The sequence below is a fragment of the uncultured Methanobrevibacter sp. genome (genome assembly GCF_902769175.1).
Classification (GTDB): domain Archaea; phylum Methanobacteriota; class Methanobacteria; order Methanobacteriales; family Methanobacteriaceae; genus Methanobrevibacter.
The window spans coordinates 1-54,097 of the sequence record NZ_CACXNW010000026.1; the positions used below are offsets into that span (position 1 = coordinate 1).

The 54,097-nt window shown below is 29.9% G+C and carries 44 protein-coding genes and 1 pseudogene; 31 read left to right on the forward strand and 14 right to left on the reverse strand.

The features are described 5' to 3' along the window. Positions 1–160 precede the first annotated feature (160 nt). From QZV12_RS09705 to QZV12_RS09715, 3 genes are all read right to left on the reverse strand, one after another. A complete protein-coding gene (locus QZV12_RS09705) occupies positions 161–325 on the reverse strand; it encodes an alpha/beta fold hydrolase (RefSeq protein ID WP_295620959.1) in 165 nt (54 codons plus the stop codon). Next, entirely contained in the window at positions 319–486 is a 168-nt protein-coding gene (locus QZV12_RS09710; RefSeq protein ID WP_295620963.1) for a hypothetical protein, read from the reverse strand. Before QZV12_RS09710 ends, QZV12_RS09705 begins: the two co-directional genes overlap by 7 nt. A 107-nt stretch (positions 487–593) precedes the next feature. Continuing rightward, the gene (locus QZV12_RS09715) at positions 594–935 is read right to left on the reverse strand and encodes an alpha/beta fold hydrolase (protein WP_295620966.1); all 342 of its coding nucleotides are present in this window, start codon (positions 933–935) and stop codon (positions 594–596) included. Positions 936–1,161: 226 nt separating this feature from the next. Between QZV12_RS09715 and QZV12_RS09720 the strand changes: the two genes are divergently transcribed. The 7 genes from QZV12_RS09720 (at position 1,162) to QZV12_RS09750 (ending at position 10,068) form a co-directional block, all read left to right on the forward strand. Next, positions 1,162–1,605 (forward strand): universal stress protein, encoded by a 444-nt coding sequence (locus QZV12_RS09720; protein ID WP_295620969.1) that lies wholly within the window; start codon positions 1,162–1,164, stop codon positions 1,603–1,605. Positions 1,606–1,760: 155 nt separating this feature from the next. Continuing rightward, positions 1,761–2,387, forward strand: a complete 627-nt coding sequence (locus tag QZV12_RS09725; RefSeq protein WP_295620972.1) for a CatA-like O-acetyltransferase — start codon at positions 1,761–1,763, stop codon at positions 2,385–2,387. A 993-nt stretch (positions 2,388–3,380) separates the two neighbouring features. Then, entirely contained in the window at positions 3,381–5,408 is a 2,028-nt protein-coding gene (locus tag QZV12_RS09730; protein WP_295620975.1) for a transglutaminase domain-containing protein, read from the forward strand. A gap of 427 nt (positions 5,409–5,835) precedes the next feature. Beyond that, positions 5,836–6,672 carry a CBS domain-containing protein gene (locus QZV12_RS09735; protein ID WP_295620978.1) on the forward strand — a complete coding sequence of 279 codons (837 nt, stop codon included), beginning with the start codon at positions 5,836–5,838 and terminating at the stop codon, positions 6,670–6,672. A gap of 357 nt (positions 6,673–7,029) precedes the next feature. Further along, the gene (locus QZV12_RS09740; protein ID WP_295620981.1) at positions 7,030–8,649 is read left to right on the forward strand and encodes a hypothetical protein; all 1,620 of its coding nucleotides are present in this window, start codon (positions 7,030–7,032) and stop codon (positions 8,647–8,649) included. 268 nt (positions 8,650–8,917) lie between these two features. Continuing rightward, the gene (locus QZV12_RS13805; protein WP_295620984.1) at positions 8,918–9,295 is read left to right on the forward strand and encodes a hypothetical protein; all 378 of its coding nucleotides are present in this window, start codon (positions 8,918–8,920) and stop codon (positions 9,293–9,295) included. 230 nt (positions 9,296–9,525) lie between these two features. Continuing rightward, positions 9,526–10,068 carry a hypothetical protein gene (locus QZV12_RS09750; protein WP_295620987.1) on the forward strand — a complete coding sequence of 181 codons (543 nt, stop codon included), beginning with the start codon at positions 9,526–9,528 and terminating at the stop codon, positions 10,066–10,068. Between the two features lie 46 nt (positions 10,069–10,114). Here the strand turns inward: QZV12_RS09750 and larE are convergent, their stop codons facing one another. The 3 genes from larE to QZV12_RS09765 all read right to left on the reverse strand — a co-directional run bounded on the left by larE (position 10,115) and on the right by QZV12_RS09765 (position 13,243). Continuing rightward, on the reverse strand, positions 10,115–11,182 hold the full coding sequence (larE, locus tag QZV12_RS09755) for an ATP-dependent sacrificial sulfur transferase LarE (protein ID WP_295620990.1): 1,068 nt from the start codon (positions 11,180–11,182) through the stop codon (positions 10,115–10,117). 163 nt (positions 11,183–11,345) lie between these two features. Beyond that, positions 11,346–11,978: a TfuA-related McrA-glycine thioamidation protein gene (locus tag QZV12_RS09760; RefSeq protein ID WP_295620993.1), complete on the reverse strand. Its 633-nt coding sequence runs from the start codon at positions 11,976–11,978 to the stop codon at positions 11,346–11,348. Continuing rightward, positions 11,978–13,243, reverse strand: coding sequence for a YcaO-related McrA-glycine thioamidation protein (locus QZV12_RS09765; RefSeq protein ID WP_295620996.1), 1,266 nt, complete (start codon positions 13,241–13,243; stop codon positions 11,978–11,980). The genes QZV12_RS09760 and QZV12_RS09765 overlap by 1 nt, the downstream gene beginning before the upstream one ends. A 293-nt stretch (positions 13,244–13,536) precedes the next feature. Here QZV12_RS09765 and QZV12_RS09770 point away from each other — a divergent pair, with 293 nt between their 5' ends. The 10 genes and pseudogenes from QZV12_RS09770 to QZV12_RS09815 all read left to right on the forward strand — a co-directional run bounded on the left by QZV12_RS09770 (position 13,537) and on the right by QZV12_RS09815 (position 24,167). Beyond that, a complete protein-coding gene (locus QZV12_RS09770) occupies positions 13,537–14,580 on the forward strand; it encodes an aminopeptidase P family protein (protein WP_295621000.1) in 1,044 nt (347 codons plus the stop codon). A gap of 293 nt (positions 14,581–14,873) precedes the next feature. Then, positions 14,874–15,767 carry a type II secretion system F family protein gene (locus tag QZV12_RS09775; RefSeq protein ID WP_295621003.1) on the forward strand — a complete coding sequence of 298 codons (894 nt, stop codon included), beginning with the start codon at positions 14,874–14,876 and terminating at the stop codon, positions 15,765–15,767. A gap of 161 nt (positions 15,768–15,928) precedes the next feature. After that, positions 15,929–17,035 (forward strand): hypothetical protein, encoded by a 1,107-nt coding sequence (locus QZV12_RS09780; RefSeq protein ID WP_295621006.1) that lies wholly within the window; start codon positions 15,929–15,931, stop codon positions 17,033–17,035. A gap of 248 nt (positions 17,036–17,283) precedes the next feature. After that, positions 17,284–17,517: a class III signal peptide-containing protein gene (locus QZV12_RS09785; RefSeq protein WP_295621009.1), complete on the forward strand. Its 234-nt coding sequence runs from the start codon at positions 17,284–17,286 to the stop codon at positions 17,515–17,517. A 143-nt stretch (positions 17,518–17,660) separates the two neighbouring features. Then, positions 17,661–19,140: pseudogene (locus tag QZV12_RS09790) on the forward strand (lactaldehyde dehydrogenase). Between the two features lie 179 nt (positions 19,141–19,319). Beyond that, entirely contained in the window at positions 19,320–20,045 is a 726-nt protein-coding gene (locus QZV12_RS09795) for a tRNA-binding protein (protein ID WP_295621012.1), read from the forward strand. Between the two features lie 851 nt (positions 20,046–20,896). Then, positions 20,897–21,304: a PRC-barrel domain-containing protein gene (locus tag QZV12_RS09800; RefSeq protein WP_295621016.1), complete on the forward strand. Its 408-nt coding sequence runs from the start codon at positions 20,897–20,899 to the stop codon at positions 21,302–21,304. Positions 21,305–21,698: 394 nt separating this feature from the next. Next, on the forward strand, positions 21,699–22,460 hold the full coding sequence (locus QZV12_RS09805) for an aspartate dehydrogenase (protein ID WP_295621019.1): 762 nt from the start codon (positions 21,699–21,701) through the stop codon (positions 22,458–22,460). Between the two features lie 61 nt (positions 22,461–22,521). After that, the gene (locus QZV12_RS09810) at positions 22,522–23,280 is read left to right on the forward strand and encodes a tRNA(His) guanylyltransferase Thg1 family protein (RefSeq protein ID WP_295621022.1); all 759 of its coding nucleotides are present in this window, start codon (positions 22,522–22,524) and stop codon (positions 23,278–23,280) included. Between the two features lie 65 nt (positions 23,281–23,345). Beyond that, complete coding sequence (locus QZV12_RS09815) at positions 23,346–24,167, forward strand: Mov34/MPN/PAD-1 family protein (RefSeq protein WP_295621025.1); 822 nt, start codon at positions 23,346–23,348, stop codon at positions 24,165–24,167. 430 nt (positions 24,168–24,597) lie between these two features. On the opposite strand, the gene serA is transcribed toward QZV12_RS09815, so the two are convergent. Next, positions 24,598–26,172, reverse strand: a complete 1,575-nt coding sequence (gene serA, locus QZV12_RS09820) for a phosphoglycerate dehydrogenase (RefSeq protein WP_295621028.1) — start codon at positions 26,170–26,172, stop codon at positions 24,598–24,600. A 430-nt stretch (positions 26,173–26,602) separates the two neighbouring features. Between serA and QZV12_RS09825 the strand changes: the two genes are divergently transcribed. Continuing rightward, positions 26,603–26,941: a heavy metal-binding domain-containing protein gene (locus tag QZV12_RS09825; RefSeq protein WP_295621032.1), complete on the forward strand. Its 339-nt coding sequence runs from the start codon at positions 26,603–26,605 to the stop codon at positions 26,939–26,941. Positions 26,942–27,112: 171 nt separating this feature from the next. On the opposite strand, the gene QZV12_RS09830 is transcribed toward QZV12_RS09825, so the two are convergent. Then, complete coding sequence (locus QZV12_RS09830) at positions 27,113–29,086, reverse strand: hypothetical protein (protein ID WP_295621035.1); 1,974 nt, start codon at positions 29,084–29,086, stop codon at positions 27,113–27,115. 470 nt (positions 29,087–29,556) lie between these two features. On the opposite strand from QZV12_RS09830, the gene QZV12_RS09835 reads away from it, so the two are divergent. Beyond that, complete coding sequence (locus QZV12_RS09835; protein ID WP_295621037.1) at positions 29,557–30,648, forward strand: radical SAM/SPASM domain-containing protein; 1,092 nt, start codon at positions 29,557–29,559, stop codon at positions 30,646–30,648. Positions 30,649–30,788: 140 nt separating this feature from the next. Here the strand turns inward: QZV12_RS09835 and QZV12_RS09840 are convergent, their stop codons facing one another. Both QZV12_RS09840 and QZV12_RS09845 read right to left on the reverse strand, forming a co-directional pair. After that, on the reverse strand, positions 30,789–31,307 hold the full coding sequence (locus QZV12_RS09840; RefSeq protein ID WP_295621040.1) for a class I SAM-dependent methyltransferase: 519 nt from the start codon (positions 31,305–31,307) through the stop codon (positions 30,789–30,791). Then, positions 31,241–31,681, reverse strand: coding sequence for a hypothetical protein (locus QZV12_RS09845; RefSeq protein ID WP_295621043.1), 441 nt, complete (start codon positions 31,679–31,681; stop codon positions 31,241–31,243). Before QZV12_RS09845 ends, QZV12_RS09840 begins: the two co-directional genes overlap by 67 nt. Positions 31,682–32,348: 667 nt before the next feature. Here QZV12_RS09845 and QZV12_RS09850 point away from each other — a divergent pair. The 10 genes from QZV12_RS09850 to QZV12_RS09895 all read left to right on the forward strand — a co-directional run bounded on the left by QZV12_RS09850 (position 32,349) and on the right by QZV12_RS09895 (position 41,008). Continuing rightward, positions 32,349–33,425 (forward strand): hypothetical protein, encoded by a 1,077-nt coding sequence (locus tag QZV12_RS09850; RefSeq protein ID WP_295621046.1) that lies wholly within the window; start codon positions 32,349–32,351, stop codon positions 33,423–33,425. A 106-nt stretch (positions 33,426–33,531) separates the two neighbouring features. Beyond that, complete coding sequence (locus tag QZV12_RS09855; protein ID WP_295621050.1) at positions 33,532–33,660, forward strand: hypothetical protein; 129 nt, start codon at positions 33,532–33,534, stop codon at positions 33,658–33,660. Between the two features lie 5 nt (positions 33,661–33,665). Beyond that, a complete protein-coding gene (locus tag QZV12_RS09860; protein WP_295621053.1) occupies positions 33,666–34,475 on the forward strand; it encodes a hypothetical protein in 810 nt (269 codons plus the stop codon). Positions 34,476–34,647: 172 nt separating this feature from the next. Beyond that, positions 34,648–34,785 carry a hypothetical protein gene (locus tag QZV12_RS09865; protein WP_295621056.1) on the forward strand — a complete coding sequence of 46 codons (138 nt, stop codon included), beginning with the start codon at positions 34,648–34,650 and terminating at the stop codon, positions 34,783–34,785. Next, positions 34,778–35,611, forward strand: a complete 834-nt coding sequence (locus QZV12_RS09870) for a hypothetical protein (RefSeq protein ID WP_295621059.1) — start codon at positions 34,778–34,780, stop codon at positions 35,609–35,611. Before QZV12_RS09865 ends, QZV12_RS09870 begins: the two co-directional genes overlap by 8 nt. A 538-nt stretch (positions 35,612–36,149) precedes the next feature. Beyond that, positions 36,150–37,277: a hypothetical protein gene (locus QZV12_RS09875; RefSeq protein ID WP_295621062.1), complete on the forward strand. Its 1,128-nt coding sequence runs from the start codon at positions 36,150–36,152 to the stop codon at positions 37,275–37,277. A gap of 88 nt (positions 37,278–37,365) precedes the next feature. Next, on the forward strand, positions 37,366–37,977 hold the full coding sequence (locus tag QZV12_RS09880) for a hypothetical protein (protein WP_295621065.1): 612 nt from the start codon (positions 37,366–37,368) through the stop codon (positions 37,975–37,977). A 789-nt stretch (positions 37,978–38,766) separates the two neighbouring features. Continuing rightward, a complete protein-coding gene (locus QZV12_RS09885) occupies positions 38,767–39,582 on the forward strand; it encodes a hypothetical protein (protein ID WP_295621068.1) in 816 nt (271 codons plus the stop codon). Positions 39,583–39,780: 198 nt separating this feature from the next. Further along, positions 39,781–40,611: a formate dehydrogenase accessory sulfurtransferase FdhD gene (gene fdhD / locus QZV12_RS09890; protein WP_295621072.1), complete on the forward strand. Its 831-nt coding sequence runs from the start codon at positions 39,781–39,783 to the stop codon at positions 40,609–40,611. Between the two features lie 163 nt (positions 40,612–40,774). Continuing rightward, on the forward strand, positions 40,775–41,008 hold the full coding sequence (locus QZV12_RS09895) for a hypothetical protein (protein WP_295621075.1): 234 nt from the start codon (positions 40,775–40,777) through the stop codon (positions 41,006–41,008). Positions 41,009–41,398: 390 nt separating this feature from the next. Here QZV12_RS09895 and QZV12_RS09900 read toward each other — a convergent pair whose 3' ends face one another. Together QZV12_RS09900 and QZV12_RS09905 are read right to left on the reverse strand one after the other, a co-directional pair. Beyond that, a complete protein-coding gene (locus QZV12_RS09900) occupies positions 41,399–41,566 on the reverse strand; it encodes a hypothetical protein (protein WP_295621078.1) in 168 nt (55 codons plus the stop codon). Between the two features lie 92 nt (positions 41,567–41,658). Then, entirely contained in the window at positions 41,659–42,636 is a 978-nt protein-coding gene (locus tag QZV12_RS09905; protein WP_295621093.1) for a transcriptional regulator, read from the reverse strand. A gap of 322 nt (positions 42,637–42,958) precedes the next feature. On the opposite strand from QZV12_RS09905, the gene QZV12_RS09910 reads away from it, so the two are divergent. Further along, positions 42,959–44,218, forward strand: a complete 1,260-nt coding sequence (locus tag QZV12_RS09910) for a tRNA(Ile)(2)-agmatinylcytidine synthase (protein WP_295621081.1) — start codon at positions 42,959–42,961, stop codon at positions 44,216–44,218. 1,014 nt (positions 44,219–45,232) lie between these two features. After that, the gene (locus QZV12_RS09915) at positions 45,233–46,483 is read left to right on the forward strand and encodes a DUF3100 domain-containing protein (protein WP_295621084.1); all 1,251 of its coding nucleotides are present in this window, start codon (positions 45,233–45,235) and stop codon (positions 46,481–46,483) included. 1,157 nt (positions 46,484–47,640) lie between these two features. On the opposite strand, the gene QZV12_RS09920 is transcribed toward QZV12_RS09915, so the two are convergent. Both QZV12_RS09920 and QZV12_RS09925 read right to left on the reverse strand, forming a co-directional pair. Next, positions 47,641–50,286, reverse strand: coding sequence for a hypothetical protein (locus tag QZV12_RS09920; RefSeq protein ID WP_295621087.1), 2,646 nt, complete (start codon positions 50,284–50,286; stop codon positions 47,641–47,643). 22 nt (positions 50,287–50,308) lie between these two features. Further along, entirely contained in the window at positions 50,309–53,803 is a 3,495-nt protein-coding gene (locus QZV12_RS09925; RefSeq protein WP_295621090.1) for a right-handed parallel beta-helix repeat-containing protein, read from the reverse strand. Between the last annotated feature and the right edge of the window lie 294 nt (positions 53,804–54,097).

Sequence of the window (54,097 nt, forward strand, 5' to 3'; positions counted from 1 at the left end):
TATTTCTATAATAATAGATTGTACTTCATTGTATATAAATTTAAAGGAAAATAAGTTAAGAAAAATGTGGGTGATGGTCCTAATCGTGACACACTCTCTTTTTTAGATTTTATTTAATGAATTTTTCTTTCATAATTACTTTTTAATTCTAATTTTATTTTTATCCTATGAAGTCCTTTATTAAATCTTCTATTTCCTTTGGTTTTTCAACCATCATCATATGTCCCGCATCTTTTAATAGCTCATATCTGCTGTTTAATGCTTCAGCTACTTCAAGCCCTCTTTCTGGAGGAACTATCTTATCATATTCTGCAGATATTACCATGGTTTCTGCACTACCTTATATATTTCCTTCATGTTGTCAAAGTTTGTAACTGCTCTAATCTCAGCAGCCCTATCTTCCATGCTAAGCTCCTTTCCTTGAGGTCTCATGGTTCTTAAGTTTTCAGGATTTTTAGTGGTTGGAGCAAATATGTTTTCTCTCATGATTCTTCCATATTACTCTTTTGAAACATTATCAAATGATAATCCATTAGCTTTAAGAAGATTTGTAATTGCAGGGCTTGATCCGTCTCCCTTAGTTCCAATGAGAATTAGCTTTTCAAAAACATCTGATTTTCCCCGGCTCTAAGTGCGATGAATGAACCCATTGAATATCCTATTGCAGTTGGATTTTTAAGCTGAAGGTCTTCTGTAAATGATACGACATCCTGGGCTAAGTCGTCTATTGTATAATTAGCCATTCTCTCGCTCTCGCCATGCCCTCTGCAATCGATTGTATATACTTTGTACTTGTCTGAAAGAGTGTTTCTCATTAGATACATGGTTTCCTTAGATGAAGATATTCCATGGATTAGAACAATTACTTTGCCATCTTCTGGGCCTGATTCATCATATACAAGTTTAATTCCATTGGTTTTAATAAATTTAGTCATGATTCAAGATTTATTCTTTTAAATATAAATCAATTGTTGTTATTTTCCAATTTAAAGTTAATTCAGTTAATTATTTCGTTTTTTTTTATAATGATGTAATTTCTTATATTTCCCTTTGATTGGAATGGTCATCTCCTTTCCAAAAAATTTATTAGCATTGTTTTATAAATCTTAATGTAGTTAATAATTAAAATTTGAGTCTATCAATTTTTATAAAGTGATAAAAATGACTGAACAGTTATATAAAAAAATTTTATTGCCTACCGATGGTTCCAGATATGCTGATAAATCTGAAAAGCATGCTTTATCTATAGCTGCATCATATGGTGCTGAAATCATTGCATTAAGTGTTGTTGAAAATACAGTTCCTGTAAACCTTTCAGGTAAGGAAACTATAGATGAAATAAACGCATTGCTTGAAGAGGAAACATTTGCAAACCTTAAAAAAGTGGAAGACTTAAGGGATGAACAGGGTTTGGATATTAAAGTCACTCCAAAAATAGCAAAGGGATCTCCTGCAAAAGCTATTTTGGCAGTTGCTGAAGAGGAAGATGTTGACCTTATAGTCATTGGAAGTTCAGGCAAATCTGGACTTGATTTGCTCTTGCTTGGAAGTGTGGCAGATAAGGTTGTAAGATCAGCTAAATGTTCTGTTTTAGTTGTACACTAATATTTTTCTTTTCTTTTTTCTATTTTTCATTTTTTATTTATTATTTCCTAGTTTTTTTTATAATATGGCTTGTTTTTTCTATTTTTTTAAAATCTCTTCTTATTTTCATATAATTTAAATACAATCAAAAATCAAATATTAAAGTAGGTTATAATATGAAGGAAATAGATTTTGATTTAGAAAACAATCCATTCATCAATGTCTTATCTTCAAGATGCAACATGTCTGTAAGGATTGATGTGGAAGATATGTGGAATTTTTCAAAGGCAAATGATTTGTCTTTCTTTATCATGTCATTAGGTGCATTAATGAATGCATTAAATAAGGTTCCTGAGATGAGAAGACGAATTGTTGGAGGCAAGGCTGTTGAGTTCAGCTCTTTAGATGCTATTTGCCCAATAATGGAGAAGAAGCAAACAACTTATAAGGAAATAAGAGTGGAGCCTCCTCAAAGGTTTCATAATGTTTTAAAATGGCATGAGTATGTTGAAGAGCATATATTAAATGTTTTGGAAGGGGTTGATGAGCCATTTAATGTGCATATATTGGAAAGGGATGAATTGAATGTTGCAAATTTTTCCTGTATTCCTTGGATTGATTTTGATTCATTCACCACTGCAGTAGCAACTGGAAACACTATCCAACCTTTAATCACTTGGGGAAAGGTCAATGAGAATTATGAAATGACTGTATCCATATCATTTAGCCATATCTTTGTAAATGGATTGGAGGTCTCTAATTTTTATAAATATGCTCAAGAGAACTTTAACAAAATAATATAATTTTTTTGATTATCATATTGTCTTTTTTTTAATATTTCACATTATTTTGATTTTTTGAATTGTTTTTGTTGTGTATTATTTCATTTTTTTATCTTTTTTTTTTGAATTGTTTTTGTTGTGTATTATTTCATTTTTTTAATGATTTGAATTTATTTTTTTATCTGTTTAATTATTCTTATTTTTTGATTAATTGAATGCATAATTCTTAATTTCTTTTTTTAAGATTAAATAATGATTTAAAATAATTCTAATTTTATTTCAATTTTTGCCATTTGTTTTAATAGATTCTAAGTTTTTTGAATCATATATAAAAAACTCTGATTTATTCTTTTTTTCTTTAAATCGTCTGGGTTAAAGCATATTTTTATTAATGGATATTTTTAAGTTTATATTTAATTAAAATAGTTCTTTTAATGTCTTATTTTATATAATTGGGAATGATTTGGACTTATTTAATTTAATTTTATATGATTTTTTTATTTTAAATTTAACTCTAATTTTATCCATATTTAGACAAATTAAATATTTTACAATTAATAAATAGGTTAATATTAAATTTAATCTATTTTTAGGTTATTTGAAAGTTTAAATGCTCTTTAAAATTTTGATTTTCAATAAAAAGATTTAAATAATATGAAATCTTATGTTTAATCACATTAAAAAAGAATCTGTAATGCTTTTGTAAAATAAAGCCCAAATTTTTAGATTTTCAATGATTAGACATTTTTAAAATAAATATGTTAATAGTTAAATAATTTTATTTGTTAAATAATATTTGGTTGATTATTTTTCATTATTTTATTTATTTGTTGAATTTTTGATTGGTTGATTATTTTTCATTATTTTGTTTATTTGTTGAATTTTTGATTGGTTGATTATTTTACAAAAACCATTAGTGATATGAATTTTTTAATGTCAATTTTTACTTTTTTAATGTATTGAGGTGAAACAATTACGAAAAAATGTAAGACATTATTTGCTGTGTTTTTTGCCTTGCTTATTCTTTCAATAGCAGGGGTATCTGCAACTGATGTTGGTGATATTTGCGATAATAAAGATTCTATGATTTTAAATAATGATGATTTTAAAAATAGTTGCTATAGTTCTGAACTTATTTATGGAAACAATGGGGATTCTAATTCTTCTGTTAGTTCTATAGCTTCTGGTGGCTTAGGCAATTCCAGCACATCTATCGGTTCTGGCAATTCTGATTATTATTTAAGTAATGATGAAATTTCAATTGCTTCAACTAATTCCAGTGGCAACTCCAATGATGTCATTTCAGCAATTGAAAATAATATTTCTTCAAAAGAATCCAATTCCTTAGAGGATGAAGATTCTTCAAATCTAAACGAAAGCGTTAAATCAGAAAAGATTCAAACTCATTTAAGCAATTCCGGCAAATCCATTGTGAATGGAACTACTTACTATTTGAGTTTAAAGGATTCTCTAGGAAATGCCTTATCCTCTAAAACTGTATTTTTAACATTTAATGGAAGGAACTATACTAGAACTACAAATTCAAATGGAATTGTAGGTTTAAAAATTAAAGGAAAAATAGTTCAAACATGTAAAATGAGTTATATGTTTGAGGGAGATGAAAATTACACTGCCACCATTGGATTAGTGAACATAAGAATTAAGAAGGCCACTGCAATTGCAGATTCTGGTTCAACTATAGTGAAAGGAAAGAATTTTTCCGTCACTTTAAAAAACAGCAATGGAAAAGCATTATCTGGAAGAACCATTGTTTTTACAGTCAACGGTAAAAATTATGTTAGAACTACAAATTCCCGTGGAATTGCAAGCTTAAAGATCAATTTGGCTGCCAACAGAACATATGTTTTATCATATGCGTATGCTGGAAGCTCTGACTATGGAGGCTCTTCAAAATCATTGCCACTGCTTGTTAAGATTCCAACAAAATTTGCAAATTCCGGCAGTTCAATCATTAAGGGAAAAACATATTACATTACCTTAATGGATTCAAGATGCAATGCATTAACTGGCAAAAAAGTTAAAATCGAATATCGTGGAATAAGCTATGTTAAAACTACAAATTCAAAGGGAAGAGTAGGCTTAAAAATCAATTCCTCTCCAGGTCATAGCTATAATCTATCATATAACTATATTGGAAACAGTGAATATGGTCCAATTTCTGGAAAGTTAGACCTTAAAGTTAAAAAGGCAACCTACTTGGTTTCTTACACTTCAAATAATATAACAATAGGGTCTGCCTTTAAGGTTATTTTAAAGGACTTAAGTGGAAATGTTTTGAAAAACAAGATGGTTGCATTTAATTTCCGTGGCAAAAATTATACCAGAAAGACCAATTCAAAGGGAATAGCTAGTCTGACAATAAATGTAAATGGAAATAAAACATATGCTCTTTCATTTAAATATGCCGGCAGTTCTTATTATGCTTCCTCTAGCGGATCTATTCATTTAACTGTAAAGAATTTTTCATATAAGGGAATAAATCTCACTTATTCTTCAGTAAGCAAAAGAGGCAATACTGCCCAGTATAAAAAAGGTTTGAATGAAATTGCAAATCTTACAAAGTCTCAGTTAAAAGCCTATTTAAAGTCTTCTGGAAATGATGCACTTAACTCTGCCATCAAGAGTTTGTCAAGCAAACTGGTTTGCGGAAAAAACACAACTTGGGATAAGGCTCAAGCCATATTCGATTATGTAAGAGACTATATTTCATATCGTTATTATTCAAACAGTAAAAAAGGGGCTAAATCTACTTTACGCAGTAAATCCGCTAACTGTTGTGATCAAGCGAATTTGGTGGTTGCTCTTTGTAGGGCAGCAGATATACCTGCAAGACTTTCACATGGGCAAGGTTGCAGATTCTCCAGTGGTTTGGTTGCTGGACATGTATGGGCTCAGATATATGTGGATGGAGTTTGGTACAGCGCTGATGCAACAAGTGTTAGAAACAGTTTGGGAAAGATTAAGAATTGGAATGTTAAACATTTTTACCGCTTAAAGCAGTATGCTCATTTACCATTTTAATGTGTATTTTTTATGGGAATGTGTTCATTTTATTTTTAAGAACACATTTGTTTCTTTTTTTTTTTTTAAATGATTTTTATGCTTTAGACAGAATCTCTTTTCTTTTTCTTTCCTTTTATTTTTGCACATTTTTTAAAAAATTTTTTATGATTTTTTCTATTTTTTATCTAAAATAATTTGATAATCCAATAATCAGTATTTTTTCACCTAATTTTTCATGGTTTATACTAAAATTATTTAAATGATAAAAAATATATTAACAAATGTTTAATAAGAATATTACTTTTTGTTAAAATTTAACAAAAATATTTAGGTTTTGATAATTGCGAAAGAGAAAAAACAGATGGACTTTCTAATTTTAAAACACATAAATTATCTGATACTATTTAATTTCAATCTTATTTAAAAATCAATTATGGTGTTACTAATGAAAGTAAAAGATGTAGCGTCTACAGATGTTATTCATGTAACCGTTCCAGGAAGTAGGGAAGATGCTTTAAGAATCATGAAAAAAGAAGATGTATCTGTAGTGCCTGTTATTAAAAATGATACTAACAAATTGGTAGGAATATTAACTCGTTCTGATATGATTACCAATCCTGATGAAGAACAAATTGCTATGTTAATGACTAGAGAATTAATTACAGCAAAAATGGATGATGAATTAAAGAGTGTTGCAGAAAAAATGGTAGAAAACAACATTAGAAGAATACCTGTCATTAATGATGACGATGGATTGGTAGGTATTGTAACTTCTTTCGATATTGTTGCTTTAGCTATTGCAGATATGGGCATTAAAGAGCCTGTAGAAAACTATATGATCAAGACCATTCCTGCAACCTGGGATGAAACTCCATTGAATGTTGCATTTGAAGTAATGAAATTCTTTGGCTTAAAATCAATCATTGGATTAAACTCCAACAACAGAATGACCGGTATCTTAACTGAAACCGATTTCATTGCTGAAAGTGAAATCATCTCTGAAAGAACTGAACACCGCTCTTCTGTAGGTACTGAAGGAGACAAATGGTCTTGGGACAGTACTTCAGTTTTATACATTGAGAAAAACCATCTCAAATTCACTGATAAGGTCTTTAAGGATGTTGCAGTAAAAGATGTTGTAACTGCAAACACTAAAACCAAAGTCTCTGTATGTGCTGAAAAAATGAGATCTCTTGATGTAGAACAATTGCCTGTTTTAGGAATTGAAGGAGAACTCGTAGGTCTTGTCAGAGCTAGTGATTTAATTAAAACATTACTCTAGGTTCAATTCAAGTTTTGAGCCCAAGTTTGCCCAAGCTTGCCTGAGATTGCCCAAGTTTTGGACCTACGCTTTGGACCCAAGCTTTTGAGCCCAAGTTTTTTGACCTTCGGTCAAAAACCTTGACCAAAAATATTTTAATGGTTATTTTAACCATTCCTTTTCTTTTTTTATTAGTTTTTTCAATTTTGCTATTTTTTTTTTAAATTTTTATCAGTTTTTTCAATAGTTAACCTGATAAACTTTTCACAAATTTTTTATATTATTTTATATATAAACTAGCTTATACTTACTTAACTTAAGTAATGATTTGGAAAAATAACTATTTGTTCAATTAAATAATTATTTTCAGGTGGGAAAATGTTGAAGAAAAATAAAAATTCATTTATCATTTTTTCATTATTTTTCATTTTAATATTAAGTATAGGAGCAATTTCTGCTAGTGAAGATCTTGATAATCAGTTGGGGGATGTAAATTCTGATCTTTCAGCAGATGGGGATGTTGGAATTGCTGCTGATGATATTTTAAATGATGTAAATGATAATGGGGAAAATATTGAAGCGATTGTTGTTGATGATTTAGATAATGACAAGAGCAATGATGAGAGTATTCTATCTGATGAGACTCCTTCAAATACTATAACCGTAAATGGAGGAACCTTTGAAGATATTCAAAATGCAATTGATTCAGCTAACGATGGAGATACAATTGAACTCAGCGGTAGGTTTGAAAGTACTGGTAATAATATTGCTATTGAAAAAAATTTAATTATTAAAGGAGTAGATAATCCCCTTTTAGATGGAAAGTCTTTATCTGGGATTTTCAGAGGAGGATATCGCAATATTACTTTTGATGGATTGACTTTAATTAATTCAAATGGCAGTGCTATGGCTCTATTTGGTCTTGAACGCATAAATATAGTGAATTGTCGTTTTGAGAATAATATAGCAGACCAATGGGGAGGAGCTATTGATGGTATTAATATTTTTGTAAAAAATTCCACTTTTGTGAACAATTCTGCATTAAATGATGAACTCGGAGTTGTTCATGGTGGCGGTGCCATTTCTTGTTCTGATAAATCATATATCATAAATTGTACTTTTGAGAAAAATTTCGCTGTTCGTGGTGGCGGTGCCATAAATATTGGTTTAGCTGAAGATGCTGAAGGTGATATTGGTATTGTGGATTGTTATTTCAACAACAATACCGCTTTAATGGGTGGTGCTATTTATAGTTATAGTTGTCCGATTATAAATTCTACTTTTGTGAATAATGTTGCTACTAGTGTTGGAGGCGCAATAGATGGAAGTTTTAAAAGCATTTCAGGATGTGATTTTATAAATAACAGCGCTCAGTATGCTGGAGCTATAACAGGATGGGCAGTTGAAATTTCTTCATGCAATTTTATAAATAACAGTGCTGTTACATATGCCGGGGCTATTTTTGGAAGGTATAATGAGATTTCTTCATGTAATTTTGTTGATAATCGTGCAGGAACCCAAGCTTCTGCTATAGTAACATATACTAATTTAACTGTTTATGATTCTAATTTTACTAATAATATTGCTAAGGGTGTGAAAGAACAGTTTGGTCATCATAGTTTAAATTATGGTAATGGTACCCTTACATCAGTGGAAATGATGGATAAACACCTTTATTTTATAGAGTTTTTGTTAAAACTCAATGGTACCCTTACATCAGTGGAAATGATGGGGGAACCTAATGAAATAAACTTTGTTAATTGCAATGGCATTATTGACAATGAAGACCTATTCAAAGAAAAAACAAGTCTTTTAGCTGCTGCTGTTTCAATAGCATATAAAAGCGAGAAAAATTTGGTTGTTACTTTAGTAGGAGATTTTAATGAGAATGTTTTGGTAGGGCAAAAAGTTTCCATTAAGTTTAATGGCCAAACTTATAATGAGACTACTGATATCAATGGTCAAGTTAAACTATTGATCACTGGTTTAGTTTCCTAAAAATTATACTGCTACAATCAGTTTTGCTGGAGATAATTTCTTAAAAGCATCATCTGCATCAGTTAAAGTTGTAGTAAATAAATTAACTCCAAAATTAACCGCAGCTGCTGTTTCTACTGTTTATAATGGTGGAAAGTATTTAATTGCTACTTTAAAGGATTCAAGTAATAAGGTTCTTAAAAATGTTAAGGTAACAATTAAATTAAATGGAAAAACATATACTAGGGCTACTGATTCAAAAGGCCAAGTTAAAGTATCTACAAATGGATTGGCTCCTAAAACCTATACTGCAACAGTTACTTATGCTGGAAACACAATTTACAATAAAATCAGCAAATCTGTTAAAGTTACAGTTAAAAAAGCCACTCCTAAATTGATTGCTAAGGCAAAAACATTTAAGGTTAAAACCAAAACCAAAAACTATGCAGTTACTTTTAAAACTAATCAGAATAAAGTATTCAAAAATGCTAAACTCACTTTAAAAGTTAACGGTAAGACTTACAGTGCAAAAACCAACAGCAAAGGTGTTGCTACATTTAAGATTACTAAATTGACTAAAAAAGGAAGTTTTAAAGCAGTAGTTGCTTTTGCTGGCAGCAAATACTTTAATAAGCTTAGCAAAGCTGTAAAAATAACAGTTAAATAGGAGATATTTTTATATACAAAAAAATCCATATTATACTTATGGATTTTATTAGTCCTAAAATAGACTTATTTGGTGTTAATGAATTCTTTTTAGAATTCATTTAACATTTTTATTTACTATTTCTCTATTTTTTTTTAAAATTTAAAATATTTATATAAGTTTCAATAAATGTTTTAGTATTCAATTTATTAATTAATTTTTTTAAGTATTTTTTTAATTTGAGTGATAAAATGTCTGAAGAACCTATTTTAGTTATTAAGGATAATGATTCAACAATTGGAATAAGAGCAAGGGTTGGAGAGGAATTCTCTGAACATGAAATCCAATTAAGTGTTATACTTGCTTATTACTGGGATAATAATCTGCCGGTTATTGAAAACTTGGTGGATCTTTTTGAATCTTCTGTTAAAAGAACTGTAAATGAGGTCCTTCCACATGAAAATCTTTTTTTAAAATATAATCTTTTAACAGATGATGAAATCAGTCAGGCAAGCAGATTTGAAATTCATTTGCAGGAAGTTAAGGCTGATGAGATAAGCTTGCGATTAGATGGTAAAATACTCGCTTTAAAAGGATTGACATCAAAAGAGGAGTACTCTAAAGGCATTTTAGATAAGATAAACATTCTAAATAACAATGAACCTGAAGAAGTTGCAGATTGGAGAGAAAGTGATTCAAAAGTGGAAAAGTTAGTTGAAAAGAATATTCCAACTGAAAAGAAGATTTCATTTAAGGAGTTTGCAAGACAGCAAAGATTAAAAAATAGTAAATAAAGAAACTAAACTGTTCTTCTAATCAAAAGTAAAAAAAAGGGAAGAACTAAACAGTTCTTCTAATTAAAGGTAAAATTTTAACTAAGGATTCCTTAGCATCATTTTTGTTTTCATTGTTTTCAATGCTTATTTTTCCGTCTCTAAAGATTTTAGACTCTTTTCCATCAATGCTTAATTTGATGTATCCAATTTCCTCTTTAGTTTCAATATTGTCTATTCCATCGTAATTCTCTTTTTTGAGTATTTTGGAAGTTTCTGAAATATCTAATCCAAATGGCAATTGTTTTCTAAGGGTCAAATTAACGGCACCTTTTTCAATCTCATCATCTTCGATAAGATTGTCATTGCTTTCAATGGCTTTAAGATTCAATAAAACCTTTTCGTATTGTGCCAATTTAAGTTCATCAACAATAGATTCAATTGTTTCCTTGTCTAAAATGCTATCCAATTGATTCAATTCTATTGTGGCGACATTCTTTTCTTCTCTGAGTTTAACAACATCGCAGTTAGTCTTTTCTTGGATGAAACTTTCACAATAATCAAGTCTGTTTACCTTATCTATTGTAACAATCTCGTTTGTCTTTACTCTTGTTGCAAGACATGTTGTTGACTTTGAATATGGAATATTGTTTTCCTCAAGGAATTGATGAATTTCTGGAGTTTCAAGCTGTGCATCTATAAAGGGACTTTCGATTTCAAAGGCATATTTCATCAATATTCCTGGCCTATCAGGAATAAGGTCTGTTATATTGTTTCCATCTATAACTATTTCATAACCTTTTTCATTTGCTAGTTGTTTAATTGCACCATACATTAATTTTCTGCATACATAGCATCTTTGTGGGCTATTGCCAACAACGTCATCTATCTCAATGAAGTTATTTTCAATAATTTCATGATTAATTCCAATTTCAGATGTTCTTTTCTTTGTAAATTCCAGAAATCCAGTTGGAAATATCTGATTGTCATATGTGATTGCCAGCACGTCACAGCCTACTTCCTTTGCAATGTATGCAAGCATAGTGCTGTCTGCTCCTCCAGAGAAAGCAAGAGCTAACTTTTTATAGTTTTTCAATATTTTCTTCAGTTTCTCGATTTTGATATCTGCATTCATTTTTGGCCTCATTTTCTTTAATGATAAAATCATTTATTATCAGTTATTTGATTAATCGCCCGAATTAAATATCATATCTAAATAAAAAATAATAAATTAACTATTGTTATATTTCTAATTGCTTTTAAAATTTTCTATATCAACGTTATATTCTAAAATAAGCCTATTTTAAGTTTTTAATGTATTCTAAAACTTCAATAGCATCTAAGTATTTTATGTCCTTTTCCTTCAATACAAAATCAATAAGCCTTGTTTTCTTTTCATCTTCCATTTCCACTTTGGAGAAGATGTTTTGATAGGAACGTTTTGGATAGTAGATCTCCTTTGCAATGTTGTGAATATTGTCCTTTTCCTCTTCAGTGATTATTCCTTCCTTTACTGCAAGGTCTAATTTATAATCGATATTTACAAGAGCTTCAGAGATAGGGACTTTTCTAACTGGGTCAAAGCTAAGTGCAACATCATCATCTGAAGTGATGGCTCCGGACCTGTATGCCTTGTAGACATATCCAATTCCAATCATCCCTAAGTCATCAAGTTCTGATGCTCTAAGGGCTCCCATGCTGCTTCCACCAACTACAGTTATTCCCTTATCCAATGCTTTCATTATTTCCTTATGTGCAACTGCAGGAGTGTGGTGGAAAGCACCATCAATGATTCCTATGATGTCTGGCTTTTCAGATATTGCCTTTAGTACATCTCCCCTTTTAACTGGAAGCCTATAGTCTGCCTCTAAAATGGCTTTAGCTTCCTCCTCTTGAATGGATAGTCCTAAATAGACAATAATCTTAGTCATTAAATCAATCCTCTTCTTGCTTTTCTATCATATTCCAAAGCCCTGTTTCCTAATCTTTCCTCATCAAGTGAGTATAATTCTGCCTTAGGTATGATTACCCTTGCAACATTGATTCCTATTTCATCTCTTGTAAGGTCAGTGTATAGGACTTGATCGAATCCAACCTTTTGAACCTCTTCAATGCTTGTTTCAATATCCTTCTTGATTGAATGTGAGCTTTTGTCTTCAATGTCTGAAAGATTGATAGTTTCTTCTTCCCTTTGGAAGTAATGCCTGTTCATTCTTTTCATATGTTCATAGCCTGACTTTCTCATAAAGTCTGCCCTTATTGTGTCTTCACGGGTTCCATGAATCTGGGTTGCACGGCTTTGAGCAACTTCAGTCAATGCCCTTATCACTGCAACTTCAGGGTTTAGGTGTGTTCCAACACCTAAAGTCAATAGTGCAGGATCCTTAAGGACTGTATCATCAGCACTTGCAGCAACTGTTGTAATCTTCAAATCTGCAGTAATGTCCATAAGCTTTATGTCGATTCCTTGGCTATTGAACTTGTCTAATAGCTCATTTATGATTTCATTATCAATATTGTCTTGGATGATTTCCTTTTTGTTCCTTTTTGTAAGTTCAGATATGCTCCATGCATCCCTTTCAACAACTTCAAAGATTCCATGCAAAACGGATTCCTCTATGATGTTTCCAGATGCAAGGCCATTGGTGTTTCCTTTAAAAATAGCTATTGGACTTGGGCTTACTTCCCTTGTTGGAATGTAAGGGTGGAAAACTGCATTTGATGGAACGTAAATTGTTTCTTCGCTGATGATGTCTTCTGATTCTATCCATTCAAGCCTTGAATTCTCCACATTTTCATTGCCATAGTTCTTTGGCAATAGGAGCTCTCTTGGATCAAGGGCATTATCAACTTCAGATTGGCCATTTTTAATGTTGTTGTAGGTGTCTACAAAGGTTCTTTCTCCATCAATATCCTGACGTTCAGCAGAGTATCTTTCGAATCCTTCCATCATTGCAGATGCCTTTGCCTGTTCTGTAGTGGCACCCTTTCCTGCATAAACGCTTACGCTTCCAGACTGTGCAGTTGGACGGATTGCAGAAAACACTGGGATTTTTACTCTATCCAAGTCTGTAATGTCAGTTAATCTGGTTATTCCAGCAGTTCTAAGCTTTTTCTCATTTATTTCAATTGTTTCCTTTGGGTCTCTGATTCTATGAGTTCCCTTAAAGAATTTTATTGGAATATCTTCAAACATGTTTATTTTTCCTTAGCTATTTTTAAAATCTAGTTTTAATTTTATGAATTTTATAATATTTATACTTTGTAATTGATTATTTATAATAATTGTTATGATGTAGTTTTAATCATTCGTTTAATTTTTAAATAATAAAGAATAAAACAATTTATAGATAAGAATTCATAATTTGATTAATTTTTAAGCAAAATGAATTTAAGATTTGTTGATAAGATTTCATAATTTGATTAATTTTTAAGCAAAATGAATTTTACATTTGTAGATAAGATTTCATAATTTGGTTGAGGATATAAATGCAAATAAAGGAAAATAATGTTCATGAGTTTCATATAAAAAATATCTTGAAAAAATTGGAAGAAAAAGGTCAAGATGCTATGCTGGTTGCTAATTTCAATAATATCTTTTACCTATCTGGATACATGTCAACAAGCTTTGCATTCCTTATAATCAAGGAAAATCCAATTATTTTTGTATCTGGAATGAATTTGGAAAATGCAAAAAACACATCTTCCATTGACATTGTCAAGTATGAATCATATGATAAGATGATTGAATATCTGAAGGAAGAGGGAATTAAGAACTTGGCTATTGAATCAGATTTGACTGCAAGTGCTTATCAAAAGTTCAATGACTTCAATCTCACCATCTCTGATGCAATATCAACTGAAAGAATGATCAAGGCTGACGAAGAGATTGAAAAGATAATTAAGGCAACTGAAATAGCACATAAGTCCTTGATTGAATTGGATGTAAGGAATAAGCAGGAAAAAGGTGCACAGGAATGGGAATGTGCCTATGAATTAGGTTATTTGATGAGGAAAAATGGAGCAACTGTTGAATCATTTGACACCATTTTTGCATCAGGTCCTATTTCTTCATTGCCTCATTCCACTCCAAGGCAACATATTTTGGAAACTCCTGTTTTAGTGGATTATGGATGCAAAATAGATGGATATTGCAGTGACACTACAAGAACATTTGTCTATAATGAAAGGCAAGAGGAAATATCTGATATTGTTCTTGAAGCCCATGATAAGGCTGTTGATGCAGTAAAAGAAGGAGTAAAGGCTTGTGAAATTGATAAGGTGGCAAGAGACATTATCACAGAGTATGGCTATGGAGATAATTTCATTCACAGCACTGGCCATAGCTTAGGGATGGACATTCACGAAAACCCTTCCCTATCCTTGAGGGACCAAACAGTTTTGGAGAAAAATATGCTTGTAACAGTAGAACCTGGAATATATCTTGAAGGTGAATTTGGAGTAAGGATTGAGGATATTGTTTTGGTTGATAAAAAGGGTAAATTGATTGGTGATTTGCCTCAAATATTGTAATTGATTTTTTAACTTTTTTTATTTTTTTTTATTTTTTTTGAATTCTTTTAACATTTTTTGACTTTTTTTACTAATATTTTTCTAATTTTATTTTTCAGTTTAGTTCTATTTTATTAAATGATTTTATTTTATTATCTAATTATAATTTTCCTAAATCATTATAATTTTTCTTATTTTTTATAATATTCTAATAAAACTGTCTCTTTAAGTCTATAAATAAGTTAAATTTATTAATAACTTATACAAATCTATTATCAATGTTTATTGAAGATTTAATAATTAAATTATCAAATATGTTGGAAAATAGAATTAATCAGAATCTTTTAATTAGGTTTCAAGAGCATTTGCTTAATGCAGGAATATTTACATTGGCTTCTCAATTGCTGTCAATTATTTTAATTGTATACTTTTTGTTCATTGTTCTATTTGCATTGGCATCATTGATATTGTCAATTGACATTCTATTGTCTATTATTTTAGCTATTGCCATTCCAACAGTTGCATTTATTCTGGTTCTATTTGTGAAAACAGAAAGAAGAGCAAGTGAAATAGATAACTCCATTCCAGACTTTTTAAGGCAATTGTCCTCTATGCTGAAGGTCGGATTGAGTTTGGAGAATGCATTGGTTGACATGTCAAATCATGGAAAAGGACCATTGTATGATGAGTTAAGAAGAGTTGTTGTAGAGATAAGAATGGGCAAAAGCTTAGATGAATCCTTTAACAAGATGGCAATCAGACTCAACTCAAAGGATCTTGAACGGAGCTTTAAAATTATATTGAATGCTCATAAAAGCGGTGGGTCCTTGTCTGACATTATTCTTGATGTCAGTGATGATTTAAGGGCAATGCTTATTTTAAAACGGGAGAGAAAGGCAAGTGTCATGATGTCAATAATGTTTCTTATCATTGCATCTACATTTGCTGCCCCTTTTGCCCTTGGAATGGTTGGAGTCTATTCCTCATTTATGATTGAATTGGGAAAAGGAGGAGCTATTTGTGAAGTTGCACCTCTTGCAGCAGAGATTTATTTGATAATTCATTCCATTTTAGCAGGATTTTTAATAGCATTGATAATGTATGGGGATTTAAGGAAAGGACTAAGATATTCAATTCCAATAACTGTTTCAGCTTTTTCAGTATTTTACATTATCAATAATTTTGGAGCGTCTTTCTTAGGATTTTAATATCTCTCCAATAAATGAATTTAAAGCGAAAATGGCGATAGATATGAAATAACTGGTGTTTAGATGCTCTTTACCTATTTAATGCAAGCAAGCAATTGCTTTCGGATAGATTGATATGTTCCTTTAAATAAAATAATTATAAAGGGGGAAATTTTAAAAGAATGAAATTTATTTATGTGATGCTTATGAAAGCTATTTTTTTATTTTTAATTTTTACTATAACTATTGTAAGTATTGGTTGCGCTTCGGCAGCTGATATTGGCTGTAGCGATTTGTCAGATTCGTCTTCTCTTCAGGATGTTTCTTTAGATGTGGATGATTCTATTGCAGATGCTGATTATGAATTATCAAAGGATTCTAGTATTATAGAGGATATTCCAAAATCTAATGAGAAATCAAACTTAAATAGTTCATCTGCAGGTTCCTTTACAGATTTGAACAATGCTGTCAATGGAAACGAAAATAATACTATTTTTCTTAATAGGGATTATGTTTATACTGATTCTGATTCTGATTTTAAAAAGGGTATTGTTATCAATCGTTCTTTAACCATTTATGGAAATGGTGTTACAATTGATGGATCAAACATTGCACATATGTTCAATATAGATACTTTAGAGAATGTGGTTCTCTATGATATAAACTTTATAAATGGTCATGCTTCCACATTTGGAGGCGCTATTTATGGAACATGCACTGCCGTAAGATGCAGCTTTAAAAATAATCAAGCAGATATTCAAGGTGGAGCATTGTATTATGGTGATGCTGTAGACTGTACATTCATTAATAATAAGGCTGGCCATGGTGGAGCTATGTTTGCAGGTATTGCTAGAACCTCCTCATTTACAAATAATAGTGCTGAAAATGGTGGTGCACTGGATTCAACCACTGCATATCGTTGTCGTTTTGAAGGTAATGTTGCCAGCAGTGAAGGTGGAGCAATGTATCGAGGAAACGCGGATAACAGTATATTTTTGAATAATTCTGCTGAAAGTGGTGGTGCATTAAGTTATTCTAATGCAGGATCTTCATATTTTATAAATAATAGTGCATTATTATTTGGTGGAGCATTTAAATTAGGTAATGCAACAGATTGCCTATTTGCAAACAATACTGCAGGAAGATTGGGTGGTGCAATGATGAGATCTAATGCTTCCTATTGCCTTATCTATGGCAACTCAAAGAATGGTGGTCAATGCTATCAATCTAATCTTGTCAGTTGTACAGTTGATGATGATTTAGCTGCAATCTTACTTGACAGCAATTAATGCATCAATTTTTTTTATTTTTTTTCTATTTTTTATCAATTCTTATTTTTTTTATTAATTCTTATTTTTTTATAAATTCTTATTTTTTTATCATAATTATGATTTCATTGAATCCTTATAATTTTACTCTAAAATTAGAATATTATAATTATTTCATTTCTTTTTAGTTCTAAATAAGTTAAATTTATTTATAGTTCCTACAAACTTATAATCAATCCTTATTGATGATTTGGTTGTTGGAGGTAATTATGAATTTGAAAAACTTATTCAAATCTATCAAAGATAATCCTTTAGATTCTATTGATAGTAAAGGGCAAGGTTCTGTTGAATTGATACTAATCATTGGAGGAATCATTGTTATTATCCTGCTTGTCGTTTCTATGTATAAATCATATTTGCTTGATTTGGGAAATGAAATTGATTCCAATGAAATGAATAGTTTAAACAGTTCCTTTAATGATATCTCTTCTAAATTTCAATAATTTTATTATTCAATAAAACAAATAGTTTAATGATTATTTAAAATCAAAGATTTGAAAAATTAAAAATAAAATTAAACAAATAGTTTAATGATTATTTAAAAATCAATGAATTGAAAAATTAAAATAAATTTGGGAGTCATGACATGAAATTCTTAATCAATGGTGAATTTATAGATAAATCAGACCATTACGATGTTATCAATCCATATAATGGAAAAATTGTAGATACTGTTCCAATTGCATACAGAACTGATGTTGATAATGCTGTTGAAGCAGCAAACAATGCAAAGAATGCATTGAATGATTTGTCTGCAAAGGAAGTTTCAATAAATCTTCTTAATGCTTGTGAAGAACTTGAAAAGGAAAGCGTAAGTATAGCAAAGCTTATAGTAGCTGAAGCTGGAAAACCATATAAACAAGCTATTGGAGAACTTCAAAGGTCTGTGGAAACATTGCAGTTTGCTGCTGAAGAGGCTAGAATCTATGGGGAATCTGTTCCTATAGATGCAACTGGACCGCTGAATCGTTTTGTACAGATTCGTCTTCACGGTTTAAGAATCTGTTCCTATAGATGCAACTGGACCTGTTGATGCAAGATTTTTGGCATTCACCAAAAAGCTTCCTCTTGGTGTTGTAGGGGCAATAACCCCATTCAATTATCCTGTAAACCTTGCCTTGCATAAGATAGCTCCAGCTATTGCAGCTAAAAACACTGTTGTAATGAAGTCTTCCATGGAAGCTCCATTAGCTGCCTTAAGATTGGCAGAAATTATAAACAATCATTTTCCAGATGGTGTAATAAACTCTGTAACCGGCTATGGCAGTGAAGTTGGAGATGCAATGGTTGTGTCAACTGGAATTAACAAGATTTCATTTACAGGGAGTGTAGCTACTGGTTTATTCATTTCTTCAAGAGCAGGGATGAAGAAATTGACTATGGAGCTTGGAGGAAACGATCCTTTGGTGGTTCTTGATGATGCAGATATGGAAAAGGCGGTAAGTGTAGCAGCATCTGGTGCATTCTTTTTCTCAGGTCAATTCTGCATAGGAGTCAAAAGAATAATTTTGGATAATACGGTTGCAGATGAATTCATAGACTTATTTGTCAAGGAAGCAAGCAAATTGAAGATGGGAAATCCAATGGATGAGTCTACAGACATTGGTCCTGTAATCAATGAAAGCTCTGCAGTAAATATTGAACAGTCTGTAAACAGTGCAATTGAAGATGGTGCAGAATTGCTCCTTGGTGGAAACAGAAAGGATTGCTTCTTTGAGCCAACCATTTTAGACAATGTAAGAATGGATATGGATATTGTGGCAAACGAAACATTCGGTCCGATTGCACCTATAATTAGGGTTGATGGAATTGATGAGGCAATTAAAGAGGCAAACAATACCCAATATGGCCTACAGGCTGGAGTGTTTACTGAAAGCATTCACAATGCCTTAAGATGTGCAAATGAAATAGATGCAGGTTCTGTTTTAATCAATAAGGAATCTACATTCAGAACAGATGCAATGCCATTTGGAGGATTCAAGTCAAGTGGTATAGGCAAGGAAGGAATAAAATATGCAGTTGAGGATATGTGCAAAACCAAGTTGATTGCTTTCAATTGCAAATAATTATTGATGTGTGCAAAACCGAGTTGATTGCTTTCAATTGCAAATAATTAAAAAAGTATTAATTTAAAGAGAACTAAAATAATATTAATATGAAAATATATCATTGAAATTTCATTTATTTAAATTAATTTTTATTATATTTGAATAAATTTTTATAATTATTAATCAATTGTGATAACATGTGGGACACTGCTAAAGATTATAGAATATTAATAGCTATGCATGCTCGTGAATTATTTTTAAAGACTGTTCAGACTGGAAGTTTCAGAGGCAATTGGAATAAGAAAGGGGCCATTGAAGAAACCAAAAAGATGGAACCTGATTTAAAGTCTTTGCTTTACTGTTATCTTGAAGGAGATACCTTAGCCAACTGTGAAGATGTTGACAAGCTTGAAGACAAGGCAAACAGAATAGTCAATTTCCTTGGTGGCGAAGATTGGGCTCATAAATTCATGAATGGTGCTCCAAAGGATGAAAGGGAAAAGACTGAAGAGAATATTGCAAAGGTCAGATTTTTCCTGGATACCATTTTAGGCCTTAGAAGAAGATTCAAGTTTGGCCCTATCGATGATCCGATTATCGGAATCGATGTGATGGTAGGAGAAATCATGAGTGTAAGCAAACATCCTAAGGCTGATTCTTTAATGATCTGTAATGTAAATCTTGGAAAAAGGGCATTAAAGGTAGTCACCAATGATTTGACTGTAAAGGAAGGCAATAGGGTAGGAGTTTCCTTGCTTCCTCCTGCAACATTTATGGACATTGTTTCTGAAGGAATGTTTTTAGGAATGAATGGAAGCATTTTAAAAGAAGTTCAAGGTGAATTAGGTCAAATGCCTAATGGTATACCTATGGAATCATTAAATGAAACCAAAAATATGATAACTAACTTTTTAGACAACTAATCCCAAACTTTTCCAAGCCTTCGGCTTGCAAAAGTTTGATTGAAATATTTTCATTTATTGAGAGTATTTTCTTTTTTTACTTTTTTAATGCTATTTTTTAGTTATGGATTTTTTTTATTTTTTTACTTTTTTAATGCTATTTTTTAGTTATGGATTTTTTTTTACAAGTTCAATGCTATTTTTTACTTTTTTTATTTTTTCAATATTTTATGCATATTTTTTTAATTTTAGATTTTTTTTTGATTTTTTATTTTTCTAAATATTCTATTTTCATTTTCTATTTTTTCACTTTCCTAATTGGGAAATGTTCTGATTTTTACAATTTTTTTAATATTTTTATTGTAAATTTTATTACTTTAAATAGTTTCTATGATGATATTACAAGGATATTATCATTTTTTTCAGATTTCATGAATTTTTTTTTTGATATTATCATGATATTATCATTTTTTTGAAATTTTTAAATTTTTTTGATGAAATTTTACTTATTTTTTGGGTTTGATATAAAAATTTTCTTATTTTTTTATTTTTGCAAATAGTTTATTATTATTTTCAAATTTTCTTTAAATTTTATTATTAATTTCTCATTTTATCACTTAATTTAGACTTAAAAAACATAAAGTATTTATATAAGCAGATAGACATATAATATATAATAAGCTTATATAATGTTTAATTGTTGAATTTCATATGAATTTCTTTAAAAATTTCTAAAATAAAAAATTCATAATTTAATGATTAATTTATTCATTGTAGGCTAAAATTTTGAAAAATTAAAGGATTTTGCAATGTTTTGATACATTGTCATCAAACATGTTATTTTGATTTATTGAGTTATTATGGTGAAAAAAATGGTAGAAGTTTCAACTCTTTACGATTTAGATATATATACATTAGCGGGACAGTATGTAGGTCAAGTTCATGATGTAGTTCTCAATATAAGATACGGAACTATCTCAAGACTTCAAGTAAAAGCTTTAGAACCTGAAAGAAAAACAGCAGGTATCAGAGATATCTTCAAAGGCGGATTCCAATTCGTACCAGAAGAAGATGTCGGCAGAACCTTCCAAGAAGGCTTACTTAATATTGAGTTTGACAGAGTCACTGCTATTGGCGACATAATGTTAATTGATCCTCAGGACTTAAAAAGACCTAAACCTCCAGTAGTGGGGGAAGAAATCTCAGCACGTCCTAGACCTGAGCCTATTAGAGAAGCTCCAAGAGAAGCTCCTGTAGAAGCTCCTATACCACAACAATAAGTGTTGTTTTACTAAATATGTTTTTAATCTTTGAGATTTTTTACCATATCCTTTGATTATTAGCCTATTTTTCTAAATGTAGTTTCAGATTAATTAACATATTTATTTAATTTTCTCTTTTTTTATTTTATTTTCATGAACTGAATTTTTCATTTTTTCTTGTTATTATCAATGTTATTAACAATTTATAATGTATGGTTTACAAATTTCACAATTTTTGTTATGGTATAATATTCGTTAACTGTTTTTAAAAACTTTTTAATTAAGATAGTTTTTTATTTAATAAAGATTAATTATTAATAAGGATAAACATATAATTATTAAAACAAAATTCAATTTATAATTTAACTATTATTAAAGTAATTTTTAATTTATTATTAGCTGAGGTGAACTAATGATTGTAGGTATTGTAGGATGTGGAGCTATTGCAAATACAATAGTTAATGAGATCCTATCTGAAAAAGGAATAGAAATTAAATATTTCTATGATCGTGATGTGGAAAGAGCTGAAAACCTTGCCCAAATAGCAAATGGGATTGCAGTGATAAATTTTGAAGACATGTTGGATAAAGTCGATTTGGTTGTTGAAGCCGCATCTCCAATGGCTTTAAAGGTTATCGCATTGTCTATCTTGGAAAAGGGCGTCGATTTGATGATCATGAGTGTTGGCGCATTGATGGATATTGAATTTAAGGAAAAGGTTCATAAGATAGCTCAAAAGAATAAGGCAAAAGTTTATGCTCCATCTGGCGCGATTGTAGGATTGGATGGTATTAAGGCAGCATCAATTGGTAAAATCACACAAGCTTCATTAACTACCAGAAAGGCACCTAAATCATTAGGAAGAGAAGTTGAGGAAGAGGAAATCCTCTTTGAAGGAAAAGCTTCAGAAGCTGTTGAGAAGTTTCCGGTAAACATTAATGTTGCTGCTTCATTAAGCATTGCCTGCAATATGGACATTGATGTTAAGATTATTGTAGACCCTAAGGTGGATAGGAATGTTCACGAAGTGGTTGTCAAAGGTGACTTCGGTGAATTCAGGACAAGTTCTGAAAACTTCCCATTTGCTGCAAATCCAAAAACAAGCATGTTGGCAGCATTTTCAGCTATTAAATTATTGAAAAGCTTTAACGAATGCTTCTCAATAGGAACATAATAAGATTTTGTTTTTTCTAATCTGTATTTTTATTATTTTGTGATATGATTTAGGTGATATGATGAAGGATTATGAAATTTATTCGACAATGAAGGTTCCAAAGAACTCCAATATCATCCTACGTTTGGATGGCCGTAAATTTCATAGCTTAGCAAAGGGATTGAATTTTGTAAAGCCTTATGATGAAAATTTTTACAGGATAATCACTAATGTTTGCCTGGATATCTTCAATCAGTTTGCACCTAAGTTCATTTACACATTTTCAGATGAAATCAGCATTCTTTTAGATGAGATTCCATTTTCTGGAAGAGTTGAAAAGATCAATTCTGTATTCGCCTCAGTGGCTTCAAGTTCCTTTACATATTATTTGTTAAACGATTATTCTAATGAATTTAATCTGGATAAGTTATCAGATAATGATAGGAATATTGTATTTCCTATATCATTTGATTCAAGAATAATTCCAATAGATGGACCATCTATATCAGACTACTTCAAATGGAGACAAGATGAATGTTGGAGAAACTGCATCAATGGATATGGCATCTGGGCACTGAAAAAGGAATACGATACACAAGAGGCAAATGAAAAGATAAGTGGATTGAAATCATCTGACATTCATGATTTGTTGTTTGAAAGAGGAATAAACCTTAATGATGTTGACACTTGGAAAAAGAGAGGAATTGGAATTTATAAAAGGTCTTGGGAAATTGAAGGTTTCAATCCTAAAAAGCAGGAAAAGACAGTATCTACTCGCAGTGAAGTTTTTGTTGACTATGAATTGGATATTTTCAGTTCAGAATTTTTTGAAAAATTATAAGTATTATATTAACTCTTATCTATTAATTGGAAACTATTTATTTAAAGCTAAAGTAAGGTGATAATATGGGATTTGACGATTTGGTATCTAAAATGAATCAGAAGAATCAATTTGAAAAGGTTTGTGTTGATCAAGGAGTGATTGATGCTGTAATATTTTATTCTAAAAAATCGTATCCTAATGAATTTTTAGCTATGTTTGACGGTTATGTGAAAGATAAGGTCCTTTATATAACTGGATTGCTGTTCTTGCCTGGTGAAAGGTCTCATACAAGTGCCACTTTCAATGATTGGCTGATTCCTCCAAGTCAGAAAAAGTGGGGTTCTGTACACTCTCACCCTGGACCAAGTGCAAACCCGTCTCGTGCTGACTTAATCACATTTTCCAAGCATGGGCCATTTCATATAATTGTTTGCGAACCTTACTCTTTGGCGACAATGAAGGCTTATGATGCTTATGGGATGCCAACAACCTTTGAAGTTGGCCATTATTCCGACCCAGACAAGGATCCAATGATGGAGGATTTAAAAAAGATTAAAAAGGAGATTGAGGAAAAGGAAGATGAAGAACTTAGTCCCTCTTTCTTTGATTTGGATAAGGATTTTTCATACTTTGATGATGATAAAGAGAAAACCAATAAGTATTCCCATGAGTTTGATGATTTGAATAGTTCATCTGATTCATACAGTTCAAATATTTCTTTCAATCCATATAATGTATCTGATGAAGATTTAGGTTCTATTGACTTGAATCCAAGAGTTGTTAGGATTGGAGGAGAACCTATAAATGGTCAAAGCCCTAATTTAGGTATTATCATTGAATTTAGGGATGGTAAACCTATTATAAAAGGAGTTAGAAACGATAGAAAAGAAGATTCAGATGATTAAATCTTGAGTAATCAATTCCTTTTTTTAAAAAAAGGCTTATTTATTATTTTTTAAGCTATTTTTTTATTATTTTTTTTATTTTTTTAAAACAGTTATTTTCAATCATTTTTTTATTATTTTATTATTATTTTTTAGCTATTTTTTTATTATTTATTATTTTTAATTATTTTTTAAAAAGAGTTATTTTTACCCTTTTTATAATTTTTATTATTTTTTAAAAAGAGTAATTTCTTAAGCTATTTTTTATTATTTTTTAAATTATTTTTTAATTATTTAATTAATTTTTAAAAAGAGTTATTTTCAATCATTTTTTTATTATTATTAAAAAAGAGTATTTTTTTAAGCTATTTTTATTTTTTAAATTTTAAAAAAAGAAAAAGAGATTAGAATTCAATTGAATTCTAATGATTGTTTTAATTAACTATTCTACTTAAAGACTTAAGCTGGTTGCATCATAGACATTTTCTAATGATTTGATTTCTTCAACAGCTTTCTTAGTAGCTGGTTCATCTAAAGTAAGAATCATAACAGCTTCTCCACCAGTGGAGTCTCTTCCTACTTGCATGATGCCAATGTTAATGTTTTGTTCTCCGAATTTGGTTCCGATTGCACCAATGCTTCCAGGAATGTCTTTGTATTTTGCAATGAACATGTTTCCTTCAGGTTTTACATCTACCCAATATCCGTTTACCTTAATGATTTTAGGTTCGTGTAAGTAGGTACCATCTGCAGACATTGTACCTGATTTGGTTTTAGCGGTAACCTTGATCATTGTTTCGTATCCTTCAGCGTCATCGCTTACAGCTTCAGTGATTCTGATTCCTCTTGCTTTTGCAACACTGGTAGCATTTACTGCATTAACTGCAGTTTCAGTGATTGGGTTTAATATACCTTGGAGAATGGTTCTTGTGAATAATTCTCTGTTTTGAAGTTTTGCAATTTCTCCTTTGTAGGTAATTTCCAATTTTTTAATTGGGCTGCTTGTAGCTTGGGAAATGAAGCTTCCTAACTTATCACAAAGCTCTAAATAGTTATTGGTTTCTTCAAATTCACTGCTGTTCATTCGAGGCATGTTGATAATGTTTTTAGGCATGTCTCCTTTGAATAAAGTGATTACTTCATTAGCTACAATGATAGCTGCATCCCTTTGAGCTTCTTTAGTTGATGCTGCAATGTGGGGAGTACATACGATATTGTCCAATTCGAATAATTTGTTGTTGGTTGCAGGTTCCTCTTCATATACGTCAAGTCCTGCTCCGAGAATATCTCCATTTTTCAATGCTTCGTATAATGCATCTTCATCAATGACACCACCACGTGCACAGTTAAAGATAAGTGCAGTGTCCTTCATCATTTTGAATTGTTCAGTTGAAATTGAATGTTCAGTTTCAGGAGTTAATGGAACGTGAATTGTAATTACATCTGCTCTTGTCAAGACATCTTCAATGTCTTCGTATAATTCCACTCCCATGTTTTTAGCAACTTCAGGAGGTAAGTACGGGTCGTATGCAATTGCATCCATTTCAAATGCCTTACATCTGTTTACCACTTGGGATCCGATTCTTCCCATACCGATTACACCAAGGATCTTGTTTCTAAGTTCCATACCCATAAATGCCTTTTTCTCCCATTTTCCTTCTTTAGTGGATTTGTCAGCGATAGCTATTTTATGGATAGTACTTAAGATGAGTCCCATTGTGTGTTCTGCTACAGTGATTGAAGTGGATTCAGGTGCATTTACTACCATAATACCTTTTTTGGTAGCTGCATTTACATCAACATTGTCTACACCTACACCTGCTCTTGCAATGATTTTAAGATTGTCTGCCTTTTCAATTACTTCAGCAGGCAATTTAGTTCTGCTTCTTATAAGAATTGCATCATATTCCCCAATGGTTTCAAGTAATTCTTCAGGGGTTATGCTTGTATCTACAACAACTTCACAAACTTCTTTTAAGTTTTCAATTCCTTTTTCATTTATTGCATCTGCGACTAATGCCTTCATTATTTCACCATTCTTTCTTGAAATAAGTTAAAATTAATTTAAAAAGTTAATAAGTTTATAAATGGAATAATTCCAATTTTATTGTCTGTTTTTTGAATATTCAATTTATAAAAGTGTTTAAATTATAAATTTAATATAAAATACCTAATTTTTAAAAAATAATATTACTATATGTAAATCAGATAGTTTATAATATTATTATCTATAGTTAACATTATATTTAAATAATTGTACGAAATTCCTTATTCCAGTTATCATTTTTTCCTTTTTATTTGAATTTTATTTAATGATTTCAATATTGGTTTTAGCTTAAAATTCTTAATGTTAATTTAATAAAGTTTATATATTTAATAACACTATATTATACTGATTAACTTATGTTAATTTAAAATTCATTAAAAATTCATTAAAAATAATGTGAGGAATAATTATGGTAAGTATAGAAGAGTTTCCTATGGCAAGTTCTGATCATATTCCAGGATACAAAATTGTAGAAGAAAAAGGATTCGTATATGGTTTGACCGTACGTGCACGGGGTCTTGGTGGAGATATCGGTGCAGGTTTAAAAGGATTGCTCGGTGGTGAAATCAAGCAATATGTTACAATGATGGAAGAATCCAGAGATGAGTCCATTAATCGTTGCATTGAACACGCTAAGGAATTAGGTGCAAATGCAATCATCACCATGAGGATGGATTCAGACAGCATATCCCAAAATATGCAAGAAGTTTTAGCATATGGTACAGCTGTTGTAGTTGAAAAGGAATAGGTTTATTCCTTTCCATTTTATTTTTTCTATTTTTTTCGAAGTTTGATTCGGTTTTTAATTTTGCTTGGTTTTTTCTATTTTTTGGTTTGGTTTTTAACTTTGTTTGTTTATTTTTTTCTAAATACAGATATCAACTTCCAACTTTTTGGGTTTGGTTTTTAATTTTGTTTCTTATTTTTTTCTAAATACAGATGTCAACTTCCAACTTTTTGAAGACATTATTTCCTCATTTTTCTTCTTGGATTTATTCAAATCCTTTTTAAGCTTATTGTTTTCCTTTTTTAAATTGGAAATCTTTTTGTTAAGGCTTTCATTGTCTTCCTTTAATTCATTGATCTTTTTGTAGTATGTTTCAGCAGTTTCCAATTTGTCATCACTTAAGTTAAAGTTGCTAGCCTTTTCCAAGCTTTCAAATGAATTGAAGTCTGCAGCAGCTGCACAATCAATTAATAGGAAAAGCTTGTTAAAATGATAAATTGTCTTATGTTTTTTCAAGTCAATGAATTCTCTTTTCAATGGATAGAATGCATTGTTTCTTGTTTTTCTTAATTTTTTCATTTTTTTATCATCTGATAAGTCTTCATTTAATGCTGTCAAATGATCCCTTAAAATGAAGTAATCTAAAGAGGTGATTCCACATTTTGACATGATATTGTCATGATTTTCATCCTTGTTGATGAATTCTGTCTTTAAGAGAGGGTCTAATTTATCATGTATGAAGTTATAATCCCATAGGAATGGCTCTTCCATATGTCTGCTGTCCTCATATCCCTCAACATTAAATTCATCCAGACCAGTTTGAGGCAATTTGTCATTGGCAAATGGTATTTCCAAGAGTTTCGGATTTCCTCTTTTTAAAACATTGTAAATGAAGTCCTTATAGGTGAATTCGTTATATTTTTTATTTAAAAAGGCAATCCATAATTCAAGGCAAGTTCCAAACAATGGGAAATAGAATTCTTCTCTGGACAATCTCCTTCTTGAAGACCATCTGGATATGTTCATCAATGTTTCAATAGTTTCACGCTTGTATAAATCATTTCCATGCTGATAAAATTCAGTAGGATTAAGATATTCCCTTGAATAATCTTCAATAGCATCGTGGGAGTCAAATTCTCCTTGTGATATATAAAATGTAGATGCAAATTCACTTAATGATGATGGGAAATACCTTAACTCATTTTCCCCATAGCTATTGTTGACCCAATCGACATCTAAGCATTTGGATACCTCTTCGCCAAGTATGACATCAGGGTGATTTGGCAATCCATCAGTTACTGCTTGAATCTTAATGTCATATTTTGGACAGAATTTAGCAAGCATCATTAGGGATAATCTGGAATCAAAGCCTCCAGTTGATCCTACCGTGATTTGACTAAGGTTTTCTGAAATGGTTTTGAAAAAGATATCTGCATAATTCTCTAAATAGGAATAGTATCTGTCATAAAATTGTTCTCTGTCCTCTAAATATAATTTTTCAAACCATTCTGGAATAATGATTTCTGAATTTCTCTTTATTTCGAATTGGCCGTTCTTAAGGTTTATATCATCAAAAGGGAATAATCTTGATATGTTTTTAAAAATAGTGTTTCTATAGCTTTTCTTATCTTCTCCAGCGTACCATTGGCTGAATCTATTTATGTCTCTGATAAATTCAATGTCATATAAATCTACAAATTTATGCTCTTGGAAGCTTTTAACGCCGTCTACAATTAGTTTTAACTCATTTGATATGATTGCACAGTTATCATCCTCATAAAAGTATATTGGGTGAACAGCAGATAATGATGATTTGAAGTAGCCATTTCCATCGCTGTTGCAATAGAATGTTTGATAATTTCCCAATATCAGCTTATCTTCATCAATTGCTTTTTTAATGTTATGTACATTGTTTTCTTCATATGAGTTTTCAATGGCAAAGAGCCCATTTACAAAATTGATTTCATTGTCTGTGAATGCGTATGAAAAATCCTCTCTTTCATTGTAGACCATATTATATGTGTATAAATAAACTATAATGTTATTGAACTCTCTTTTAATGGAGCCATTAGCTATTAATGAAGGGGCATTAACAGAATCCAATAGCTCATTGTTGATTAAATCGCTATTGAAATTTTCCTTTTTTGATATAATTAAGAATCTCATATAAGATATTATATTTAAATAATCTTAATAAAGTTATGGTCTAATAGATATTTTGAGTTGCTTGGTATTTTTCTCTCTTTTTATTTTCATTAGATTTCAATTTTTCACTGTTCTTTTTTTCTTTTATCCGAATATTTTTTCATTAATCATTTTTTCTAATTAATGATGTTTTTTATCAATAGTTAAATAATAATCCGTTCTATTGATTTATTTCCCTTTTAATAATGTTTTTTATCAATAGTTAAATAATAATCAGTTTATATTAATTTATTTTCCTATTTAATAATGTTTATATACCAATAATTAAATAATAATCCAATAAGGAAATAAAGTAAAACTGTTCAAAGTATGAATTTCTAAAAAACACTTTGGCAAATGTATATGATGAGTGGAAGCATATGCCCTATTTCTTATTTTATTGTGTAAAGATGAAATGGGATAGCAGTTTATGGATTTAAGGAGAGGAATCAATGGAAAATAATTTTAATTTACAGGAATATTTGGCTAATGGTGCAGAAATCCTTGTAAAGGATGCTATTCGTGCTTCTCTTAAAAATCCTAAGGAAAGCTTATTTTTAGCAAAGTTTGCAAAGCATACTAAAAAGGCCACTAAAATTAGACAGAAATATGAGGAAAAAGGCCAAAACATCCCTATTTTTTTAATAGCAAGCATTACAAGCAGCTGTAATCTCCATTGTGCAGGATGCTATTCAAGGGCAAATCATGCATGCAATGATGATGCTCCATTGAATCAGCTTAGCGGTGATGAATGGGAAGGAATCTTCAATCAGGCAAAGGACTTGGGAATAAGCTTTATTGTTCTTGCTGGGGGGGAGCCAATGCTTAGGGAAGATGTCATAGTCAAAGCAAGCCAATTTGATGAAATCCTTTTCCCTATATTTACAAATGGAACCATGATTACTGAGGATTATTTAAGGCTCTTTGATAAAAACAGAAATCTTGTTCCAATATTTTCAATTGAAGGAGATGAAGATAAAACAGATGCAAGAAGAGGAGAAGGGGTTTACTCTCAGCTATTAAATTCAATGGATTTGATGAGAAGGAAAAATATAATCTTTGGAGCTTCACTTACATTTACAAAAGGAAATCTATCCAATCTCCTTTCAAGAGATTATATAAATCAGTTAAGAGACTTGGGATGCAAGGTAATATTTTTCATTGAATATGTTCCAGTCAATGAGGATACCGTTGATCTGGCTCCTGGAGATGATGAAAGGGATTTATTGTTGAATGAAATAGAAGTCTTAAGAAAGGAATATGATGATGTATTGTTTTTATCTTTCCCAGGTGATGAAAAGACATCTGGCGGTTGTCTTGCTGCAGGAAGGGGATTTTTCCATATAAACTCTCATGGAGGTGCAGAACCTTGCCCTGCTTCACCTTACAGTGACATCAATGTTAGGGATTCAAGTCTTCTTGATGCATTGGATTCTAAATTATTCAAGTCCCTTCGTGATGGTGGCATTCTTTTAGATGATCATGAAGGTGGCTGTGTATTGTTTGAACACAAAGAAGAAGTGGAAAGGTTATTAGAAGAATGATTTGATTCTCCTAATCCTTTTTATTATAAAATTTTTTAAGTTTTGTTAAGTCTGTATTTGCTATTTCTTAAGTTTTATGGGTATTTTTTTCATTTTTTTATTAAAACTATTTTTTTAAGTTTTATAATTTATTTTTTCACTTATTTTCTGCATATGAAAACCTTTTCATGCTCTAGCAAACCAAAGACTTTTCTTTTATTTTCATCACTCATAACATCTTTAACTAAAACTTCATCTACATCAAAGCCAACAGATGCTAATCTGTCTTTAAAGTCATCACCATATCTTCTTAAATGGTCTCTTTGACCATAATGTTTTAATCTTAGCTCTGGTGTATTGTACTCTTCCTTCTCAAATGTTTCAGGAATAGGGGATAGTGGAACAGTTGTAATGCAAACTCCATCTTCCTTCAATACTCTTCTAAGCTCTTCCATTCCTTTAATGTCATCGGGAACATGTTCTAAAACATGAGAATTGTAGATAAAGTCAAATGTATTGTCTTCATATGGGATCTCTTCCATATTCACCTTTTCCCTAATATTGATATTTCTTTCGATATAGATTTCAGGCATAAAATCAACAGGATAATAGTCTATATTGTCATTTTCGCTGAAAAATTTGTATAAAAGCTTTTCAGGAGCAAATGTAAAATCTTGCATGGCTTATCAAAGATATTTGGAAGTTTTTGATTTAAAACCAATTGGAAAAACCTATCTCTTTCCAATGAACCGCATACTGGACACATAGCATTTCTTGGAGGAACTCCATAAGGCTTATAATAATTTATATTCTTACATATCGGACAGTATTTAGCTATTTTATCTGGAACTTCTCCTCCATTAAGCAAATAATTAATTGAATTTTCACGAATCTTCATTTGCTCTTTAAGCTCTTTGTTTGCTTTCCTTAATTTCTTACTTTCCTTTTCCTGTTTTTTCAAGTTCTTTTTATTTGAATCGTATGAATCCTTGTAAAACTTATAGCTATGGCTTTTAGTTAAGAAAAACTCTCCAATATTCTTTTTAAGTGGCATCTTATTCCTCTTTAATATATTTTTTTAATTTTAATTTTTATTTATTTTAGTTATGTGATTTTTAGATTATTTTAATCCGGGTATTTTAATCTTTGATTCAATTCTCGATTTAATTGCCAATACTTGATATTTAGTAATATTATTTATTTTGAAATATATAAAATTTTTAATTTTATTCATTTTTCGATTAATGGGATAATTAAATTAATAAATCTTGTAGCCAATGCTTGTATTCGAAAACATTAAAATGATGGGTTCTTCAATCCATTATTTAAGTATACAAAATTTAAAAAAGTATACCTTTTTATTAAAATTATGACTATTATGTGTTCAAATACTCATAAAGTATACATTTTCAATCAAAATTATGATTTGGGACTATTTATGGAAGAATAAATTAAATAAATCAATTTGGTTTATATATAACATAGTTAATTGGGTGTTCTTTAATCTATAATCAATACTTATATATTTCTTTAAATTATGTAATCAAGCACTTGCTTTCGATAATATTTAAATAGGTGATTATTCAATCTATTTTTATAAGTATGCAATTACTTACAAAGTATACATTTCAATTAAATTTTAGTTATTATGTATTCAAAATACACAAAATGTATACATTTTAATTAAAAGTATTGTTGTGATGTATTTGTGGGAGGATAAAATGATTAAAAAAATATTTTGCTTATGTTTTGTGCTAATTGCTTTAATTGGCATATTTGGAATATCTGCTTGTCATGCAAATAATTGTACTGTTGTAGGCTCTAATTCAGGACTTTCCTTGGCGGATTCAGTTCAATCTGTTGATGATGGTTTTGAATTGCTTAATGATCAAGCTTTAGAAGAAAGGGATGATATTGATTTTAAAAGTGGGATGGTATCTGATTTAAATGGGGATGTCTCTTCAGCAGAAAGGGATGATATTGATTTTAAAAGTGGGATGATATCTGATTTAAATGAAGATGTCTCTCAAGACAATTGCATTTCCATTCCAAATGATGATAATGCCTCTTTAGATGGTGTGGATGAAAGTGCAATTGATTTGAAGGATGATGGTTTCATTATTAATGCAGCTAAAGATGCAAAAAGTAAAATTCCAAGCACATTCATGCCAGTGTTTGTGAATAAAGAGTTATTTGCCATTGAATTTGATCCGGAAACAGGAATCGTGAAAGTAAATCAGAATTGTCCATATGTGAATACAGCATATATTAACTCAAGTGCCCCAGTATTATGGCATGTCTGTGTAGATAATCATGCCTACCAAAAGGAATATCATACTTATTGTGATGATGGGTTTGAGATAGGGGATGCTTATCCAAATTGTATATCTAATCAATTTAATTTAACAGCTTGTATAACTGATCATTGTTTGGATACTCTTTACACTGATGGACATTTCAAATGCAATTTATCCTTTGATGTCTTACGTGATAAAGATTACGGCATTGATTTCAGCGTTGATTTCATATTTCCTTTAGTTGTTGATGACTTTAATAATCTAAAATATTGTGGATTAGAGGAGTCAATAGTCCATGTATCTGGAAAGGATTTCACTATATATGACTCAAACGACATTATGATGAGGTATGGACGTTTGTATTATAATCCTAAAATAGATAAGATAATTAAAGAGGAAAATCTCGCATTTTGTAATGATTTGGTAAGATACTTAAATACAGTTATTCGTTCAATTGATTTAGCTACTATTAATAATTTAAGTAATGCTACTTTATCTTAAATTATTTTTCCTTTTTCATTTTTTAATTAATTAAAATTATGGTTGAGCATATTCAAATAAAAATAAAAATTAAAAGTATAATCAGGTAATATTCGTGGGGGATAAAATGAATAAAAGAATATTATGTTTATGTTTTGTGCTAATTGCCTTAATTGGCATATCTGGTGTATCTGCTTGTTATGCAGATAATTCTACTGTTGTAGACTCTAATTTAGGACTTTCTTTGAAGCTTTAGAAGAAATGGATGATATTGATTCTAAAAGTGAAGTGGTAGATGATTTAAATGAAGATGTCTCTCAAGAGGATTGTATTTCCATTCCAAGTGGAGATAATGCTCCTTTAGATGGTGTAGATGAAAGTGCAATTGATTTGAAGGATAATGGTTTCATTATCAATGCAGCTAAAGATGCAAAAAGTAAAATTCCAAACACATTCATGCCAGGACTTGTGGATAAAAATTTATTTGCCATTGAATTTGATCCTGAAACAGGTATGGTGAAAGTAAATAGGAATTGTTCATATATGAATACAGAGTTTATTAACTCAAGTACTCCAATGAGATGGTGTGTCCATTTAGATAATGGTGACTACATGGAGGAATATGGAATTCTTAACTATTATGCATTTGAAACAGCGAGAGGTTATCCAAATTGCATGTCTAATGAATTTAATTTAACAGCTTGCATAAAAGATCGTTGTTATTATCCTTATGCCACTGAAGGACATTTAAAATGCATATTGTCCCTTACAGTGTTCCGTGATGATGATCTCAACACTGCTTTCAGCGTTGATTTCAAATTCCCTATAGTTAATGACGAATCTAATAATGTAAAATATTTTGGATTGGAGAAGTCAACAGTCCATATATCTGGACAGGATATCGAAATATATGACTCAAAAGACCCAATGTTCCTTTTCCGTGGACGTAATCATTATATGCCTAAAGTAGAGAAGGTCATTAAGGAACAAAAATTTGCATTTTGTGATATGGAAAAATTAATCGAAATATTCAATCGTTCAAAAAATAGTTTAAGTCATTTATTTTCATAGGGAGGATAAAATATTCAATCGTTCAAAAAATAGTTTAAGTCATTTATTTTCATAGGGATGATAAATTTTCAGCCGTTTTAAAAATAGTTTTAGTAATTTTTATTTGTAGGGTGGATAAAATTCAAACCCTTCAAAAAATATTTTAAGTAATTTATATTTGTAGGAGGATAAAATGAAAAAAAGAATATTTTGCTTATGTTTTGTGCTAATTGCCTTAATTGGCATATCTGGTGTATCTGCTTGTTATGCAGATAATTCTACTGTTGTAGACTCTAATTTAGGACTTTCTTTGTTTAGAAGAAATGGATGATATTGATTCTAAAGGTGAAGTGGTAGATGATTTAAATGAAGATGTCTCTCAAGACAATTGCATTTCCATTCCAAATGAGGATAATGATTCTTTAGATAGCGTTGATGAAAGTGCAATTGACTTGAAGGATAATGGTTTCATTATTAATGCAGCTAAAGATGAAAAGAATAACTTTTCAAAGAACTTCCTGCCAATACTTATGAATAAAAATTTACTTGTCCTTGATTTTGATCTTGAAACAGGAATCTTGAAAGTAAATCAGAATTGTTCATATATGAATACAACATATATGAACTCAAGCGCTCCTGTAAAATGGCATATCCTTTTAGATAATAATCCATACCTCAAAGGGGATAGCAAGGGAAACAACCGTGTTATGTGGCAGATGGGTGAGGGTCATCGAAATAGAATAGGCGATACCATTAATGTATCAGATTACATAGTTGGTATGAATTTGCCAGCTTATGGTGATGGAATTTACAAATGCTTTATTTCCATTGATGTGTTACGTGATAAAGCTGTAGGCATTGATTTCAGCGTTGATTTCGAATTTTCTGTAGTTGTTGACAATCATGGTAATATAGTAACATATAGGCCATTGGAGAAGTCAATAGTTCATGTATATGGAAAGGATTTCACTGTATTTAACTCAAAGGACCCTAAGTTTCTTTTATATGGATCTGCACAATATTTGCCTACTGTAAAAAAGATCATTAGTGCACAAAAAGATGCATATCGTATTGATATGGCAAGATATTTATATACAGTTATGCGTTCATTTGATTTAGCTACTATTAATAATTTAAGTAATACTACTTTATCTTAAATTAATTAATTTTTGGGGGCTGTTGAAAACCTTTTTTAAAATTTTATTTTAAATCTTTTTAACAGTAATTTTTAAAAATTTTTATATAAATTTATAGGATTTCAACAAAGCCTAATTTTTTATTTTATTGAGGCTGTAAAATTTTATAGGCTTATTTTAATTTTATTAGATTTCTTTAAAAGTAAAAATCAATATTATTATTTTAAGCCTAAACTTTTTTACAAACTCATTTTATTTTATTTTATTTTTAGCTTATTTTTTGATTAAATTAAGTTTATTATTAGTTTATTCATCAAATATTTAATAATTTGTTGTTTAATTTAGAAATTAATGGTAATACTTCCTTTAAATCATCTAAGCAAGTACTTGCATTTGGAAACATTTATATATGACATTGTTCAATCTATTTACTGGTGTATACAAATATTTGCAATGTATACTCAATGAAGTATACAAACATCTGTGGTGTATACTTATCGAAATATATGGATACTACAATTAGCTGTCAAGTAGATTTTAGTATTTTTGGGATGATATTATGAATAAAAGAATATTATGTTTATGTTTTATATTGATTGCCTTTTTAGGCATGTCTTGTGTATCTGCATGTGATGCAGATAATATTACAATAGACAACTCAAACTTTGTGCATTTTGAGCCGGATTCATTTCATTCACTTAATAGTGGTGTTAGATTAGATGATGGTCAAGTTTTAGATCTACAAGGTAATATTGTTTCTGAAAGTGGAATGGATGAAGAGACATATGTAAATTTATCTGAAGATAATTCTCCTTCCATCCAAAATGATGTTAAATCAAATATAAGCAATAAGAATTATAATGAAAGGGCTAAGATTACTAAAGCAGTTGAAGATTCCCTTCGTAGTAATCAAACCAAATTTGTTCCATTCTATAAGGATATGAATCTATCTGACATGGATTTGGATTTTTTCAATATCGTGAAAGAAGTTAAGAAATTACCTGAATCTGAAAACAATGATACAAATTTATCTGACATGGATTTGAATTCTGAAAACAATGATACAAATTTATCTGACATGGATTTGAATTCTTTAGTAGTGGATATCAAACCATACAGTTTTGATTCAGGTACATTTCTTTCAAAAGTTAAGGACAAAGATTTAATTGCCCTTGATTTTAATCCTGAAACTGGAATCTTGAAAGTAAATCCTAATTGTCCATATATGAAAAGTAATTTCGTTAACTCAACTGTGCTAAAATGGTACGTTGGTTTTTATAATAATGATTATCTAAATGAATCTGATCGTTATCGAACTTATAGTTCAGAGATAGGGGATGGTTATCCAACTAGATACTCAAAGGAATTTAATTTAACTGAATTCATAAAAAATGGTGTAATTTTTGGGGATTTCCCTTTATGTCTCACTGATGGATATTACACCTGCAAGATAACCGTTGATGTTTTAGGTGCTAAAGATTTCAGTATTGATTTTGCATTCCCTATAAGGGTGGATGATTTTTACAATCTAAAATATTTGCCACTAGAGAAGTCTGTAGCACATATATCTGGAAAGGATATCAAAATATATGATAATCATCAAGTATATTTAAGTGTCTTTGGAATTTTTGATTCCGAAGATATGATTAAATCATTGATATGTGAACAACTTAAGAAAAATAATTAATTTAAGCAAAATAATATTTTACTTACACTATTATTTTTTTCTTTTTTTAGCTTTTGGTGGAGAGAATTTATATTTTTGATATGATAATATGATTAAAAGAATTTTATGTTTATGTATTGTATTAATTGCCTTAATGGGCATATCTGTAGTATCTGCATGTGATGTGGATAATTGTACTGTTGAACAAGCTAATTTGGACATTGGTTTGATGGATTCTGTTCAATCCATTGATAATGGTTTTGAAAAAGATTGTAATCACGCTTTAGTGGTTGAAGACAAAATAGTTTCCGAAAGGGGAAGGAAGTCTGACACATATGTGAATTTATCTGAAGATAAGTTCCCTTCTATCAAAAATGATGTAAAATCAAATATAAATGAAATGGATCATAAGGAAAAGGTTAAGATTGCTAAAGCAGTTGCAGAGGCTCTTCGTAGTAATGAAACCAAATTTGCTCCAATAGATAATGTCATAAATTCATCTGACATTGAATTTGTTCCTGAAACAGGAATTGTGAAAAAAACTATAGGTGAAGAATCCATTACTGGAAACAATGGTACTATAGTTTTGAAGGGTGATGATTTCATTAGTGGTGTCATTGTAAAGGATTCACCTAAAAAGGATGATATGTTATCACCTGCCAATCAGCCTATTGCTGCCCTCGTTTCATTCTATTGGACATTTATACTCTGCTTTTTTTAAGAAATGAAGTAAACTTTTCATTTCTTAATTTTTTTCTTTTTTTTAGACTATTTTTTTTAATTTTTTCCTTTTTTTAGACTATTTTTTTGATTAATTCTTTTTTTTAACTTATTTTAAAAAGTCAAGGATAGAATTTATGGCTCAAAGAGATTTATATATGGAAAAATTGAGATGTCTTAAAGATAGGGATATTATACAGGTCATATTTGAAGTTAGGTCTTGAAGCAGCCTAATCTTTCTAGCTCTTTATTGATGAATTATTGGGAAGCAAAATAAATGAATAAACCATCGTTTTAATCAACTTTGACTCTGGAGAATATCAAAATATTTGTCATCAATTTGATTTATATGAACTTGTCTTCGATTTGACTTCAGACATAAATGGCCATATATAGGTATCTTATTCACATTTATATTTTTCGATGAAATACAAAATGTGGAATCTTGGAAAGAAGAATACTGTTTAAAAGAGATTGCTTTGCATCCGAATAATAAATAGACTTATTTTGAAAGAAAAAAATTAAAAAGGTGCTAATTTAATTTCTTAACTCTTTTTTCAAACTTTGCTATTTTTTCTTTTCTATTGATGTGGCTATTTTTCGATAAATATAATAATTAATTTAATTAAAATTTTATTTAGATTTATAATTTATTTAAAAAATTTTAGATTTATGATAATTTAGAATATTTAGATTTATAATTATTCAAAAATTTTAGTTTAAAATTATCTAAAATATTAGATTTATGATTATTTAAAATTTAAAAAAATTTATTAATTCACTTTAGGTTGTGTTTATTATTTTTAATGAAGATTTAGAATTTAAAGGAAAATCAATCCCAAGAGTGGTTTTAGGAAATGCTCCATTTCTTGCAGATGCTTATTTTGGTCATAGGACTCGTTTATACAATTTAGACTTGCTTAGAAATCCAAATAATGTAAGCAAGATCATTGAAAAGTCATATGAATGTGGAGTCAGATCCATAAATTTAGCTAATAAGGAGAATCTTTTAAAGGCATACAAAATAGCCTGTGACAATGGTGTGGAAATGAAGGCAGTTTCTACTATAGGAAAGACAGAAATGGATTATGTCATGCCAAATTATAATCAGGCGAAAATGGAAGCGACATGGAAGGAAGACATTGAAAACTTGGCACAGTTTGACAATTCAATGATGCTTGTTGATGAGTTTCTAATAGACACTTATGATTGGGATTTCATCACTGAAATATTGGATGCAATCAATGATGCAGGAGTTCCATCTGGAATAATCACTTCTTTTCCTTTCAAAACATCTGAAAAATTAATAGATTCACCAATTATTGAAGACAAAAGCTTATTTGACTTTTATATGATTCCTGTAAACAAGCTTGGATATATGATGGATGTTCCTGACTTTAGGGCAGATAAGCAAGAGGAATTAAGTTCACTTCTTGAGAAAATATATAAGAAAGTGATTATAAATAAGATTTTAGCAGTTGGTATACAAAGGCCAGAGGAAGCTTTCGATTTCTTTAATACATTGGATTTTGCAGATATGGTTTCTGTTGGAATCGCATCTGAAAGGGAAGCTGAAGAAAGCTTTGGAGTTTTAAATAAAATTTAATTCAAGTTAATTCAAGTTACTTTAATGTAAATTTATAAATATAACTATTGTTATAAATAATACTGGAATTAATATAATATTGAATTGCATAATAAAAAATTAGATTATTATTCAGATTTTATTTGAATTATGATAATATGGAATTGCATTATAAAAAATTAGATTATTATTCAGATTTTATTGTTTTAAGGTGAGGAAATGGAGTTTATTAAGAAAATTCCTGCGATTAGATGGGAAAATGGAAAATATGAAAAGGTAGAGGAAGAAACAGTTGAAGATGAAAACATCTATTTTTACATTGACTTCCTGCAGCCAAGGAAGTTTTCCACATATCCTGCAGATTTAGAGGATTTTGCAGTGGGATACTGCTTAGGAGACGGATTGGTCAAATCTGTTGATGAGATAGAAAGCATTGAAGTTGATGACAAGAAGGTTATCATAAAGACTACTCATTTGCATACTCCAGAAATAGACCTTGAAAGTGATGATTTGGTTCAGGAAAGGGAAGGTGGAGCTAAACATGCCTGTGCATGCAGACTCCTTGAATATCAAGGAGTAATGTCTGATAGCGCAGGAGGATGGAGAACTGAACTCAAATCCATTGAACCTGTTGAATCTGACTTGGTGGTTGATGCAAGCGAAATAATTGCAAACATGAAAAGGCTTACTGCAAAAGCTGAAATATGGCAGGAAACTGGAAGTGTCCATGTTGCCCAATTGGTTTATGGGGATGAATTCATTACCCGTGAAGATGTAAGTCGTCATGTGGTAGTTGATAAGGTAATTGGTGCAGCTGCTAAGGCTGGATTTGACTTATCAAAATGCTATGTATGTTATAGTGGTAGAATGCCTGCAGATATGCTTATAAAAGTTGTTAGGGTCGGCATTCCTATTTTAGTGTCAAATGCAGCTCCTGCAGGATCCGGTTATGATATTGCAGAAAAGGGAAATATCACTATGGTTGGATTTGTCCGTGGAGATAGATTTAACCTTTATACTGCTACAGAAAGAATCAATTTAGATAAATGATTCTTATATTTTTTTTAAAATTCAATATAACTATTGTTATAATTATTATAATTATTGTTTAATGATTATTTGGTCAATGGATTAATGGATTAATTTATTTAATTAATTCAATTTCCTTAATCAATTCTAATTATTTAATTTATTTAAGTTTAAAAGTGATTACATGTCAAATGAAAATAATGAAAAGAAGGTTTATAATCTTTTAATATCAAAGGGGATAGATTCCTATAATGAATATGATTTCTATATGGAACGTATTAACAGCCAAAAGGATTTCTTATGGAATGAGTACAATACTCAAGATAATGAGTTAACTGAAGAGTTATTTAAGGAAATGGATGTAATTGTATTGTTATATGTCTTTATCATGATAATAAGGATATTTGTGATGATTTAATAAATAAATCAGAAGAATATGGCATTCCTCTTCTTTTTGTTCGTTCTTTTGGTGTAGAATATGTTTTAGAAGAAATAGTGGCTAAGGCTGATGCAGTGGTTGGATGGAATCCTCATTGCATTGTAGATGCAATTCAAACTCTTGTAAAAGGAGATGAAGAGTGGATCAAGCCATGTGACATTGAAGATGAAGATTAAGTTCTTCTCTTATTTTTTTCTTTTTTAATAAAAGTTTTAAGAAAATCAGTTTTTTTCTATATTTTATCTTTTTAAATAATTGTTTAATATTGAGTTTTTTTCTATTTTTTTCTTTTTTAATAAAAGTTTTAAGAAAATCAGTTTTTTTTCTATTTTTTTCTTTTTAAATAAGTGTTTAGAATTGAGATTTTTTCTATTTTTTAAACTTCTCAACATAAATGTTCAGCAGAATCACAATTATTGCAAGTATGCCTAATCCTAAGATGATTGGATTAACAACACCTACATAAAAAGTCAATAAAACTGCTAAAATCAATGCAACAATTAGAATGTTCATTCCTTTATTTTTTGCCAAATCCATATTTTCACTCTTAATCTGTTTATTTATTTTCTTTTTTTTTAAAATAATATGATTTTAAAATCTGATTTCCTTATTAATTAATAATTTTTAAATTAATTGTTTCTCCTTTCCTTGATTATCTTCAAGAACTCTTTGGAATTCTCAAACTCTTTCATTTCCCATGATTTGATAACTGGAATTCCATCAATGGAATCTTTTATCTTATCATCATTCAATACAAAGAATGGGTCTGAAGAGGTTACAAGGGAAAGATCCTTTAGGCTGATGGCCATTTTCTTCAAAGTTCTTGTATTCTGTTCATCCTGAACATTCAAGTTAGCTATCAATGTAGTTCGCTCTTTCTTTTTAGTAGCTATTTCAGCTTTGGCAAGTGCATCAAATGGACTCTTGTTGGTTGAAACTACACCAAATCCTAATTTTGCCAAGTTTTGAGCATTAGTTCCCTGTGTCTGATTAAGATTGCTTGTATCTGCCTTTAATTTAATGTCTTCCTGATAAGGTTCAAAAAGGTCAATGTCAAGAGTGATCTTGGTGTTGAGTATTTCCTCAAGGAGCATTGCAGTTTCAGTATTTGCCCTAACCATTCCATTTTCATACTTGTACATGGTAGCTCTTGAAACATGTGCCAAATCTGCTAAATCCTTTAAAGACAAGTTATACTCTTCTCTGTATTCCTTTAAGACATTTCCATTGATTTGAACATAATATCCTCCACGGTCTGCCAATATCTCAGGATATTCGTCATAAACAATCATGTTCTTTAAGGTTTCAAGGCCAATTGCAGGAAGTCCGTGTCTTTCATAAACAACATCCTCTTCAAGAATATGGTTTTTGGATTTCATTCCTACAATAATGGGGCTAGCTAAGAAGACATTTGATATTTGTCTGATCTCTTCAACATGAGCTTCATTAATGCTGTTAATATTCACGAGGACTTTTAAAAGTAAAATAAGTAATTTTTTACGAGCAACTATATCAAAGCAGCTTTGTTCATAAATGTTTGATGTTTCAAAGCTTTCTTTGTTAAGCAGTTGATAAACTTCTCGTATTAATTGATTCCTATTTGTGATTGCCATAGGATTACCTCGCAATATCGATTTATTGAAAATTTTTATTAATCAGTTTAAATATATTTTAATAATATTATTATCTTTTAAGATAAATATAAAATTGACTATTTGTTTTAAACAATATTTTTTTAATATTTTTCCTTTTAAGATAAATATTAAATTGGCTATTTGTTTTAAACAATATTTTTTTAATTATTTCCTTTTAAGATAAATATAAAATTGATTATTTGTTTTAAACAATATTTTTTTAATTATTTTCATTTTAAGGTAAATATTAAATTGATTATGTTTTAAAGAATATTATATTAATTATTTCTGGTGATTGATTCTTATGGAATGCTTTTATATTGGAATAGATGACACTGACTCTCCAGATGGTATGTGCACAACATTTCTTGCCTCCACAATCTTAAATGAATTTGAGAGAAATGATATTGAAATCATAGCTTATCCTAGGCTTATTCGTTTAAATCCCTTTGCAAGATTCAAAACAAGGGGAAATGGGGGAGTGTCATTTAAATTGGATTTGGATCAAAACATTGATTTAGCAAAGGAGATTGTGTTGAAGTATGTCTCAGAGCTTTCAATGTTTGACTGTGACAATACAAATCCTGGAGTTGTATTTTATCAAGGCCAAATCACTGAAGAAATGATTGATTATGCCTTCAAAGCCATTTATTCAATAATTACAATTGAAGAGGCAGAAGAATTTGCAAATCATATTGGTGCTGAAATTTATAAGTTCAAAAAGGGAAGAGGAATAATAGGTTCAATTGCAGCTATTTCATGTCCTCTTGAAGACTATACCTATGAGCTATTGGCATATAGGCATCCATCAAGATATGGGACATTAAGGAATATTGACTATGATTCTGTAGTTAAGATGGACAAGAAAACATATCCTGAAACCTTTGAAAACATTGACGCCAAGTATTTGGCTATTGAACCTAAGACTCCATGCCCTGTTTTGTATGGTATCAGATCCAACAGTCCTGAAGTTCTATTGAAAGCAAAGGATATTGTCATTCCTAATGAGGAGATTGTGGATTCCTGCATTTTCAAAACAAATCAGCATACTGACATGCACATTCAAAATGCAAATTCAATAAGTGAGCTTAAACAGTATTCCTGCTATAAGATAAAAGGACTTGTGAAGGAAAGTCCTCATATTATTGAAGGTGGACACATGTTTTTCACATTGTATGATGAAACTGGTGAAATTGAAGCTGCTGCATATGAACCAACCAAGGATTTTAGAAAAATTGTTGAGAAATTAAGGGCAGATGATGAAATAGTGCTATATGGTGGCATAGGTGAGCAGAATACATTCAATATAGAAAAGTTCCAGGTCATTAAGCTAAATGAATTTGTTTATAGAAATCCTATTTGTGAGTGCGGAAAGAGAATGACTTCTGCTGGAAAGGGAAAAGGATTTAAGTGTAAAAGCTGTGGCAAAAGAATAGATTCTGATGAAAAGATTGCTGAAAAGGTTGAAAGAACACTTGAAAATGGTAAGTTCTATGAAACTCCAGTTTCAGCAAGACGTCATTTGGCTAAGCCATTGGTTCGAATGGGGTTCTGATCTTTTTTTAAATATTTCCATACCTTCAAATCATCTAAAGATAGATTTAATTGAGAAGTTCAATCAATTTTCAAGAGGCATGAATATTTGCTTTTTTTATTTAAGAATCAAGTTCTTAAGTTGAAAATATTTTTTTATTTTTAGCTAATTTTCTTTTGCAGATGGGATTTTTTATTTTTTGGGGGATCACCAAAAATATATTTTTTTAATTTTTTTGGGTCTGTTGAAAACCTTTTTTAAAATTTTATTTTAAATCTTTTTTAACAGTAACTTTTAAAAATTTTTATATAATCTTATAGAATTTCAACAAAGCCAATCTTTTCTTTATTTTTAAAATAAATGATTTTAAGAATGTTTTTGAAATAATTTTTATAGTTTTGGAGGCACTCGCTTTATGCAAAAAAAAGTTGATTAATTTTTATTAAAGGAATCTATTATTAAATGATACTTTTTATATTTTATTTTAATATTTTTGATTAGAATTAATTGATTTTTCAATCAATCTCATTTTCTGCCTATTATGTTGTTAATCGTATAGTATATTATATATAGTCTATATATTATAGTAATTTACATAATCATGAATGCATTTACATATAAAATAAAAAACTTTAGTTAAAAAATGAAGTTTAATTTTTATCATTTTTTTAATTTTTTTTTAAAATTTTTATATATTTTAATAATTTTTCATTCAAAATTTTAAAAATAGTCCTAAAAAATTTTAATGCATATGCCTTAATTTTACCTAGTTACATAATATTTATCATTATTTATCACTATTAATCATTATTTATCATTTTTTAGGATAAAATAGATTAGTTTATAAGTAATGACATAGTAAGATATTTTTAAGAGGCTGTTTTAATTTAGAAAATTTGTGAAATTTGGAGGGATTTTATTACTAATCAATCGTCGCATACATTTAGGGAAAAGACAGACCGGGCTATTAAAAAGAGGCCTCCATGGAAGGAGTATAATTTACATATTGTTGTATTTATTTTAGTTATTATTTCCATGGCTATTGGAGTTAGAGAGTTTAAAATAACAGAAGATATAAGTGTTCTATTATTGCCTTTGATTTATGCTTTGGTTTTAGGATTAGGTCTTTATTTGGCGAAGCCTATTAAGTTTGTTGGTCCTAAGCAAGCTAAGGTAGCTGAAGGGGCTATGGTTTTATTTATTGGTGTAATTATTGCTAAAATGGCTATTTCAAATGGTCAGGCTATAGCAAGTATTTTTCATGTTGGACCTGCTTTAATATTGCAGCTGTTCGGTGATTTAGGTACTCTTTTAGCATTTCCTGTTGCTTTGCTTTTAGGTTTTAGAAGAGAGGCTATAGGTATGGCAAGTTCCATTTGCCGTGAACCTAACTTGGGAATCATCATTGATCGCTATGGATTCCATTCACCTGAAACTCGTGGGGTTTTAGCTATTTTTGTTATAGGGTCAATTATTGGTACTCCCTATATCAGTTTTTTAGCAAGCATAGCTATTTCCGCCCTTCCAATACATCCATATGCATTTGCAATTGCATCAGGTATAGGAAGTGCAAGTATGAATGCTGCAGCATTGGTTCCATTGACCCATATGTATCCTGCTATGGCTACTAAATTGGAAGCATTTGCCGGATGCAGTAATATCCTTTCATTCTGTTTTGGAATTTATATGTGTATGTTCATTTCCATACCTCTTGCAGAAAGATTGTATAAATGGCTCTCTCCTATTTTAGGAAAAGGTGATGAACAAACAATTGATGAAGAATATGAAATTGAAGGGGTAAAGGATGACAAATATGCTGCTTCAGAGGAAATGAGTTGGGGTAAGCTTAAAAGATGGGCTACATTCCTTATAATCTTTTCATTCATTGTAACTGTTGGAAATTTCATAGGATATCATACACCTTTGGATGAAGTGTTTATTGGAATGTTGATAATTTCATGTATTACAATCATTGGTATGGCCCTTGAAAGGATTATCCCTGGTAATATTCCATCAATCATTTATATAAGCTTGATTGGTATAATTCTATCCATTCCAGGTGTTCCAACTGCTGACATTATAGTTAGGTTTGTTTCTGATATTGAATTGACTACAGTCTGCACTGCCTTTTTGGCTTATGTTGGTATTGCAATTGGAAACGATTGGCAAGAGTTTTTAAAGATCGGTTGGAAAGCAATCATTGTTGCTATAATTGTAATTACTGGAACTTACCTTTGTTCTGCAATCATTGGTCACTTGACTCTAGTTGGAACAGGTATGGTTTAATTAAAGTTTGTATAAGTATGGCTTAATGAAATCATTTTAACAGGTGCGAGTATATAATGCACCTTTCCTTTTTTTTTTTAATGGCTTTGTTTATTTAGTTTCATAAATTTTTTAAAAGTATTTTATTTGTTTTTTATATTTTTTTTATAATTGCTTATTTTTTTATATTTCTTAATTTGAGTGATTTTTTTTATTGTTTCTTGGTTGTCTTTTATTGTTTTCGAGTTTTTGTATTCTTCTTTTTATTTTGTTTATTTTTTTGTAGGATTTGTCGTTGTGGTTTTTGATTATGTGAAATTTGCAGAGTTGTTGTTTTATGCATGTTCATTCTATTTTTGCAGGATATGCTGGATGGTCATTAGTTATTAGTATTTTTTTGGGGAATCCTTCTAATGAGTATTTAGAATGATTTCTATGAATTCTTTGTCAAAATCTTCTTGATAAATTACTTGACCATTAATTATTAGGTTAGTTACAGCATCATTTATTGCTAATAATTTTCGCTTGATCAAAAAAGAGCAAATCTAAACGAAGCACACTTAGGACTACTCAGAAATGCACATAATTTCCAAAAACTAACAGAACAGACATAAAAAATGCAGAAAAAGAACTAAACAATTCAAACTAAACAGAATAGACATAAAAAAATGCAGAAAAAGAACTAAACAATACACTCAATAGCACACATAACATACAAAAAATACACGAAAAACTAAATGCAACATTCATTTAAACAAAAAAACAAACAAAAAAACACAATCCAAACAACAAACACAAAATAAACACGCCCCCGATTAACTAAAATCAAACAACAAACACAAAATAAACACGCCCCCGATTAACTAAAATCAAACAACAAACACAAAATAAACACGCCCCCGATTAACTAAAATCAAACATTAAATAACCTAAAAATTCTAAAAAAGTAACGAAGTGAAATTTCAAGTGTAAAATAACTCCTGAAACTCCACCATTTCCATTCTAAGACTAAAACCTTTTAATAAAAATCCTATCCAAAAATTGAATTATTGGACGAACTCTTAAAAGAAAATTCATTTTATATAATATCTTGCAAATAATGGATATTATTTTAATAAAGAAACAATTGAAAACATCACCACTTATAAGAATCCATTTTAATCACTTTATATTTTTCATTACAAAGGAAATTTCTCACCAGATTTTAATATTCCAGTCGGACCAATAATGTCAAAGTAAAACATATCTTTATATGCACATCGGATTATAAACAACTTATTTTCCTCTCCAAACGTAATTCTAAAATTATATTGTGTTATATGATCTATAATAGAATTTATTTGCTCTTCACTCAGTTTTTCGTCAAATACACAATATATTCCATTTATATTTTCAATTTTTCCTAGTTCCTTATAATAGTTATACATTACTTGTCCATCCTGTCTTATTTTCAAAGTAGATCCTATAAACCCACTATTAAATTTACCTGATTTATAACGTACAATATATTCGATCTTATTTGTGTATCCGCTCAGGTCTCTTCTTATAGATACATAATCTATTTCGTCAAAAAAAGGATCTTCTGGAATATATCCTTTAGCCTTCATTTGTTTAAACACCTTTAATTTTGCATTAGGGCTTGCTGCATTATTGAAAATCTTATATTCTTTTCCTTCAAATATGAATTTATCATCACTATTTGAGGAAGCATATGGAATTTTAAATCCTTCTCTGAGGTTTGATGGAGATGGTTTATAAATAGCAGAAGTTATAGCAGCAGCAATAGTACCAGCTATTACACAGGAGGCAATAACTTCTACAGTAGTAGTAATTCTATTGAACTGTAAATTATATTGATTTGAAGCAATCATGTTTGCAGCAATACTGCCAAAAATTAAACCAGCACCGAGAGCAGTACTTGCACCTACAGCAAGACCTGTACCCATAACAAAACCCGCAACACCAAAAGTACACACAACGGCAGTAGAAGCTACAGCGGCAGTGGCTATAATTGCCAAACCAGCAATAATGGTGGAAACTGCTGTGGAAATGCTTTTTACATAGGTTATGTTGCCTTCAGAACCGGAAATTATCTTATTATTTAATATTACAATTCCTTGATCAACATTTAAAACATCATTGCCTTGGCGATATCCTATATTGTCTTTAAATGTGGTGTTTTCTAAAATTAACATTCCCTGATTGAATACTGCGCCACCATTTTTTGCATAATTGTTAATGAAAGTACAATTATTGCAAATAACTAAACCTGCATTAATTAGGGCAGCACCATCATCTCTTTGGAAGGTGTAATCTTTTTTATTATTCTGGAATAATACATTATTAAAAACACATGATCCGTTTAAATTTTCAATAACTGTATTAAATCCTTCAATTGTTAGATTGGATATGAAGAATGTGCGATTGTTATCATGATTTACGATCCATTTATTTTCATCGCTGCTACTGGATGTTGCATGGATTGTTGCATTGTTTCCATTGATTACAGTAATGTTGAATCCGCTATTTTCCATCCATTGTGCATTGGATGAAAAATAACTATTATTTCCATAATTGACATTTAAAATATAATCAATACTTTCTAAATTACTTATGTTTGTATCATTTCTAACATAATCCATAAAAGATGTGTTTAGAATATAATAATTCACGTCATGACTGCATACTTTATTATATTCGTCTGTATCATTGGTATTTATATTTGCTGTTTTGATAATTTTTAGATTTATTTTATAAAAATTTGACATTAAACTTGAAAAGACATTTTTTAAATCATCGACAGATATGATATAATCCATTTCATATGTTATATTGTATTTTTTAAAGTTTTTTACTATTGATAATTTGTATGTGTGTGTTTCATTGAAATATTGTCCATAATAAATTGTTTCATTATCTAATTGGTTGATGCCAAATAATGATGAATAGATGATGGGAACAATATTAAATTCTTTTTGTGCAAATTGTGAATAATAAGATTTGCATAAATTTTCTGCATCGATATTGAGCTGTGATCCATCTATTAAAAATAAACCAGTGTAATAATTTTTGCTAATGTTGCATGATTTGTGTTTATTGTCTAGAAATACTGATTCATTGAATATTGGGGAAGTGGAATTTATAAATACACAGTTGCAGATATTATTGTTTTCACTGCTAAGATATATTGCACCGCCTGCACCTTGTGCTTTATTATTTTCAAAAGTAACATTGTTTATTGTTCCATTATTTCCCATCCAGGTAACTGCACCGCCATTTACACCAGTATTTTTTGAGAAAATGCAATCAGAGATTATTCCATTATTGCCTGTCCAATAAACGGGGCTCTTATTTGTATACTTGATAGGGTTGGTATTTCCCTCAATATTTACTTTTAGTGTTTTGCCATTTCCCTGACAGTTACAAAAGTTAAGGCCGGTAATTTTAACATTATTGCCAGTAATTTTAAATGATACTGGGTGGTTATTTCCATTTATGTAATGTCCGTTACCGTTAATTGTAATGTTGTCTGATTTAACTGTAATGCATGATGTAATAGCATTTGAGTCATTATCTAAACTGTAATTCTTGTGTATGTTTAAAACATCTCCTGGATTAAGACTTTCAATATTGCTTTTTAATTCATCAAAAGAGCTGGATGTTGCGTTTACTGGCTGATTAGACATGTCCAAGGAAGTGACATTAATATTACTGATTTCTGTATTCATATCAATTGTGTCGTTAACATCACTTGCACAAACGCAAGAACTACGCATTAATATGAACAAGCATAAAGCAACAAATAAATATTTAATACCCAACATAAAAATCCCCACATGCTATTTTTTAATTCTCATATTCAATGTTTACGGTTTTTGATATTGTATAATCTTTATACTTGATTGTAATATTATCATTTCCATATGAAGGAATAAAATCAAAAGACCTGTAATTTTTATCGCTTTTTGTATTTGTTGTTTTTATAGTTTTATTGCATGCAATAACTTCATAGGTAACATTAACCATGTTAAAAACATCTGTAAATAAAGTATTATCAGAATTAACATATACTACTTTAACATTCAAGAAAATATCATCATCTTTTTCATACATGTCAATCAATAAATCCAATTTCATAGGGCTCTTATCTTCATAATGAGTATTAGGTGTAATTGCTCCCCATTTTACCAATTGATTATTAGAAGAGTTAGGGGTGGCATTTATCCAGAAATTACTCATTATATTGTCATAAAGACCACAATTATATACAGAATATCCATCACTTGCACTATTACTTTCAAAAAAATTATTTAATAAAGTCAAATATAAATTTGATGAATCTAAATATATGGCACCGCCCTCATCACCACATTGATTATTAATAAAACAACATTGTGATATGGTAATATTGGCTTTTTTATTGATGTATATGGCACCACCATCACCATTTTGAGCAGTATTGTTAATAAAGGCTGCATTACAAGGATCTACTCCAAATTTATCAGTATATATTGCTCCACCATCAATTTTTGCAATATTGTTTTCAAATAAATTCAATCCTTCTAATATGATGGAGTCTGCATATACTGCACCACCATTATTTTCAGTATAATTATTTTTAAATGTAGAATTTAATATGGTCAATTCCTCTTCAGCACGAATCGCACCACCATAACACTTGCTTGACTTAGCACCTTGTGCTTTATTGTTTTCCAACAAACAGTATCTGACAACTACATTATATTTAGCATATACTGCACCTCCATCAACATTTGCACAATTGCCTGAAAATAGTGTGTTTGTCGCTTCTAAATTAGACTCTGCAAATATTGCGCCACCTTTATCATTATTTGCACTATTATTAATAAAGAATGATTGTGTATTGTTATTTTTTTGATTAATATATATGGAGTTTGCATATATTGCTCCACCATAATCAGCAGCAATATTTTTAATGAATGTGGTATTATTTATCCATACATCGGATTTGGAGCAAATTGCTCCACCGTAACATTGTGCACTTTTAGCTCCTTGTGCTTGATTATTTTTAAATAGACATTTATTACAACATGTTTTTCCTTTAGTGTAAACTGCTCCACCATCTACTTTTGCATTATTTTCTATAAAAAATACATCAGATAATGTAGCAGTATTATCAGCATATATTGCACCGCCATCATTATCCTCTACACTATTTTTGAAAAATGTACTATTTTCACTTATATTAATGTTGTTTGCATATATTGCTCCACCATAATCGGATGCAAAATTGCTGGTAAATGTAGAATTTTTTATATCCACATTTCCTTTAGCAAATATTGCACCTCCACAGCATTGGGGATTATCTGCCCAATGATATATGTATTCATACCAGGACCATTCTCTGCTTTTTACATTATTGCTGTAAAAAATACTATTTTCTACATAGATATTTGCTCCACAGGATATTGCACCGCCATTTTCATCAGCAACATTTAAATCAAATATTGAATCTTTGATAATTATGTCTTTTGTAGAAAATATAGCTCCACCATCAATGTTATTTGCGCTGTTGGAAGAGAATTTAGAGTTTTTAATTGTAAGTATGTTATTTCCTTCATTGTATATTGCTCCACCATAATCGGATGCAAAATTATTAAAAAAGGTACAATTTTCAATAGTGTATTGAGCAGAACCATCTATATGAATAGCACCTCCTTTATCATCACATCCTTTATTTATTGTAATATTTATCAGAGTGATATTTCCACAATTAGAATAAAAAACACTATATTTTCTATTTAAGCAATCAATAGTATGGCCTTGGCCATTTATAGTTAAATTTTTATTGATTTGTATTCTAGAACCACAACCTACATTATAATCTCTTGTTAAATATAAAACAGAATTTTCTGATGCATTATTTATCTCTGCTTGAAGATCATCAAATGTGCCGATGATACTAAAGTATTTTAATGGACTTTCGTCTTTATGTTTAATGTTGGATGTCCATCTTTTCCATTCAACAAGAAAATCTTTAGAGAAATCTGGTGAATCTGTTTCCCAATAATTATTTTTAATGGTAGCATATGTTCCTTTATTAAAAACAACTTGTCCTTCATCATCAGCATGATTATCAATAATAGTATTGTTTTTTAAGGTTAGATCAGAACTAGGACTGTCTAAATATATTGCACCTCCTTCATCACCAGCCCAATTACTTTTAAAAGTACAATTAGAAAATGTTATATGATTTTCATTGTTTATATAAATCGCTCCACCATCATCTTTTGCACCTTCACCTGCTTTATTTTTGATGAATGTTGTGGATATCACATCTTTATTGAATTTATTGACCCATATTGCTCCACCTTGGTTGTCATATGCAATATTGCTGTCAAAAATACAATTAGGGTTTAATGTTAATGTATTTGCATAGATTGCTCCACCATAATCCTCAGCATAATTATCCTCGAATGTGGAATTTTCAATAGTCAAATCCCCTTTACAGCATATAGCTCCACCTTCACATTGATATGCTTTGGCTCCATTAGCTTTATTGGATTTAAATAAACAATTGGTTATATTTGCATCATTACAGCAAAAAATAGCTCCTCCATCTTCATTGGCATGGTTGGAGTTGAATATGGAATTTTTAATATATACATTACCTTTGGAGTATATTGCTCCACCATCAATAACATCAGCTTCATTATTATTAAAACTACAATTTATAATTGTTAGTTTATTCCCACCATTGAATATTGCTCCGCCATTGTGTTTTGCCCAGTTATTATTAAAAGTACAATTTATAATTGTGTATTGAGCAGAATCACCGATAAGAATAGCACCACCATTATAATTCTTATCCTTGTAATCATTTATTATTTTAAGATTCATTAGAGTAATCTTTCCACAACTAGAATAAAAACCAAATCCAATAGTATGGCCTTGACCATCTATAGTTAAATCTTTATTAAATTGTATTTTAGAGTCATGAGCTCCAGTATAATCTCTTGTTAAATTTAAAACAGAACCTTCTGATGCTTTATTTATCTCTGATTGAAAATCATCAAAAGTACCTTCCGCAGTTAGATTATCTGCATTTTGATTTTCTAAACTTTCATTTTCCTCATCAATTATATGATTTTTCACTATTTCAGCAGTTAAATTATCTGCATTTTGATTTTCTAAAGTTTCATTTTCCTCATCAATTATATGATTTTTCACTATATCAATATTATTATTAATATTATTATTAATATTATTATCATTATTATTTAAATCTGCTATATTATCAGTGGCATTGATGTCTTGTGCACAAACACTAGAAACACAGAATAATAAAGCAGAAAAAACCATTATAAATAATATTATATGTTTTAAATTAATTATCTTCTTCATTTTAATATAAACTCCATCACAAATTATATTATAATAACTTTTTAGAGGTTTTGAATCATGAAGCCAAAAATTGCATCCATTAAACAAATTATATTATAATAACTTTTTAGAGGGGAGATTCATAAAATCAAATTAATTATAATTTTTTTATAATTAAATTTATGTTCATCTCCAAAAAATTAAATAAAAAAAATTTATGCTTTCATATTTTTATTTAATGGATATATAATGTTTATTGAATGCAAGTACATG

Excerpts from the sequence above, each read along its gene's own strand:
- QZV12_RS09850 (WP_295621046.1), top strand. The coding sequence starts at position 32,349 with ATGATTAAAAAAATATTTTGCTTATGTTTTGTGCTAATTGCTTTAATT.
- QZV12_RS09925 (WP_295621090.1), bottom strand. The coding sequence starts at position 53,803 with ATGGTTTTTTCTGCTTTATTATTCTGTGTTTCTAGTGTTTGTGCACAA.
- serA (WP_295621028.1), bottom strand. The coding sequence starts at position 26,172 with ATGAAGGCATTAGTCGCAGATGCAATAAATGAAAAAGGAATTGAAAAC.
- QZV12_RS09810 (WP_295621022.1), top strand. The coding sequence starts at position 22,522 with ATGAAGGATTATGAAATTTATTCGACAATGAAGGTTCCAAAGAACTCC.
- QZV12_RS09880 (WP_295621065.1), top strand. The coding sequence starts at position 37,366 with ATGATTAAAAGAATTTTATGTTTATGTATTGTATTAATTGCCTTAATG.
- QZV12_RS09895 (WP_295621075.1), top strand. The coding sequence starts at position 40,775 with ATGTCAAATGAAAATAATGAAAAGAAGGTTTATAATCTTTTAATATCA.
- QZV12_RS09800 (WP_295621016.1), top strand. The coding sequence starts at position 20,897 with ATGGTAGAAGTTTCAACTCTTTACGATTTAGATATATATACATTAGCG.
- larE (WP_295620990.1), bottom strand. The coding sequence starts at position 11,182 with ATGAATGCAGATATCAAAATCGAGAAACTGAAGAAAATATTGAAAAAC.
- QZV12_RS09715 (WP_295620966.1), bottom strand. The coding sequence starts at position 935 with ATGACTAAATTTATTAAAACCAATGGAATTAAACTTGTATATGATGAA.
- QZV12_RS09845 (WP_295621043.1), bottom strand. The coding sequence starts at position 31,681 with ATGCCACTTAAAAAGAATATTGGAGAGTTTTTCTTAACTAAAAGCCAT.
- QZV12_RS09760 (WP_295620993.1), bottom strand. The coding sequence starts at position 11,978 with ATGACTAAGATTATTGTCTATTTAGGACTATCCATTCAAGAGGAGGAA.
- QZV12_RS09825 (WP_295621032.1), top strand. The coding sequence starts at position 26,603 with ATGGTAAGTATAGAAGAGTTTCCTATGGCAAGTTCTGATCATATTCCA.
- QZV12_RS09740 (WP_295620981.1), top strand. The coding sequence starts at position 7,030 with ATGTTGAAGAAAAATAAAAATTCATTTATCATTTTTTCATTATTTTTC.
- QZV12_RS09870 (WP_295621059.1), top strand. The coding sequence starts at position 34,778 with ATGGATGATATTGATTCTAAAGGTGAAGTGGTAGATGATTTAAATGAA.
- QZV12_RS09705 (WP_295620959.1), bottom strand. The coding sequence starts at position 325 with ATGGTAATATCTGCAGAATATGATAAGATAGTTCCTCCAGAAAGAGGG.
- QZV12_RS09835 (WP_295621037.1), top strand. The coding sequence starts at position 29,557 with ATGGAAAATAATTTTAATTTACAGGAATATTTGGCTAATGGTGCAGAA.
- QZV12_RS09710 (WP_295620963.1), bottom strand. The coding sequence starts at position 486 with ATGAGAGAAAACATATTTGCTCCAACCACTAAAAATCCTGAAAACTTA.
- QZV12_RS09815 (WP_295621025.1), top strand. The coding sequence starts at position 23,346 with ATGGGATTTGACGATTTGGTATCTAAAATGAATCAGAAGAATCAATTT.
- QZV12_RS09830 (WP_295621035.1), bottom strand. The coding sequence starts at position 29,086 with ATGAGATTCTTAATTATATCAAAAAAGGAAAATTTCAATAGCGATTTA.
- fdhD (WP_295621072.1), top strand. The coding sequence starts at position 39,781 with ATGGAGTTTATTAAGAAAATTCCTGCGATTAGATGGGAAAATGGAAAA.
- QZV12_RS09875 (WP_295621062.1), top strand. The coding sequence starts at position 36,150 with ATGAATAAAAGAATATTATGTTTATGTTTTATATTGATTGCCTTTTTA.
- QZV12_RS09900 (WP_295621078.1), bottom strand. The coding sequence starts at position 41,566 with ATGGATTTGGCAAAAAATAAAGGAATGAACATTCTAATTGTTGCATTG.
- QZV12_RS09840 (WP_295621040.1), bottom strand. The coding sequence starts at position 31,307 with ATGCAAGATTTTACATTTGCTCCTGAAAAGCTTTTATACAAATTTTTC.
- QZV12_RS09865 (WP_295621056.1), top strand. The coding sequence starts at position 34,648 with ATGAAAAAAAGAATATTTTGCTTATGTTTTGTGCTAATTGCCTTAATT.
- QZV12_RS09780 (WP_295621006.1), top strand. The coding sequence starts at position 15,929 with ATGAAATTTATTTATGTGATGCTTATGAAAGCTATTTTTTTATTTTTA.
- QZV12_RS09920 (WP_295621087.1), bottom strand. The coding sequence starts at position 50,286 with ATGTTGGGTATTAAATATTTATTTGTTGCTTTATGCTTGTTCATATTA.
- QZV12_RS09765 (WP_295620996.1), bottom strand. The coding sequence starts at position 13,243 with ATGTTTGAAGATATTCCAATAAAATTCTTTAAGGGAACTCATAGAATC.
- QZV12_RS09770 (WP_295621000.1), top strand. The coding sequence starts at position 13,537 with ATGCAAATAAAGGAAAATAATGTTCATGAGTTTCATATAAAAAATATC.
- QZV12_RS09860 (WP_295621053.1), top strand. The coding sequence starts at position 33,666 with ATGGATGATATTGATTCTAAAAGTGAAGTGGTAGATGATTTAAATGAA.
- QZV12_RS09725 (WP_295620972.1), top strand. The coding sequence starts at position 1,761 with ATGAAGGAAATAGATTTTGATTTAGAAAACAATCCATTCATCAATGTC.
- QZV12_RS09720 (WP_295620969.1), top strand. The coding sequence starts at position 1,162 with ATGACTGAACAGTTATATAAAAAAATTTTATTGCCTACCGATGGTTCC.
- QZV12_RS09735 (WP_295620978.1), top strand. The coding sequence starts at position 5,836 with ATGAAAGTAAAAGATGTAGCGTCTACAGATGTTATTCATGTAACCGTT.
- QZV12_RS09855 (WP_295621050.1), top strand. The coding sequence starts at position 33,532 with ATGAATAAAAGAATATTATGTTTATGTTTTGTGCTAATTGCCTTAATT.
- QZV12_RS09775 (WP_295621003.1), top strand. The coding sequence starts at position 14,874 with ATGTTGGAAAATAGAATTAATCAGAATCTTTTAATTAGGTTTCAAGAG.
- QZV12_RS09785 (WP_295621009.1), top strand. The coding sequence starts at position 17,284 with ATGAATTTGAAAAACTTATTCAAATCTATCAAAGATAATCCTTTAGAT.
- QZV12_RS09795 (WP_295621012.1), top strand. The coding sequence starts at position 19,320 with ATGTGGGACACTGCTAAAGATTATAGAATATTAATAGCTATGCATGCT.
- QZV12_RS09805 (WP_295621019.1), top strand. The coding sequence starts at position 21,699 with ATGATTGTAGGTATTGTAGGATGTGGAGCTATTGCAAATACAATAGTT.
- QZV12_RS09915 (WP_295621084.1), top strand. The coding sequence starts at position 45,233 with ATGGCTATTGGAGTTAGAGAGTTTAAAATAACAGAAGATATAAGTGTT.
- QZV12_RS09750 (WP_295620987.1), top strand. The coding sequence starts at position 9,526 with ATGTCTGAAGAACCTATTTTAGTTATTAAGGATAATGATTCAACAATT.